The 57,671-nt window shown below is 46.6% G+C and carries 50 protein-coding genes, 1 pseudogene and 1 other annotated feature (2 of these 52 cut by a window edge); of the genes and pseudogenes, 38 read left to right on the top strand and 13 right to left on the bottom strand.

The window, feature by feature from the left end:
• On the bottom strand, positions 1-1,083 hold the 5' portion of the coding sequence (locus CLOSA_RS11895; RefSeq protein ID WP_013273015.1) for an NAD(P)-dependent malic enzyme. 72 nt of this gene lie to the left of the window's left edge; 1,083 of the gene's 1,155 nt are visible here — the first part of the coding sequence; its start codon is at positions 1,081-1,083; the stop codon falls past the left edge of the window.
• Between the two features lie 142 nt (positions 1,084-1,225).
• On the opposite strand from CLOSA_RS11895, the gene CLOSA_RS11890 reads away from it, so the two are divergent.
• From CLOSA_RS11890 to CLOSA_RS11855, 8 genes are all read left to right on the top strand, one after another.
• Positions 1,226-4,798 (top strand): DUF5717 family protein, encoded by a 3,573-nt coding sequence (locus tag CLOSA_RS11890; RefSeq protein ID WP_013273014.1) that lies wholly within the window; start codon positions 1,226-1,228, stop codon positions 4,796-4,798.
• Between the two features lie 16 nt (positions 4,799-4,814).
• Complete coding sequence (locus CLOSA_RS11885; RefSeq protein WP_013273013.1) at positions 4,815-6,038, top strand: DUF5716 family protein; 1,224 nt, start codon at positions 4,815-4,817, stop codon at positions 6,036-6,038.
• The gene (locus CLOSA_RS11880; RefSeq protein WP_013273012.1) at positions 6,035-6,850 is read left to right on the top strand and encodes a tetratricopeptide repeat protein; all 816 of its coding nucleotides are present in this window, start codon (positions 6,035-6,037) and stop codon (positions 6,848-6,850) included. The genes CLOSA_RS11885 and CLOSA_RS11880 overlap by 4 nt, the downstream gene beginning before the upstream one ends.
• A gap of 92 nt (positions 6,851-6,942) precedes the next feature.
• Positions 6,943-7,172, top strand: a binding site (T-box leader).
• 152 nt (positions 7,173-7,324) lie between these two features.
• On the top strand, positions 7,325-9,964 hold the full coding sequence (locus CLOSA_RS11875; RefSeq protein ID WP_013273011.1) for a valine--tRNA ligase: 2,640 nt from the start codon (positions 7,325-7,327) through the stop codon (positions 9,962-9,964).
• A 241-nt stretch (positions 9,965-10,205) separates the two neighbouring features.
• Complete coding sequence (locus tag CLOSA_RS11870; protein WP_013273010.1) at positions 10,206-11,099, top strand: sigma-E processing peptidase SpoIIGA; 894 nt, start codon at positions 10,206-10,208, stop codon at positions 11,097-11,099.
• Between the two features lie 28 nt (positions 11,100-11,127).
• Positions 11,128-11,868 carry an RNA polymerase sporulation sigma factor SigE gene (gene sigE / locus CLOSA_RS11865; protein ID WP_013273009.1) on the top strand — a complete coding sequence of 247 codons (741 nt, stop codon included), beginning with the start codon at positions 11,128-11,130 and terminating at the stop codon, positions 11,866-11,868.
• A 114-nt stretch (positions 11,869-11,982) separates the two neighbouring features.
• The gene (locus CLOSA_RS11860) at positions 11,983-12,462 is read left to right on the top strand and encodes an RNA polymerase sigma factor (protein ID WP_013273008.1); all 480 of its coding nucleotides are present in this window, start codon (positions 11,983-11,985) and stop codon (positions 12,460-12,462) included.
• Positions 12,463-12,482: 20 nt separating this feature from the next.
• A complete protein-coding gene (locus tag CLOSA_RS11855; protein WP_013273007.1) occupies positions 12,483-13,352 on the top strand; it encodes a DUF3298 and DUF4163 domain-containing protein in 870 nt (289 codons plus the stop codon).
• A gap of 251 nt (positions 13,353-13,603) precedes the next feature.
• Here CLOSA_RS11855 and sigG read toward each other — a convergent pair whose 3' ends face one another.
• Positions 13,604-14,380 carry an RNA polymerase sporulation sigma factor SigG gene (sigG, locus tag CLOSA_RS11850; protein ID WP_013273006.1) on the bottom strand — a complete coding sequence of 259 codons (777 nt, stop codon included), beginning with the start codon at positions 14,378-14,380 and terminating at the stop codon, positions 13,604-13,606.
• Between the two features lie 209 nt (positions 14,381-14,589).
• Positions 14,590-15,360, bottom strand: coding sequence for a type III pantothenate kinase (locus CLOSA_RS11845; protein ID WP_013273005.1), 771 nt, complete (start codon positions 15,358-15,360; stop codon positions 14,590-14,592).
• 114 nt (positions 15,361-15,474) lie between these two features.
• On the opposite strand from CLOSA_RS11845, the gene coaBC reads away from it, so the two are divergent.
• The 15 genes from coaBC to efp all read left to right on the top strand — a co-directional run bounded on the left by coaBC (position 15,475) and on the right by efp (position 28,291).
• Entirely contained in the window at positions 15,475-16,683 is a 1,209-nt protein-coding gene (gene coaBC, locus CLOSA_RS11840) for a bifunctional phosphopantothenoylcysteine decarboxylase/phosphopantothenate--cysteine ligase CoaBC (protein WP_013273004.1), read from the top strand.
• 6 nt (positions 16,684-16,689) lie between these two features.
• Positions 16,690-17,505 (top strand): alpha/beta hydrolase, encoded by an 816-nt coding sequence (locus tag CLOSA_RS11835; RefSeq protein ID WP_013273003.1) that lies wholly within the window; start codon positions 16,690-16,692, stop codon positions 17,503-17,505.
• Between the two features lie 83 nt (positions 17,506-17,588).
• Positions 17,589-19,178 (top strand): peptide chain release factor 3, encoded by a 1,590-nt coding sequence (locus CLOSA_RS11830; RefSeq protein ID WP_013273002.1) that lies wholly within the window; start codon positions 17,589-17,591, stop codon positions 19,176-19,178.
• Between the two features lie 148 nt (positions 19,179-19,326).
• A complete protein-coding gene (locus CLOSA_RS11825) occupies positions 19,327-19,779 on the top strand; it encodes a GatB/YqeY domain-containing protein (protein WP_013273001.1) in 453 nt (150 codons plus the stop codon).
• A gap of 17 nt (positions 19,780-19,796) precedes the next feature.
• The gene (gene pepV / locus CLOSA_RS11820; RefSeq protein WP_013273000.1) at positions 19,797-21,200 is read left to right on the top strand and encodes a dipeptidase PepV; all 1,404 of its coding nucleotides are present in this window, start codon (positions 19,797-19,799) and stop codon (positions 21,198-21,200) included.
• 404 nt (positions 21,201-21,604) lie between these two features.
• A complete protein-coding gene (locus CLOSA_RS11815) occupies positions 21,605-22,627 on the top strand; it encodes a methionine ABC transporter ATP-binding protein (RefSeq protein WP_013272999.1) in 1,023 nt (340 codons plus the stop codon).
• On the top strand, positions 22,617-23,282 hold the full coding sequence (locus tag CLOSA_RS11810) for a methionine ABC transporter permease (protein ID WP_013272998.1): 666 nt from the start codon (positions 22,617-22,619) through the stop codon (positions 23,280-23,282). Before CLOSA_RS11815 ends, CLOSA_RS11810 begins: the two co-directional genes overlap by 11 nt.
• Before the next feature lie 46 nt (positions 23,283-23,328).
• On the top strand, positions 23,329-24,237 hold the full coding sequence (locus CLOSA_RS11805; RefSeq protein ID WP_013272997.1) for a MetQ/NlpA family ABC transporter substrate-binding protein: 909 nt from the start codon (positions 23,329-23,331) through the stop codon (positions 24,235-24,237).
• A 196-nt stretch (positions 24,238-24,433) separates the two neighbouring features.
• Positions 24,434-24,781: a DUF4190 domain-containing protein gene (locus CLOSA_RS11800; protein WP_013272996.1), complete on the top strand. Its 348-nt coding sequence runs from the start codon at positions 24,434-24,436 to the stop codon at positions 24,779-24,781.
• Entirely contained in the window at positions 24,778-25,608 is an 831-nt protein-coding gene (locus tag CLOSA_RS11795) for a DUF975 family protein (RefSeq protein WP_013272995.1), read from the top strand. Before CLOSA_RS11800 ends, CLOSA_RS11795 begins: the two co-directional genes overlap by 4 nt.
• A gap of 54 nt (positions 25,609-25,662) precedes the next feature.
• The gene (locus tag CLOSA_RS11790) at positions 25,663-25,923 is read left to right on the top strand and encodes a PRC-barrel domain-containing protein (protein ID WP_013272994.1); all 261 of its coding nucleotides are present in this window, start codon (positions 25,663-25,665) and stop codon (positions 25,921-25,923) included.
• A 172-nt stretch (positions 25,924-26,095) separates the two neighbouring features.
• A complete protein-coding gene (nrdR, locus tag CLOSA_RS11785) occupies positions 26,096-26,548 on the top strand; it encodes a transcriptional regulator NrdR (protein WP_013272993.1) in 453 nt (150 codons plus the stop codon).
• A gap of 7 nt (positions 26,549-26,555) precedes the next feature.
• Positions 26,556-27,065, top strand: a complete 510-nt coding sequence (locus CLOSA_RS11780; RefSeq protein ID WP_013272992.1) for a YqeG family HAD IIIA-type phosphatase — start codon at positions 26,556-26,558, stop codon at positions 27,063-27,065.
• A 127-nt stretch (positions 27,066-27,192) separates the two neighbouring features.
• Complete coding sequence (gene aroQ / locus CLOSA_RS11775; RefSeq protein ID WP_013272991.1) at positions 27,193-27,621, top strand: type II 3-dehydroquinate dehydratase; 429 nt, start codon at positions 27,193-27,195, stop codon at positions 27,619-27,621.
• 112 nt (positions 27,622-27,733) lie between these two features.
• Positions 27,734-28,291: an elongation factor P gene (gene efp, locus CLOSA_RS11770; RefSeq protein ID WP_013272990.1), complete on the top strand. Its 558-nt coding sequence runs from the start codon at positions 27,734-27,736 to the stop codon at positions 28,289-28,291.
• 274 nt (positions 28,292-28,565) lie between these two features.
• On the opposite strand, the gene CLOSA_RS21750 is transcribed toward efp, so the two are convergent.
• The 4 genes from CLOSA_RS21750 to CLOSA_RS11750 are packed head-to-tail and all read right to left on the bottom strand — an operon-like array spanning position 28,566 to position 32,441.
• A complete protein-coding gene (locus CLOSA_RS21750) occupies positions 28,566-28,943 on the bottom strand; it encodes a hypothetical protein (protein ID WP_013272989.1) in 378 nt (125 codons plus the stop codon).
• Positions 28,916-29,797 (bottom strand): MFS transporter, encoded by an 882-nt coding sequence (locus CLOSA_RS11760; RefSeq protein WP_013272988.1) that lies wholly within the window; start codon positions 29,795-29,797, stop codon positions 28,916-28,918. The genes CLOSA_RS21750 and CLOSA_RS11760 overlap by 28 nt, the downstream gene beginning before the upstream one ends.
• The gene (locus tag CLOSA_RS11755) at positions 29,794-30,969 is read right to left on the bottom strand and encodes an ROK family transcriptional regulator (RefSeq protein WP_013272987.1); all 1,176 of its coding nucleotides are present in this window, start codon (positions 30,967-30,969) and stop codon (positions 29,794-29,796) included. Before CLOSA_RS11755 ends, CLOSA_RS11760 begins: the two co-directional genes overlap by 4 nt.
• An 8-nt stretch (positions 30,970-30,977) precedes the next feature.
• Positions 30,978-32,441 (bottom strand): arylsulfatase, encoded by a 1,464-nt coding sequence (locus tag CLOSA_RS11750; RefSeq protein ID WP_013272986.1) that lies wholly within the window; start codon positions 32,439-32,441, stop codon positions 30,978-30,980.
• A gap of 298 nt (positions 32,442-32,739) precedes the next feature.
• Between CLOSA_RS11750 and CLOSA_RS11745 the strand changes: the two genes are divergently transcribed.
• The 15 genes and pseudogenes from CLOSA_RS11745 to CLOSA_RS11675 all read left to right on the top strand — a co-directional run bounded on the left by CLOSA_RS11745 (position 32,740) and on the right by CLOSA_RS11675 (position 50,374).
• Positions 32,740-34,053 carry an ABC transporter substrate-binding protein gene (locus CLOSA_RS11745; RefSeq protein ID WP_013272985.1) on the top strand — a complete coding sequence of 438 codons (1,314 nt, stop codon included), beginning with the start codon at positions 32,740-32,742 and terminating at the stop codon, positions 34,051-34,053.
• A gap of 104 nt (positions 34,054-34,157) precedes the next feature.
• Positions 34,158-35,051, top strand: coding sequence for a carbohydrate ABC transporter permease (locus tag CLOSA_RS11740; protein WP_013272984.1), 894 nt, complete (start codon positions 34,158-34,160; stop codon positions 35,049-35,051).
• 11 nt (positions 35,052-35,062) lie between these two features.
• Complete coding sequence (locus CLOSA_RS11735; protein ID WP_013272983.1) at positions 35,063-35,896, top strand: carbohydrate ABC transporter permease; 834 nt, start codon at positions 35,063-35,065, stop codon at positions 35,894-35,896.
• Positions 35,897-35,908: 12 nt separating this feature from the next.
• On the top strand, positions 35,909-37,219 hold the full coding sequence (locus CLOSA_RS11730) for an alkaline phosphatase family protein (protein WP_013272982.1): 1,311 nt from the start codon (positions 35,909-35,911) through the stop codon (positions 37,217-37,219).
• Positions 37,219-38,055 carry an MBL fold metallo-hydrolase gene (locus CLOSA_RS11725; protein WP_013272981.1) on the top strand — a complete coding sequence of 279 codons (837 nt, stop codon included), beginning with the start codon at positions 37,219-37,221 and terminating at the stop codon, positions 38,053-38,055. The genes CLOSA_RS11730 and CLOSA_RS11725 overlap by 1 nt, the downstream gene beginning before the upstream one ends.
• Positions 38,056-38,096: 41 nt before the next feature.
• Positions 38,097-38,786, top strand: a complete 690-nt coding sequence (locus CLOSA_RS11720) for an MgtC/SapB family protein (protein WP_013272980.1) — start codon at positions 38,097-38,099, stop codon at positions 38,784-38,786.
• 323 nt (positions 38,787-39,109) lie between these two features.
• The gene (gene argS, locus CLOSA_RS11715) at positions 39,110-40,879 is read left to right on the top strand and encodes an arginine--tRNA ligase (RefSeq protein ID WP_013272979.1); all 1,770 of its coding nucleotides are present in this window, start codon (positions 39,110-39,112) and stop codon (positions 40,877-40,879) included.
• 23 nt (positions 40,880-40,902) lie between these two features.
• Positions 40,903-44,046, top strand: coding sequence for a DEAD/DEAH box helicase (locus tag CLOSA_RS11710; protein WP_013272978.1), 3,144 nt, complete (start codon positions 40,903-40,905; stop codon positions 44,044-44,046).
• A 69-nt stretch (positions 44,047-44,115) separates the two neighbouring features.
• Entirely contained in the window at positions 44,116-44,736 is a 621-nt protein-coding gene (locus CLOSA_RS11705) for a flavodoxin family protein (protein ID WP_013272977.1), read from the top strand.
• 115 nt (positions 44,737-44,851) lie between these two features.
• Positions 44,852-46,981, top strand: a complete 2,130-nt coding sequence (nrdD, locus tag CLOSA_RS11700; protein ID WP_013272976.1) for an anaerobic ribonucleoside-triphosphate reductase — start codon at positions 44,852-44,854, stop codon at positions 46,979-46,981.
• An 11-nt stretch (positions 46,982-46,992) separates the two neighbouring features.
• A complete protein-coding gene (gene nrdG, locus CLOSA_RS11695; RefSeq protein ID WP_013272975.1) occupies positions 46,993-47,511 on the top strand; it encodes an anaerobic ribonucleoside-triphosphate reductase activating protein in 519 nt (172 codons plus the stop codon).
• A gap of 233 nt (positions 47,512-47,744) precedes the next feature.
• Positions 47,745-48,201: pseudogene (gene tnpA / locus CLOSA_RS11690) on the top strand (IS200/IS605 family transposase).
• Positions 48,202-48,463: 262 nt separating this feature from the next.
• Positions 48,464-48,922, top strand: a complete 459-nt coding sequence (locus CLOSA_RS11685) for a LytTR family DNA-binding domain-containing protein (RefSeq protein ID WP_013272974.1) — start codon at positions 48,464-48,466, stop codon at positions 48,920-48,922.
• Positions 48,915-49,550 carry a DUF4318 domain-containing protein gene (locus tag CLOSA_RS11680; RefSeq protein ID WP_013272973.1) on the top strand — a complete coding sequence of 212 codons (636 nt, stop codon included), beginning with the start codon at positions 48,915-48,917 and terminating at the stop codon, positions 49,548-49,550. Before CLOSA_RS11685 ends, CLOSA_RS11680 begins: the two co-directional genes overlap by 8 nt.
• 119 nt (positions 49,551-49,669) lie before the next feature.
• Positions 49,670-50,374 (top strand): type III PLP-dependent enzyme domain-containing protein, encoded by a 705-nt coding sequence (locus CLOSA_RS11675; protein WP_041708623.1) that lies wholly within the window; start codon positions 49,670-49,672, stop codon positions 50,372-50,374.
• An 86-nt stretch (positions 50,375-50,460) separates the two neighbouring features.
• On the opposite strand, the gene xdh is transcribed toward CLOSA_RS11675, so the two are convergent.
• From xdh to CLOSA_RS11645, 6 genes are all read right to left on the bottom strand, one after another.
• A complete protein-coding gene (gene xdh, locus CLOSA_RS11670; RefSeq protein ID WP_013272972.1) occupies positions 50,461-53,025 on the bottom strand; it encodes a selenium-dependent xanthine dehydrogenase in 2,565 nt (854 codons plus the stop codon).
• Between the two features lie 17 nt (positions 53,026-53,042).
• Positions 53,043-53,861: an FAD binding domain-containing protein gene (locus CLOSA_RS11665; RefSeq protein ID WP_013272971.1), complete on the bottom strand. Its 819-nt coding sequence runs from the start codon at positions 53,859-53,861 to the stop codon at positions 53,043-53,045.
• Entirely contained in the window at positions 53,855-54,328 is a 474-nt protein-coding gene (locus CLOSA_RS11660; protein WP_013272970.1) for a (2Fe-2S)-binding protein, read from the bottom strand. The genes CLOSA_RS11665 and CLOSA_RS11660 overlap by 7 nt, the downstream gene beginning before the upstream one ends.
• Positions 54,328-56,454 (bottom strand): xanthine dehydrogenase family protein molybdopterin-binding subunit, encoded by a 2,127-nt coding sequence (locus CLOSA_RS11655; RefSeq protein WP_013272969.1) that lies wholly within the window; start codon positions 56,452-56,454, stop codon positions 54,328-54,330. The genes CLOSA_RS11660 and CLOSA_RS11655 overlap by 1 nt, the downstream gene beginning before the upstream one ends.
• 7 nt (positions 56,455-56,461) lie before the next feature.
• Positions 56,462-57,094 (bottom strand): nucleotidyltransferase family protein, encoded by a 633-nt coding sequence (locus CLOSA_RS11650; protein WP_013272968.1) that lies wholly within the window; start codon positions 57,092-57,094, stop codon positions 56,462-56,464.
• A gap of 95 nt (positions 57,095-57,189) precedes the next feature.
• Positions 57,190-57,671, bottom strand: the 3' portion of a protein-coding gene (locus CLOSA_RS11645; protein ID WP_013272967.1) for an NTP transferase domain-containing protein. The gene runs 448 nt beyond the window's last position; 482 of the gene's 930 nt are visible here — the last part of the coding sequence; the start codon falls outside the window, past its right edge — the gene reads right to left on this strand; the stop codon is at positions 57,190-57,192.

The raw sequence follows: 57,671 nt of genomic DNA, 5'->3' as shown, positions 1-57,671 counted from the left end.
GATGTTGTTTTCGTTCAGATCAGAAGGCGCTACAAGACCGGCGATGGCAGCAGCGGCAGCAAGCTTCATTTCTTCCGTGATGGCGGAAGCCCGCCCTTCCAAAGCCCCTTTAAAGATGCCGGGAAATACGACTACATTATTGACCTGGTTGGGGAAATCAGACCTTCCGGTTCCCACCACCTTTGCGCCGGCTGCTTTTGCAAGGTCAGGCAAAATTTCCGGAACCGGGTTAGCCATGGCAAACAAAATTGCATCAGGATTCATGGAAGCGACCATTTCTTCTGTAACGATTCCCGGGGCTGATACTCCCACGAAGACATCGGTACCCTTCATGGCGTCTGCCAGAGAACCTTGTTTTCCTTCCAGGTTGGTCACATCCATCATTTTTTCCTGCATCCAGTTCAACCCCTCCATGCCCTTAGCCAGAATCCCTGCCCGGTCGCACATGGTGATGTGGGTAAAACCATAGGTAAGAAGAAGCTTTGTAATGGCGATTCCTGCAGATCCTGCACCGTTTACCACCACAGTACATTCCTCCTTTGTCTTTCCGGTCACCTTTAAGGCGTTTATGATTCCGGCAAGAACTACGATGGCGGTTCCGTGCTGGTCGTCATGGAATACGGGGATGTCAAGCAGTTCTTTTAACCGTTCCTCAATTTCAAAACAACGGGGAGCGGAGATATCTTCCAAATTGATCCCGCCAAAGGCGGGAGCAATATTTACCACGGTCTTAATGATCTCTTCCGTATCCTGGGTGTCCAGACAAATAGGGATGGCATTGATCCCCCCGAATTCTTTAAACAGGACCGCTTTTCCTTCCATGACCGGCATGGCAGCAAGCGGGCCGATGTTGCCCAGTCCTAGAACAGCACTACCATCGGAAACCACGGCAATGGTATTGGATTTCACCGTATATTGATAGGCAGCCTCTGGATTTTTAGCAATGACCTTGCAGGGTTCCGCCACGCCAGGAGTATAGGCTAGAGCCAGATCTTCCCTGCTTTTTACCTTTGCTTTGGAAATAATTTCCAGCTTCCCCTTCCATTCTTCATGCAGTAATAAAGCTTTTTCGTTGGTCGTCATAATTGTTTGTCCTTTTTTTCACAGTTTTTATTTTATCATACCAATTTTAGGGTTTTAAATCAATAGAAAATATGTTAGAATATAGAGTAATTGAATTCAAACAAGCGAATAAGATAAGGAAGTTAAAGATACAGGTGGTACTATGAGAGAACGGATCAACAGGCTGGCTAAAGGTATCATTGATTCAGAGATTCCAAAGATTAAGGTGACACCAGGGGAAATTGATGATGTGGTGCGCTCGGGCGGAGCCACCAGGCGGGAGCTTGTCGTCACCAGTGAGAATAATCTACATATAAAAGGACTTGCGTATTCGTCAAACTTCCGCGTCAAACTCATAAGCGGAGCATTTGGCGGGACATACAACCATCTGGTCTATGAGATTAACAGCAGTTTCTTGGAAGATGGAGATATGATTAAGGGCTCTTTTTATCTGGTTACCAATGGCGGCGAGAGAGAAGTCCCTTATTCTTTTTGTGTGGAACTGAGTACGTCAGGGAAAGCACTGAGTGATTTAAAGACAGCAGTGGATTTTGCAGATATCGCAAAAAAAGATATGGACACGGCTCTTCGGTTGTTCGAGTACCGGGATTTTGTCAATGCTCCTTTTATGCAGGATCTGCATGTAAGAGCTATTTACGATGGATTAAAAGGAAGACCTGACAGAAAAAAGGAACTGGAAGAGTTTCTGACCGCTTTAAAGGTGAAAAAGCCGGTCCAGCTATGGGCAGAAACCGGCGAGCGGAGATTTGGAGAATTGGAAGACGTTGTAACGGAGTGGGTGGTCATAAAGCGCAGCGAATGGGGCTATGTAAACCTGGAAGTTACAACAGACTGTGATTTTATAGAGTTGCCAAGGAAAACCCTTGGGGAGCAGGATTTTGAAGAAGAGGAGTGTATGGTTCCTTTTCTGGTTCATCCGGAGCGTATGCATCAGGGAGAGAATTTCGGAAGGATTCTCATAACAGGGATCGAAGATCAATTTGTTATACCGGTTTTGGCGGTTAATAACCCAGGCGGGGGGATATCAGCTGAAGATGCTTTTGCCAAGGAAGCCTTTGGCCGTTTTTTGCGGCTTCGCCTGGAAGAGGAGTACGGGCGGAAGGATTTAAACATTCTTTATGATGAGATGGGAAGGGCTCTTGATGAAATCGAACTGATGAAAGGGGAAAGCAGCCTTCTTAAACTATTCCGGGCTGAGATATTCCTTGGGCAGGGAAATCCATCAAAGGCAGCCCTGCTCCTTGATGAATGCAGGGATGAGATTCTAAAGGAGCGTCAGGAAAAAAAAGAGATTTACTGCTATTACCAGTTCCTGCGCCTAAATGTGCAGCCGGACGAGTACCAGAAGGAATCACTCATCCGTCTTATGAAAAAATATCTGGAAGAAGACAGACGGCTCTTCTGGCTTTTTTTGCTGCTCATGAAGCTGGATAACAGGATGTTTGAGAATCTGCCGGCCTTGTTTTCCATGGCGAAAAAACAGTTTCAAATGGGTGTCAGAAGCCCGTTTTTCTATGTCTGGGGCTGCAGGATATTAAACCGGGCACCGGAGTCCATAAGAACCATAGGACCCATGGAGCTTCAGATCCTTACCCATTGTGCCGGGAAAGGACTGGTAGAAAAAAATCTGGCGGTTGCCGTATCAAAGCTTACCCTGGCTGCGAAGCATTTCAACCGGCTGCAATACCGGATGCTGGTTCAACTATACGAAGAATATCCCATCAAGGAAGTGCTTGAGGCCATTTGTGCCCTGCTGATCAAAGGAGAATGCCGGATGGCAGAAGCTTTTGCCTGGTATGAAAAGGGGGTAAAAGCAGGGATCAGTCTGACGCGGCTGTATGAATATTATCTATACGCCTTGCCGGGAAATTACTGTTATCTTCTCCCAAAGGAAGTTCTCCTTTATTTTTCCTACGGAGGTAATGAACTGGATCTCCATAGCAGGGCGGTCCTTTATAAAAATGTTCTGGTATATCTGGAGCCTGGGGATCCTCTTTATCAGGCCTATGAACGAACCATTGAGAAATTTGCCACGGAACAGCTGTTTGAGTCCAGGATTGACAAGCAGCTTGCCGGGATTTATGAGCGGATGATATTAAAGGATGTGATAGACCTTCCCATGGCTATGGTATTGCCCTCCATTCTCCGGTCCTACCGGGTGGAGTGCAGCAATAAAAAGATGAAGTACGTCATTGTGTGCTATGAGGAAATGACAGAGGAGGATGCCTTTCTTCTTAACGATGGTGTTGCCTATGTGCCGCTGTTTTCAGAACACAGCATTTTGCTTTTTCAAGATGGCTTTGGTAATCGGTATGCTGGCATTCCCTATAAAAAAGAACAGGTCATGGACCGTCCGGAACTGGAAGACCGTTGCTTTGAAGTGTATCCGGAGCATTTTATGCTCCGGCTTCGGGCCTGCGAACGGATCCTGGCGGAGGGGGCCTCAGACAGGATAGAGGTAAAGATATTAGAGAGCACGCTGGAAGATAAAAAACTGCGGCCTCTTTATCAGAAGAACCTCCTTTCCAGAGTCATTGAGTTTTATCAGAAACAGGCAGATGCCCGGGAAGAAGAGGGAGAAGGGGCCGGATATCTGCTTAAGCTTGACAAAAAGGTCCTTTTAAAGCAGGAGAGGATAAGCGTCTTAAACACACTCATCCGTAACAATTACATGGAAGAGGCGTTCCTGATGATCCGGGAATTTGGCAGTGAAGGGATATCTGCGGAACGGCTTCATGAGCTATGTTCGAAAATGATACTAAAGAATCTGTTTGATGAAGATCCTTTGCTCTTACAGCTGGCTTATGATGTTTTCAGGGAAGGAAAAAGTGACGGCGTAATCCTTGACTACTTATGCGAGCATTTTAATGGCCTGACGGATCAGATGTATCACGTGCTTAAGAAGGGGGTTGCCGAGCATGTGGAAACATACGATCTGGAAGAGCGCCTGACAGCCCAGATGATGTTTTCCGGCTGCAGTTCAAAGCTTGATAAGGTGTTTGGCCTTTACCGGAGCCGTAAGGAAACCAGCGATATGATCGTAAAAGCTTATTTTACCATCAAATGTACGGAGTACTTTATGGAGGATAAGGAGCCGGAGGAAAAGGTATTTGATTATCTGGAAGGAACGGTCCGGTCCGCTTCCTTAAAAGGCCGTCTTCCCACCATTTATTTGCTGGCAGTCACAAAATATTATTCCCGTCTTTCTTCTCTTGACGAAGAGCAGCAGAAGCTGTGCCGGAATACGGTTTCTTTCCTTCTGGAAGAGGGGTTTGTGTTTCCGTATTTTAAGACTCTTTCCAAATATGTTCCAATGCCGGAGGATATCATGGACAAGGCCATGATCCAGTACTGCGGGGGCCGGGATTCCAAGGTGGAGCTTAAGGTGAGGATTCTTCCCGACGAAGAGGAATTCCACAGTGAGGATATTTCCCGGATGTACCAGGGGGTCTTTGTCAAGCAGAAAATTTTGTTTGAAGGCGAGATCATGGAATATCAGGTAAGAGAGCTTATTGATGAAGCATGGGTCGTGAAAAAGGAAGGCAGTGTCAGCTGCGATACCGGGATCTCCTTCAAGGCTTCGGACAGCAGGTTTGCCTGTTTGAATGATATGAGCCTGTCCTTAAGCTTAAAGGATGAGAATGGGCTGAAAAAACGGATGCAGGAGTATTTAATGAAGAATGCGGCTGCAGAAGAATTATTTCCACTGAAGTAAGATAAGGGGGCTGTCAATGGACGGACTGATAATAGGGCTTGACCTTTGCGATGCCTATACCCGCATATGCTGCCATGACAGGGAAAAATCATGGTGCCTTCCTACGGTCATCTGTAGGAAGAAGGATGAAGATGCCTGGTTTGTAGGGGAAGAGGCTTATGCCTATACCCTTGTAGGAGAAGGCATTATTGTAGACAAGCTGATAAAAATGGTTAGGAAAGAAGGGACCGCTACACTGGGCGGAACCAAATACGAAGGTCTTGACCTTTTAAAGATGTTTTTAAAGAAGATTTTAAAGCTTCCCATGGAGGAGTTCTTTTGCGAAGAGGTGAAGCAGCTGGTAATCACCATGCAGAAGGTGGATGGAAAACTCATGGACGCAATCATGTACTGCGCAGACTTTCTGGAGATTCCAAGAGATCGGGTGCACATCATAAGCCACACGGAAAGCTTTGTATATTATGCCCTCAGCCAGAAAAAAGAGGTATGGAGCAATCAGGTAGGCGTGTTTGATTTATCGGAAGACGCGTTTCACTACCACGAGCTCAAGGTACAGAGAGGGCTGCGAAAGATGATGGTGATTGCGGAGGATGAAGCTTTGGAGGAAAGCTTTAATCTGGATATTCTGGACACGGTCTCCGGAGGAAAGCTGGCAGATAAAATCTTAAGCTCCTGTGCGGAAAGACTTCTCCAGAAGAAATTATTTTCCTCCATATTCCTGACGGGAAAAGGATTTGAGCGCCACGACTGGGCGACGGATTCCATGAAGATATTGTGCTCCCGGCGGAAGGTTTATATGGAGCCGGAACTGTTTGCCAGGGGTGCGGCGTTTAAAGGAATGGATTATCTTCAGGAAAAGACTCCATATCCCTTTACCTGCATCTGTCAGGGACGGCTTCGTTCCACAGTTTCCATGAGAGTGCTTCACAAGGAACGGGAAAGCCAGTTGGTGGTAGCTGCCGCCGGAGACAGCTGGTATGAGGCGAAGAGCACCGTGGATCTTATTGTGGACCATCAGGATTACGTGGAATTTATGGTGACGCCTATGGATCCAAAGCAGAAACGGCTGATAAAGATTCCGTTGGAAGGATTTCCCCGCCGGCAGGACAGGACCTTGCGTATAGGGATCAGCTTTGGATTTCTGGATGAAAAAACCATGGCAGTGGTACTGAAGGATAAAGGCTTTGGTGAGCTGTTTCCGGCGACAGAAGCCGTAATAAGGCAAGAGGTTATGCTATGAGTCTGATTCTTTGCCGGCAGGAACCGGTGAAACACCCCTTTTATTTTGAAGGCCTGGGAGTCCGCCTGTTTTCCTCTCAGGAGCTTTGCTATGCTATTTACAATAATCCTTTGCTGGTTATGGATCAGTTTGTGGACCAGAATCTGATCCGGTTTATCAGGGAGGATCTGGATATGGCTTTTCTGGCTGCCAGGCTGGAAAAGTGGCAGCAAAGCGGTGAGGAGCCGGACGAGCTTCTTGCCATGATCCTTCATGAATGCGATTACTATACCGCTTCTGAGGTAAGCCGGTTCCAGCAGGGCCTGGCGGCTTACCGGCGGATGCCTGCACCGGAATTTTTAAAGGCAAAGGCAGATTATCTGTTTTCCAGAAAACAATATGGAAAGGCAGTTGCTGAATACGGCCGGATCCTTGACCTTCCAAAAGGGGACCGAATGGATGACGCCTTTCAGTCAAAAATCTACAATAACCTGGGAGCGGCTTACGCCAGGCTGTTTATGACGGACAAAGCCTGCCAGGCATATCAGAAATCCTTTGATCTGGTGAAAAACGGTGATGTTTTAAAACGGATATGTCATCTGGCCCAGTGGAACCCGGGTCTGGTGTTAAATGAACGGTTTCAGGCTCTTCTTACTGATGAGCTAAAAGAGGAGTGCCAAAGGGAAAAGGAAAGCGCACAAGCTCTGGCGGCCCAGGCGGACAGCCTTCAGGAACTGGAACAGCTGTTTCAAAAGGATCCTATTAAGCGCTTCCAGGGGGCTGGTGAGCTTATCCGGAAGTGGAAACAGGAATACAGGAATATTATGTCTTGACAAAACCGTTAAAAAACACTATCATTACAAGGTATATAAGAAAACACCATGCAGGCATACCTTGAAGCCTCAAAAGCATGGGTGGGAATAAGGAAAAGGTAGAGAAGAAGAGGAGTACGCTTATAACCCTGAAAGAGAAAACCGTCCACCGGCTGAAAGACGGTTAAGGAAGTATATGCGGAAGGTAGCTTCAGAACCGGAAGGCTGAAATTTTAAGATCCAGATTCAGTAGGCTTTCACGCTTGGCTGCGTTACAGGCTGCATGAGGTATGGCTGTTCTGCCATATGAATAAAGGTGGTACCGCGTTGATTCGCCCTTTGCATCCTGGAGATGCAGAGGGCTTTTTTTTCGTAAGAAGTTACGTCTCATGAATCAAAAAGAGCCCGGCGCAAGCGTCTTTGTTTCACTGCCACCATCAGAAGAAAGATATACGCCCTGGGCAATATGGGGCGGTCAGTAGGAAGGAGATAATCATGAAAGAATTGGAAAAAACCTATAATCCGGCGGGAATTGAAGGAAAACTTTATGAGAAATGGCTGGATAAGAAGTATTTTCGTGCACAGCCCAATAAGGATAAAAAGCCCTTTACCATTGTAATGCCGCCGCCCAATATTACGGGACAGCTTCACATGGGCCACGCTCTGGATAACACCATGCAGGATATACTGATCCGCTATAAGAGGATGCAGGGCTATGAGGCTCTTTGGCAGCCGGGTACGGACCATGCGGCCATTGCTACGGAAGTCAAGGTGATAGAGAGTTTAAAGAAACAGGGGATAGACAAAGAGGAACTGGGCAGGGACGGATTCCTGGAAAAATGCTGGGACTGGAGAAAAGAATACGGCGGAAGGATCATCAACCAGCTTCATAAGATGGGCTCCTCTGCTGACTGGGACAGGGAGCGTTTTACCATGGATGAAGGCTGCTCTGAAGCCGTACAGGAGGTTTTCATCCGTTTATACGAAAAGGGCTATATTTACAAGGGCTCCCGTATTGTAAACTGGTGTCCTGTATGCCAGACTTCTATTTCAGATGCAGAAGTGGAGCATGAGGACCAGAATGGTTTCTTCTGGCACATCAAGTATCCCATTGCCGGAGAAGAGGGGAGGTTTGTGGAGATAGCCACCACCAGACCGGAAACTCTTCTTGGAGATACTGCTGTGGCAGTCAATCCGGAAGATGAGCGGTACCAGGACCTGGTTGGCAAGATGCTGAAGCTTCCCCTTACAGACCGGGAAATACCGGTTGTTGCAGATGCCTATGTGGATAAAGAGTTCGGAACCGGCTGCGTAAAGATCACACCAGCCCACGACCCCAATGACTTTGAGGTAGGAAAGAGACACCGCCTTCCAGAAATCAACATCATGAATGACGATGCGACCATTAACCTTCCAGGCAGCAAGTATCACGGCATGGAGCGGTATGAAGCCAGAAAGGCAATGGTTAAGGATCTTGAGGAACTGGGGCTTTTGGTGAAGGTGGCTCCCCATACCCATGCAGTAGGGACCCATGACCGGTGTAAGACCACCGTAGAGCCTATGGTAAAACAGCAGTGGTTTGTCAAGATGGAGGAGATGGCTAAGCCGGCAATTGAAGCGTTAAAAACAGAAAAGCTGAAATTCGTTCCCGAGAGGTTTGATAAGATCTATCTTCACTGGCTGGAAAATATCCGTGACTGGTGTATTTCCAGGCAACTTTGGTGGGGACATCGGATCCCGGCATATTATTGTGACCAGTGCGGAGAGATCATCGTATCAAAAGAAGTTCCCACAGTATGTCCCAAATGCGGAGGAACCCATCTGACTCAGGATGAGGATACCCTTGATACCTGGTTTTCCTCTGCTCTCTGGCCTTTCTCCACCTTAGGCTGGCCAGAAAAAACAGAGGATTTAGAGTACTTCTACCCAACTGATGTGCTGGTTACAGGCTACGATATAATTTTCTTCTGGGTTATCCGCATGGTATTTTCCGGAATCGAGCAGACCGGAAAGCTTCCTTTTCATACGGTGCTGATCCACGGCCTGGTAAGGGATTCGGAAGGCCGCAAGATGAGCAAATCCCTGGGAAATGGAATCGATCCTCTGGAGGTTATCGAAAAGTACGGTGCCGATGCCCTGCGAATGACTCTGATCACCGGTAATGCACCTGGCAATGACATGCGTTTTTACTGGGAGCGCGTAGAGGCAAGCAGAAACTTTGCCAATAAAGTTTGGAATGCATCCCGTTTCATTATGATGAATATTGAAAAGGCACCGGATGCCAAGGCAGAACTTAAAGAACTTACCATTGCGGACAAATGGATCCTGTCAAAGGCGAACACCCTTGCAAAGGATGTGACAGAAAACCTGGATAAATATGAGCTGGGAATTGCCCTTCAGAAGGTTTATGACTTTATCTGGGAGGAATTCTGCGATTGGTATATTGAGATGGTAAAGCCAAGGCTGTGGGACGATGAGGATAAAACAAAGGCGGCAGCCATCTGGACCTTAAAAACCGTGTTGATCAACTCCTTAAAGCTTCTCCATCCTTATATGCCCTTCCTTACGGAGGAAATCTTCTGCAATCTCCAGGAGGAGGAAGAGTCCATTATGATTTCCAGCTGGCCGGAATACCGGGAGGATTGGAGCTTTGAAACAGAGGAACATGCGGTGGAAACCATTAAGGAAGCCGTAAGAGGGATCCGGAACGTACGCACTTCCATGAACGTTCCGCCAAGCAGAAAGGCAAAGGTATATGTTGTTTCTGAAAATCAGGAGATTCTTGATATTTTTGAACACAGCAAGGTGTTCTTTGCCACACTGGGTTATGCCGGAGAAGTATATCTGCAGAAGGATAAAAGCGGCATAGCAGACGATGCGGTATCCGCAGTGATCCATCAGGCAGTTATTTACATGCCTTTTGCAGAGCTGGTGGATATTGAAAAAGAAATTGAGCGGTTAAAGAAAGAAGAAGAGCGTTTAAGCAAGGAATTGTCCCGTGTCCAAGGGATGCTTAGCAACGAAAAGTTCGTTAGCAAGGCTCCGGCGGCAAAGATCGAAGAGGAAAAAGCAAAGCTTGAGAAATATGCTCAGATGATGGAACAGGTGAAAGATAGGCTTTCCCAGCTTTCATAAATCCTGGTCTTGTAAATCGACAATCCGGAATAGAATGTGAAAAACAGTCGAACATGGCAGAAAATGCTGTGTCCGGCTGTTTTTTCTTGCGCAGTGTGGGAGGATACCTCATTTTTATATTTTGTCCATTTGTCAGGAACAGGGACAGGAAGGACGAAAGGGGAACGTGTGGTCTGTAGGAATCTGTCGGCATATGCCGTGTCAGGATGGAAAAAGGCGATAAAAAATTGGAATCATCCCCATGGTTTTGACAAATTCTGAATGGCTTACTGGCTATAATGTTCGTACAGGGCAGGAGGTGAAAGCGGCGACGGAAATAAACCTGTACATTGATGTGTTGTTCTTAACTAATTTTGCCATGGATTTTCTGGTCTTATCCATTGTGAGACGGGGGATGAAGTACCGCCTTATATGGTGGAGAATGATTCTTGGGGCTATTTTGGGGGCAGCGTGGGCTGTATTTGCTGCCGCTTTTCCATTTTTACCCCTGTGGCTTGAAATGGTATTTACCTATTTAGCGGTAAGCACCCTGATGGTGGTGACGGCTTTCGACGTAAAAAGACCAAAGGAAATCGGGAAAGCAGTAGGGGTTCTTTATCTGTCCGCGGTTACGGTAGCAGGAATTATGGATGCCCTATATCAGCATACGAAGGCCGGCTATTATATAGAACAGATTCTTAGAGGAAATGGTCAGAAGGCCATACCCTTTTACCGGTTGATTTTTTTGGCAGCGGGTACTTACTTTGGAATCCGCTGCTTTCTGCGGCAGATTTCCGCCATGCTAAAGGGAAAGAGCAATTTTTATGAAGTTACCATGCATTACAGAGGGAAAAAAAAGGTAGTAACGGCACTTCTTGATACGGGAAACAGGCTGTATGAGCCGGTGAGCCGCCGTGCCGTTCATGTTGTGACCTATGAGGCTGTCCGGGAGATATGCGAAAGTGTATCGGAGGTCGTCTATATTCCCTTTGGAAGTGTCGGGAAAAGTGACGGCGTTCTGCCTGGAATCTTTTTAGATGAGATGGAGGTACGTCAAGGGGATGAAGTGAAGGTGATTGAGCGGCCTCTGGTGGCTGTATGCAAAAAGGCATTATCCGAAAAAGGAGAGTATCAGATGCTGCTGCATGAAGAGTGAGTGAATGATGTAAAGGAGAGAGTATCGCATGATTATAAAAGTGTCCGTACCAAACCGTTTTCAATTTAAGGCAATTCCAACATTTAAAACGCTGATGATGCCAAACCAGGGAGAGATCCATTACATAGGAGGAGCAGATATCCTTCCTCCGCCTCTGGATAATGAAAAAGAGGCGCAGATCATTGCCCTTCTTGGAAGTGATGACGACCAGAGGGCTAAATCCGAGTTGATTGAACATAATCTCCGGCTTGTGGTCTACATAGCGAAGAAGTTTGATAACACCAGTGTTGGGGTGGAGGATTTGATTTCCATAGGAACCATAGGGCTCATTAAGGCCATTAATACCTTTAATCCCAACAAAAACATCAAGCTGGCTACCTATGCCTCCCGCTGCATTGAAAACGAAATACTCATGTATCTGCGCCGGAACAATAAGACAAAAATGGAGGTTTCCATTGATGAACCTTTGAATGTGGATTGGGATGGCAACGAGCTCCTTTTATCAGATATTCTTGGAACTGAGGAGGATGTGATTTATAAAGATTTAGAAACCGAGGTGGAACGAAACCTGCTGAATACCGCTATCAGCCGCTTAAGCCCTAGGGAGCGGAAGATTGTGGAGCTTCGGTTTGGATTAACAGATGAGGAAGGAGAGGAAATGACCCAGAAGGAAGTGGCGGATTTATTGGGCATTTCCCAGTCCTATATCTCCAGACTGGAAAAGAAAATCATGAAGAGACTGAAAAAAGAAATCGTACGGTTTGAATGATATTTTAGCTGAAAAAAGGAAAGGCTCATGAGAGTCTTTTCTTTTTTTGTAAACATGCAACTTTTATTGAGTTATAATACGTCTAATAGATAGAACCCCAGAGAGGAGGAAAAAATGAAACAAAAGATTGAGGCAGAGGCGGAGCGGATCCTCTTGAAAAATTATGAGTCGTATTACCGGCTTGCGTACAGCTATGTAAAAAATGAACAGGATGCCCTGGATATCGTTCAGGAAAGTGCCTACCGCGTAATTAAGGAGTGCAGGAAGCTGAGACAAGAAAACTATCTGTCCACCTGGATTTACCGGATCGTCATAAATGCATCCATCGATTATTTAAGAAAGCAGAAAACGGACAGAGTGAGCCTTGATGAGGTAGAGATTCCCCAGGAAGATCACTATAAAGAGGATGATTATTTAGAGCTTTTAAGTTCCCTGGAAGAGAAGGACCGGACCATTGTGATATTAAAATATATCGAGGAATGGAAGCTGGAAGAAATCGCTGAGATTCTGGAAATGAATGTAAGCACCGTTAAGGCCAGGCTTTACCGGGCCCTTAAGAAACTGAAGATTGTACTGGAACCGGAAGCTACTTAGGAAGGAAAGGAGCAGTTATTATGGAGAACAGTGACAAGGATAAACTGTTGAAGATGAAAGAGGAATACAATCATATCCCTGTACCGGAATCAGCCCGGACAGGAATCATGGCAGGAATTGAGAAAGCAAAAAAGGATCAGAGGAGAATTCAGATGATGAAAATGTCAAAACGAACCGCAATAACAGGGGCTGCAGCAATGGCAGCGATTATCATTATGGCAAATGCAAGCCCGGTTACCGCAAACGCCATGGAAGACATCCCGGTCCTTGGGGCTATCGCCAAGGTAGTTACCTTTCGTACCTTTGCGGATGCCAAGAACAATTATGAAGCCAAAATTGAGATACCCAAGGTTTCTATCAATGAAAAAGACAATGACAAGGTTAACCGTTCCATTGAGGAATATGCCGGTGAGCTGATCTCGGAATATGAAAAACAGGTTGGGGAAGATCTGGCAGGCGACGGCCATTATTCCGTAACATCCAGTTATGATGTTGTGACAGATAACGACCGATACCTTTCCCTGCGGATCAATACAACCGTTATTATGGCCAGCGGGGCGGAGTCTGTGAAGATTTTCACCATTGACAAGGAAACCGGAAATGTAGTGTCATTAAAAGATTTAATGAAGAATAAGCCGGACTATATTACCGCTATCAGTGATAACATTAAAAAGCAGATGGCAGAGCAGATGGCAGCAGATGATTCCAAAATGTACTTTTATAAGACCGGAGAGGATTCTTTGGATGGATTTGACCGGATCACCGGAGATGAAAGCTTTTATTTTAATGAAAAAGGTGAGATCGTGATTGCATTTGATGAATATGAAGTAGCCCCGGGTTACATGGGCGCTGTGGAATTTGCCATTCCAAAGGATGTTACCGGATATTAATACTTATGAGACGCTGTTAAGCATCCCTTAACAAATCAGGGGATTGTTAAATTCCCGGAGGAATTCCGTGTAGGATATTTGGAATGGAGAAAACTCTTTAGAATATGTAAAAGCCTGCCTTCCTGACTGGAAAGGTGGGCTTGTGTTTTTTGGAAAGTCCAATTTGCTTTTGGCTCATCCTATGGCTGATTTACGGAGTTCAAACTAGGGGGGCTTTCCTTCGTTCAATGAAATGTGCCAGGAAATAATGTTTAAGAAAGGTAATTCTTCATGGTCTTTAATGCATTTTTCTCCAGGCGGCTTACCTGTGCCTGGCTGATATGGATTTCTTCCGCCACTTCGGTCTGAGTTTTTCCTTCGAAAAAGCGCATGTCAATGATATGCCGTTCCCTTTCGGGGAGGCGTCTCATGGCTTCGTTTAAGGAGATATCCTCCACCCAGTTTTCCTCCAGGTTCTTTTTGTCACTGATCTGGTCCATGACAAAAAGAGGATCACCGCCATCGGAGTAAACCGGCTCATAAAGACTGACCGGGCTTTGTATGGCATCCAGAGCATAGGTAATATCCTCTTTACTGACCCCGATTTCCTCGGCGATTTCCATAAGGGTAGGTTCTTTTAAGTTCTTTTTCATCAGATTTTCTTTGGCGTAAATTGCTTTATAAGCGGTATCGCGCAGGGACCGGCTGACACGGATGGAATTATTATCCCTAAGATAACGCCGAACTTCGCCCAGGATCATGGGCACCGCATAGGTGGAGAAACGAACGTTCTGAGTAATATCAAAATTGTCAATAGCTTTGATTAAACCAATGCATCCAATCTGAAATAAGTCATCTACGTTTTCATTACTGCCGGAAAATCGCTGTATCACACTGAGAACCAATCTTAGGTTTCCCTTGATGTAATCTTCTCTGGCCTTTTTATCCCCGTTAAGAATCCGTTTGAACAGAACTTCCTTTTCCTCGTTGCTCAGAAGAGGCAGTTTGGAAGTATTGACACCGCAAATCTCTACTTTGTATCCAGACATATCTTTCCCTCCGCATCATTCTTTATTTATACAGGCAATGAGCCGTATGCAGGAGTGGTTTCTATCTCCTGTAACGGTCAATGCTGCAAGTGTCAAATCCATTGCAGTTTCCTGCGGGGTATTTGACTATCATAAAGGAATGATGTACTCAAACGAGGGCTTTTATACGACAGCCGAATCAAATTTAATTTCCAGTTTTTAGGTCATTATTAATCCTGCTTATTTTTTTCATACAGAATCAGCAATCCCTTTAATAGGAGAGCGTCGTCATAATAAATTTTATGATAACACAGGGGAACCACGGAGGAGGCCAGGCCGCCGGTGGCTACAAGGCACGCAGAAGCCCCAAGTTCTGCTTCCATCCGGTCAATAAGACCGTCGATCATAGCGGCATTGCCGAACAGGATGCCGTTTTTCATACAGTCAATGGTATTTTTGCCGATCACCCTGGTTGGTTTGTTTAATCCGATATAAGGAAGCTGCGCGGCCCGGCTGCTTAAGGAATCCAGAGACACTCTGAGCCCGGGAAAAATAATACCGCCGGTATAGTTGCCCTCATGGTCAATGACGGACATGGTAGTGGCTGTTCCCATATCAATTACAATGATGGGAGCAGGATATTCCTTTAAAGCGGCGATTGCATTAACAATCAGATCGCTGCCCACGGTTTTGGGATTGTCCATTTTAATGTTAAGTCCGGTCTTCATTCCGGAACCTACAAGCATTGGTGTTTTTCCTGTTATTTTTTTAACAGCACTCAGGACCACATCCGTAAGAGGAGGAACGACGGAAGACAGGATCGCACCTTCTATGGAAGAGAGAGGCAGGCCATGAATTTCCATAATATCTTTTATATTTACCGCATATTCCAGCTCCGTTTTTCCGTGATTTGTGGTGACTCGCTCTACAAAGTAGATACCGGTATTGTCAATGCCGCCGATAACAATATTGCTGTTTCCCATATCAATGGCCAAAATCATAAAGGGAACTCCTTTCCAACTTTTTTTTCTTGTGCTATACTGTAGAGTATCATATTTTAATTTGAAAAACAAGGAAGTTCGATTGGCCTTTGGCAGATCGGATGGGAGGCACTTATGCTGAAAGAAAAAAATATTATATTGGGAGTAACAGGAAGCATCGCAGCCTATAAAATAGCCGGACTTGCCAGTATGCTGGTAAAAAGAGGCTGCAAGGTACACGTCATCATGACCCGGAACGCCACGAACTTCATCAACCCCATTACATTTGAAACATTGACGGGCAATAAATGCCTGGTAGATACCTTTGACCGCAATTTCCAGTACAGCGTAGAGCACGTATCCCTGGCTAAGCTTGCTGATGTGGTGATGATCGCGCCGGCCAGCGCCAATGTGATAGCAAAACTGGCTCACGGGATCGCTGATGATATGCTGACGACCACTGTACTTGCATGCAGATGCAAAAAAATCATTTCACCTGCCATGAATACCAATATGTATGAAAATCCCATTGTCCAGGATAATTTGAAGATTTGCCGGAACTATGGCATGGAAGTCATAGGGCCTGACTTCGGGTATCTGGCCTGCGGAGATACCGGAGCGGGAAAGATGCCGGAGCCGGATGTGCTTTTTGATTACATTGAAAAAGAGGTTAGTTATGAAAAGGATCTGACAGGTAAGAAAATTCTGGTTACAGCCGGTCCCACCAGGGAAGCCATTGATCCGGTCCGGTTTATCACCAACCATTCTACCGGGAAAATGGGGTATGCGATTGCAAAGGCTGCTTCCCTCAGGGGAGCGGATGTGACCTTGGTGAGCGGGAAAACCAATATCCCAAAGCCCAGATTTGTGCACCTCGTAGAGATTGACAGCGCAAAGGAGATGTTTGATGAGGTTACGGCTATAGGGGAAGCTCAGGATGCCATCATTAAGGCGGCGGCTGTAGCAGATTATCGTCCTAAATTTGTGAATACGGAAAAAACAAAGAAAAAAGACGGAGAAATGGTTATAGAACTGGATCGTACATCCGATATCCTTAAGTGGCTGGGAGATCACAGGAAAAAAGGGCAGTTTCTTTGCGGTTTTTCAATGGAAACTCAGAACATGCTGGAAAATTCGAGGGCAAAGCTTGAAAAAAAGAATGTGGATATGATCGTTGCCAACAACTTGAAGGTGGAGGGAGCCGGTTTTGGAACCGAAACCAATGTAGCTACCATCATTACCAGGGATAAGGAAATATCCCTGGAAACCATGACAAAGGAGAAGCTTGCCCACCGGATTCTGGATGAGATATTTTCCGGTTGGAATGAGGGAAAGAAGGAGTAGGACATTATGAGAATTGAGAAAAGGCAGATCATGGTACCAGGTCAGGTGACCGGTCCTGCATGTCTGACCGGTTATTTATTAGACAGCATAAGCGTAAATCCGGATAAGCTTCGTCCGGCGGTAATCGTCCTTCCGGGAGGGGGATACATCCGCAGGTCGGACCGGGAAAGTGAGCCGGTCGCCTTACAGTTCATGTCTATGGGATGTCATGGATTTGTACTGGATTACAGTGTGGATCCCAACCGCTTCCCGACCTCCTTAAGAGAACTTGCGGAAGCGGTAGCTGTGATCAGAGAGCACGGGGCAGAATGGAAGGTGGACACGAATAGGATCATTGCCTGCGGCTTCTCTGCTGCAGGGCATCTGGCCTGCAGCCTGGGGGTTTTCTGGAACAGGGATCTTGTTTGGAAGGCCATAAAACGAGCCCCCGAGGAAGTAAGGCCCGATGGACTGATCTTAAATTATCCGGTGATTACAAGCGGAGAATTTAAGCATGCAGGTTCTGTTTTAAGTCTTTTAGGACAGGAGGCAACAAAGGAGGATATAGAGGCAGTATCCCTGGAGCGGTTTGTAACGGAACATATGCCAAAAACCTTTCTGTGGCATACGTATACCGATGCTTCCGTCCCCCTTGAAAACAGCCTGCTCCTGGCAGATGCTATGAGAAAACATCACGTGAATTTTGAACTCCATGTTTATCCTGCGGGTGTACACGGCCTGTCCCTGGCCAACGAGGAAACTGCAGGCTCCAATGAGGCTTTTCTTGAACCTTCCTGTCAGAGCTGGATTTCACTTGCAAAGACCTGGATATCGAATTTTTGATATGGAAGAGTGAATCTTGACTTATGATTGGAATCATAATACAATAGATAAGTTGAGACGTAAATTTTGGAGGAACTATTTTTGTGAATATAGCGGAAGAAATTAAAAAGAGAAGAACATTTGCCATTATTTCCCACCCGGATGCGGGAAAGACCACGCTGACTGAGAAATTTCTGCTTTATGGAGGAGCCATTAACCTGGCAGGAACAGTAAAAGGAAGAAAGGGCGCCAAGCATGCTGTTTCTGACTGGATGGAGATTGAAAAAGAGAGAGGTATTTCCGTCACCTCCTCAGTTCTGCAGTTTAATTACGACGGATTCTGTATCAACATCCTGGACACTCCAGGCCACCAGGATTTCTCAGAGGATACCTACCGTACTCTCATGGCGGCCGATTCCGCTGTCATGGTCATTGACGGTTCCAAAGGTGTGGAGGCTCAGACCATAAAGCTGTTTAAAGTCTGCGTGATGCGCCATATCCCTATTTTTACATTTGTAAATAAAATGGACCGTGAAGCAAGAGATCCTTTTGAACTGATGGATGAAATTGAGGAAGTGCTTGGGATCAGGACATGTCCGGTGAATTGGCCCATAGGCTGCGGAAGAGAATTTAAAGGGGTTTATGACCGCTTTAAAGAAACCATAACCACATTCCGGGCCGCCATGAACGGTCAGAAGGAAGTAGAAGCAACGGAAGTCCAGCTGGGTGATACCCAGGTAGATGCCCTGATCGGAGAAAGCTTTCACCGGCAGCTTATGGATGACATTGAACTTCTTGACGGGGCCAGCGATGAGCTGGATATGGACCGGGTGAGCAGGGGAGACTTGTCTCCTGTATTTTTCGGTTCTGCTCTTACTAATTTCGGAGTGGAGACATTTTTGCAGCATTTCCTGAAGATGACCACTTCCCCTCTTCCAAGGCTGACTACTACAGGTGTTGTAGATCCCTTTGAAGAGGAGTTTTCTGCTTTTGTATTTAAGATACAGGCCAACATGAATAAGGCCCACCGGGACCGTATTGCATTCATGCGGATAGTGTCCGGCAAGTTTGACGCAGGCATGGAGGTAAACCATGTCCAAGGCGGCAAAAAACTGCGCCTGTCCCAGCCGCAGCAGCTTATGGCTCAGGATAGGAAGATCGTGGAAGAGGCTTATGCAGGAGATATTATCGGCGTCTTTGATCCTGGCATCTTTTCCATTGGGGATACCCTTTGCAAATCCGGAGAGAAATTCGAATATGAAGGAATTCCTACCTTTGCACCGGAGCATTTTGCACGAGTGCGGCAGATGGATACCATGAAAAGAAAGCAGTTTATCAAGGGTGTGAATCAGATTGCACAGGAAGGCGCCATACAGATCTTTCAGGAGTTTAATACCGGAATGGAAGAGATCATTGTAGGGGTTGTAGGAGAACTTCAGTTTGAGGTATTGACCTACCGTCTGGAAAATGAATACAATGTGGAAGTAAGACTTGAAAAGCTGCCATACGAATATATCCGCTGGATTGAGAACAAAGATGAAGTTGACGTGGCTAAGATCCAGGGCACATCTGATATGAAACGAATCAAGGATTTAAAGGATAATCCCCTTCTTTTATTTGTCAACAACTGGAGCGTAGGCATGGTATTAGAGCGAAATCCGGGATTGAAGCTTTCTGAATTCGGCCATAACTAGGAAAAACGCCTTAAGCGTTTTTCATTAGAAGAAGCGGTATTCGGTAAGCGAATATGCCTGCATATCATGCTCACCGCTGGTACCGTACAGGTGCCGGAAAGCCAGGAAGAGTGAATGAAAGAATAATATATAAGGAGGCAGACAGACAATGAGCAGAATTGATGAAGTAAGGGCCGCCATGGTGGAGGCCATGAAGGCAAAGGACAAGCAGAGGAAGGATGCGTTATCCATGCTTCTTTCCTCCCTTAAGAATTTTGAGATTGACAAGAAGGACCATACTCCCATTACAGAGGATGAGGCCAATGCGGTTGTAAAGAAAGAAATAAGGCAGACTCAGGAGACTCATGACCTGGCCCCTGAGGACCGAACCGATATCAGGCAGGAAGCAGCGTTTCGCATTGCTGTTTATAAAGAGTTTGCTCCGGAAGATATGGGAGAGGATCAGATCAAGGAGATCATCCGGTCTGTTCTTGAGGAACTTGGAATTGAAGCTCCCACCGGAGCGGATAAGGGAAGAATCATGAAGGTCCTGATGCCCAGGGTAAAAGGAAAAGCCGACGGCAAGGCGGTAAATGAAGCACTTGCATCGATGATGAAGTAAGAAAAGGGGTGTGGACCATGTATAGGAAGGAAATAGAAGAATATATTGAGTCGCATAAGCAGGAAATGATCCATGATATCTGTACGCTGTGCCGCATCAACAGTGAAAAAATGTCCTATAAGGAGGGGATGCCCTACGGACCAGGAGCCTTTGAGGCCTTGACGGAGGCCCTGGCTATGGCGGAATCCTATGGCTTTTCCATTACCAATTACGATAATTATGTGGGAACGGCAGATTTAAACGAGAAAGAGCGCCAGCTTGATATCCTGGCCCACCTTGATGTGGTTCCGGCAGGAGAAGGCTGGAAGGAGACAAATCCCTTTGAACCTGTCGTGAAAGGTGATAAGCTGTTTGGCAGGGGGACCGCAGATGATAAGGGCCCGGCGGTTGCAGCACTTTACGCTATGAGAGCAGTAAAAGAGCTGAATATTCCCCTTAAGAAAAACGTCCGGCTGATCTTAGGAACAGACGAAGAATGCGGAAGCTCCGATATTGCTCATTATTATGCTATAGAGAAGGAATCCCCCATGACCTTTTCGCCTGATGGTTCCTTTCCGGTGGTAAACACGGAAAAAGGAGGCTTAAACGGCCATTTCACCGCTGAATGGGCTTCCTCTCAAGCACTCCCCAAGCTGGTGAGCTTAGACGCAGGGACCAAGGTGAATGTGGTGCCTGGAAAAGCCATTGCGGTAGTTGAGGGAATTGATGCAAAATCCCTTGAACTCACTGCGTCACAGTGTGAAGAAAGAACGGGGATCCGTTTTGAACTGGAACTGGAGGAAGACATCGCCACCATTACGGCCATCGGCGAGAGTGCCCATGCTTCCCTTCCTGAGGAAGGAAACAATGCTCTGACAGGACTCCTTTATTACTTAACGAAGCTTCCCCTGGCAGAATGTGAGCAGATGACCATGATCCGCCGCCTTCTGGAGCTGATCCCCCATGGGGATACCTCAGGTAAAGCGTTGGGAATTGCCATGGAGGATGAGCTTTCCGGCAGTCTGACTTTGGCATTCAGCCTATTACAGGTCAGGTCATCCTGTCTGGAAGGAACCTTTGACAGCCGGTGTCCGGTCTGCGCCACAGAAGAAAACGTTCTGGAAGTAGTAAAAAGGAACATGGCGGAAAAAGGCTTCACCCTTCACAATGATTCCATGAAGCCTCCTCATCATGTGGATGGCAATTCAGAATTTGTGAAAACCCTGCTGAATGTCTATGAAAGCTATACAGGCCTCAAGGGAGAATGCGTGTCCATGGGCGGAGGCACTTATGTTCATTCCTTAAAGAACGGCGTTGCCTTTGGTGCTTCCATGCCGGGGACGGATAACCGCATGCATGGAGCCGATGAGTACGCGGTCATTGATGAACTGGTGGTAAGTGCCAAGATTTTTGCCCAGGTCATCGTGGATCTTTGTTCATAAAATTTTAAGACTTTGTTTTTGATTTTTAAATTAAGTATTGACAAAAACAGGAAGAGGGCGTAAAATACGGCTCATAAAGTAATTCCTAGTTTGCCTATAGGAATCAGTGGAAGGAGTAGCTGCCATGAACCAGTTAAAAACCATGCAGATGAATATGGATCAGATGAACGGCATGTGTATGATGATGTGTCGTGTATCAGAGTGCATAAAATTACGATAATCGTTTCATTTGTATGGATTGTGATTGGAATTCGCTGAAAGCAGCAAAACGCGGAAATTTTAGGTCGCAAGTCTGTGCAGGGCTTGCGGCCTTTTTGTATCTTTATGAATATCCTGCGGGTATACCTAATCCGCCTGAGTCTTCAGGAGATATATAATGAAAAGAAAGGAAAGGAAATAGACATATGCAGTCAGCAGAACCTATTATCCAGCTGGTAGGACTAGGAAAAGAGTTCCGTACCGCAAACGGTCCCATAAAGGCCCTAGATGATATTAACCTGTCCATTGAACAGGGGGAGATATTTGGAATTATCGGTTTGAGCGGAGCAGGAAAAAGTACATTGGTCCGCTGTATCAATTATCTGGAAATACCTACCTCGGGAGATGTGCTTTTTGAGAATAAAAGTCTGGCATCCATGCGGCCCAGGGAGAAGAGGCTGGCCAGACAGTCCATGGGTATGATCTTTCAGCAGTTCAACCTGCTGGCCCAGAGGAATGTACTACAAAATGTGTGCTTTCCTTTGGAAATTGCAGGGGTTTCCAAAAAAGAAGGAATGAAAAGAGCTATGGAGCTTTTGGAAATCGTAGGCCTTAAGGAAAGGGCAAAGGCATATCCGGCCCAGTTATCAGGCGGACAGAAGCAAAGGGTCGCCATTGCAAGAGCCCTTGCAACGAATCCAAAGGTTCTGCTTTGCGATGAAGCCACAAGTGCTTTGGATCCAAACACCACTAAATCCATTCTCGGCCTTTTAAAGGACATTAACCGTTCCATGGGAGTTACCGTAGTCGTCATCACCCATGAGATGACGGTAATAGAAGCTATTTGCGACAGGGTGGCCATTATTGACCAAAGCCACATTGCAGAAGTGGGAAGTGTAAGAGCAATTTTCTCGGAACCAAAGTCAAATATCGGCAGACAGCTGATATTAGGGGAAGCAGCAGAACAGGTCATCCGGTTCGGCGGCTCCAGAAGGGTCCGGATCTCCTTTGACGGACGTTCTTCCTTTGAACCGGTTCTTGCAAACATGATATTAGCCTGTAAAGTGCCGGTGAACATTATGCACGCCGAGACACGGGATATTAGCGGAACTGCTATGGGACAGATGGTCATACAGCTTCCGGAAGACGAAGTAGATCAGAACAGGATCCTTAATTATTTAAAAACAGCGGGAATTACTCATGAGGAGGTGAAGGATCATGATCTTTGATGCAACAGTTTTACAGATGCTGAAAACTGGTATATGGGAAAGTTTGTTCATGACATTTTCCTCCTCCTTTTTTGCATATCTTATTGGAATTCCTTTAGGCATTATTCTGGTGGTTATGGATAAAGACGGAATCTATCCCATTCCCTGGCTTCAACGGATCCTGGGGCTGATTATAAACCTGCTCCGGTCTGTTCCGTTTATAATTTTACTTATTATGGTGATTCCTATTACAAGGGCCATTGTAGGCACTACCCTGGGAGCAAAAGCCGTAATCCCGCCGTTGGTAATAGCCTCAGCCCCCTATGTGGCCAGAGTCGTGGAAGCCTCCTTTAAGGAAGTGGATCCAGGAGTGATCGAGGCGGCAAAATCCATGGGGTCCTCCACCTTTCAGATTATATGGAAGGTTCTTCTTCCGGAAGCAAAACCTTCCCTCTTGGTAGGTGCGGCTCTATCCATCACTACTATTTTGGCCTACTCTGCAATGGCAGGCTTTGTAGGCGGAGGCGGACTTGGAGATATTGCAATTAAATATGGATATTACCGCTATCAGACGGAAATGATGTTTATAACAGTGGCAATTCTTGTAATCATTGTCCAGGTCATCCAGGAAGCGGGAATGAAGCTTTCCAGAGTGAGTGATAAGAGAATTAAATAGTAACAGCCTAAGGCGTTACCATAAAAAATTTTAAGGAGGAACAATTATGAAAAAATCACTTTATGTACTTACGGCAGCACTGATTGCCGCAGGAGCGTTGACCGCATGCGCAGGAAGCAAGGAAGCGCCTGGAACTACGGCGGCTGAGACAACACAGGCTGCAGCAACAGAGGCAGCTAAAGCAGAAGAGACATCGGCAGCAGAGAGCAAGGAAGTTACCGGTGATCTGGAAAAGATCGTTGTGGGAGCTACTCCGGCTCCTCATGCAGAGATTTTAAACGCTGCAAAGGATCTTCTGAAAGAAAAGGGATATGAGCTGGTGGTAAAGGAATATACGGATTATGTACAGCCAAACCTGGCTCTTGAATCCGGAGACCTGGATGCCAACTATTTTCAGCACAAGCCTTACCTGGACCAGTTCAATGAGGAAAAGGGGACTGATCTTGTAAGTGCAGCAGCCATTCATTACGAGCCTTTTGGTATTTATGCAGGAAAGACAGATGCTCTTGATAAGCTTGCCGAAGGAGCCCAGATCGCAGTTCCCAATGACGTTTCCAACGAAGCAAGAGCTCTTCTTTTACTGGCTGACAAGGGGCTGATCGGCCTTAAAGAAGGTGTTGAACTGAATGCTACCAAGAATGACATTGTAAAGAATGACAAGAATTTTAAGATCGTTGAAGTGGAGGCGGCTCAGCTTCCCCGGTCCTTAAGCGATGTGGATGTGGCAGTTATCAATGGAAATTATGCCATTGAAGCAGGCTTAAAGGTATCCGATGCACTGGCTGTAGAAGATGCCAAGTCCATAGCAGCCACCCTTTACAGCAACATCGTTGCCGTTCGTGCAGGAGAGGAAAGCAGTGAAAAGTCAAAAGCTCTTGTAGAAGCTTTGACAAGCGATACTATTAAAAAGTTTATTGAAGATACCTACGATGGAGCAGTTGTTCCTTCTTTCTAAAGAGGGAATGGTTCCAATGGAAAGAGAAGCTGTTGGGGAGGCAGATTTATGCTGCTTCCGCAGCGGCTTTTTTGTATCAAAAGTCTGCGAAAGAAAATCTTAATTTTACAGGCAATGGAAAATATTGTATAATTTATCAGAAGTCAAAAATTGATTTCTGATAATTAATAGTAAGAGATAAAGGGAGATGGTAATAATGGATCAGGATAATCAAGAAGGATCCTGGCAGGAAACAAGGGATCAGGATCAGAGCGTGGTTTACGTGCAGCCTGAAAAAACGGCCCAAAGCAACATGGCCCTTGCATCTCTGGTCATGGGGATTCTTGGCATTATAACCTCCTGCTGCTGTTGCGGAGGATTGATCTTTGGAAGCCTTGGGATCTTGTTTGCCCTGCTGTCCAGGACAGAAGACAGGTTGGAAGGCTATGCGAAGGCAGGTCTTATTACTTCAGCCATTGCCATGGTGCTGGTCGTATTGGTGGTAATCGTATATGTGGGTATTGCTGCAATGAGTGATTTGGGAATAGGAGGTGTGTTTTCATGAAAACTTCATCTTCAGAACTTAAAAGGCGGGCAAGACGAAGCTTAAAAGGCAGATACGGTCTGTGCATTGGCGTCCAGTTCCTGGCATGTGCCGTTCTTCTGGCTGCTTCCCTGGTGTATGTTTTAACTTCGTATTCCCTGGGACTGGTTCAAAATCCTTTTTTTGAAGGCTCACTTACCATATCACCGGGTTATGTAGCGCTAAGGGGAGGGATTTATTTATCCTTTCTGGTGATCCTTTCCGTATACGGTCTGTTAATGCCGGGAATCCTTAAGATATATCTGAATATGAGTACTGGCAATTCAGCCGGCCTGTCGGATCTTTTCTTTGCTTTTCAGAATAAGCCTCATAAATTTTTAGGGCTTTATTTTATAAATATTCTGATTGGATTTATATGGGCTGTCCCGTATTTCGTGGTACTCATTGTTGCAGTCGTTACTGACTTTATACCGGTCATGGTGGTATTACTGGTGCTTACGTATCTGCTCCTGCTCATTGGAAGTACTGTTACAATGCTGTGTTTATCCCAGTCCATGTTCATCCTTATCGAATCTCCGGATCAGAGACTATGGAAATGTCTAAAGAAAAGTGCAGAAATGATGAAGGGAAATAAGGGCGGACTCTTTTATATTTTATTAAGCTTTTTGGGAATTATAATTCTTGGATACTGTTCCCTGGGGATCGGTTTTCTCTGGATACTTCCTTATATTTACGCTACCATGACAGAGTATTATCTGGATCTTAAGGATCGGTTTCCCCATAACTCCCTTATAGGAGATGAGGAAGCGTTTTCCCAGTCAGCGTGGAACCGGGAAAATCAGTGGTAGAACCGTGTCATGCAGAAGGTATGCGCATAGACTACACTAAGGAGGTGTATATCTATGCGCATTTGTGATCTTAGACAAAAAGAAGTGATTAATATCTGTGACTGCAGACGCCTTGGCTATGTAGGCGATGTGGATTTTGACATGGAAACAGGCTGTCTTATCGCCATCATTGTGCCGGGACCAGGATGCTTTTGCGGATTTTTAGTCAGAGAGAAGGAGTATGTGATCCCCTTCTGCGATATCAGACAGGTGGGTCCGGATATCATCCTTGTAAATGTGGATTTGGAAAAAGCAACGGAAAGATGCGGGATATAGGGATGAGGGGCTTGCGGATCTTAGGATTGTAAGTTATGATATATACTAGGAAATTCGATTGGCCTTTGGCTCGTCGAACGGCTGATTTACTGAATACAACTCCGTGGCCTTAGCTTTCATGAAGTAAATTATGCCAATAAAATTACAGTCCGTAGACAGGAGGACCAGAAACGTGAAATGTCCATTTTGTAATGAAGCAGATACAAAGGTCATTGATTCCAGGCCGGCAGACGACAATAGCTCCATCAGACGCCGCAGACAGTGTGAGAAATGCGGGAAGCGGTTTACAACCTATGAGAAACTGGAGACCATGCCTCTCATGGTGATTAAAAAGGATAATTCCAGAGAGGTATATGACCGTTCAAAAATAGAATCAGGTATTCTTCATTCCTGCCATAAGCGTCCTGTCTCATCCCAGCAGATTGACTCCATGGTAGATGAGATAGAAACTCAGGTGTTCAACCGGGAAGAAAAGGAAGTGGAAAGTACGGTGATCGGAGAGCTTGTTATGAGAAAGCTGCAGGATGTAGATGAGGTGGCTTATGTCCGTTTTGCTTCCGTATACCGGGAATTCAAAGACGTAAATACATTTATGGAAGAAATAGGAAAATTATTAAAAAAGTAGGAGATCTATGTTTAAAATATTTTATCCGGATGAAGATGCGGCTTCTGCGTATGACATACCCTATGAGGATTTATATAAAAGAGGGATCAGAGGTGTGGTTTTTGATATTGACAATACTCTGGTACCTCATGATGCGCCTGCAGATGAAAGGGTAAGGAAGCTGTTTTTGCGTTTACATGACCTTGGGATGGAAACCTGCCTTCTTTCCAATAATAAGGAGCCGAGAGTGGCTGCCTTTGCCAGGTCTGCGGGCAGTCCCCGCTATATATTTAAAGGAAACAAGCCGGGGATTAAAGGATACCGGAAAGCTATGGATTTAATGGGAACGGATGTAAAACAGACGGTATTTGTTGGAGACCAGCTTTTTACCGATGTGTATGGGGCGAAAAGAGCCGGGATCTACAGCATCCTTGTAAAACCAATTCATCCAAAAGAAGAAATTCAAATCGTATTAAAAAGACTTTTGGAAGCGGTAGTGCTGTATTTTTACCACAGGGATAAGAAAAAACAACGATAGTACCATCAATGGCAGGAAGATTACCGGTGGGTAAAAGATGGTTTAACCGGTTATAATACGGATGAAACGGTCCGGACAAGCCGGCTGATCCCAAACGTACAGGAAATTGGAAAGGCGGTAAGCAGATATGAAAATTCTTGTATTAAACGGGCCGAATCTGAATTTTTTAGGGATCCGTGAAAAAGGAATATACGGAACAGAGGATTATCATGCACTGGTTTCCATGCTGGAAGAAAAAGCCCGGCAGGAAGGTCATGAACTGGAGATCTATCAGAGCAATTATGAAGGTGGGATCATCGATAAGATCCAGGAGGCATATCATAATGGCACGGAGGGTATCATCATCAACCCCGGAGCCTTTACCCATTACAGCTATGCGGTAAGAGATGCTCTGGGTTCCGTAGAGATACCAAAAGTGGAGGTTCACATATCCAATGTCCACAAGAGAGAAGAATTCCGCCATACCTCGGTGACAGCACCGGTTTGTACCGGACAGGTGGTTGGCCTTGGACTTAAGGGATATGCCCTGGCAATGGATTTTTTAACAGGAAAATAAGCACTCTGATCCAAAGAAAAGGGAGATATTTGTAAAAAACGGTTGAAAATGTATTTATTATAGTATAGAATATAAAAGGTTAAGAAGAGAAATTCAAGGAGGAATATCATTTATGATATCAGCGGGTGATTTTAGAAACGGTATCACATTGGAGATCGAGGGTACTGTATATCAGATTATGGAGTTCCAGCATGTAAAGCCTGGAAAGGGCGCTGCGTTCGTAAGGACTAAGATTAAAGATGTGGTAAACGGTGGCGTCGTAGAGCGCACATTCCGCCCGACAGAGAAGTTCCCACAGGCAAGAATCGACAGATTGGACATGCAGTATCTGTATGCCGATGGCGATCTTCATAACTTTATGGATACAAATACCTATGAGCAGGTAGCATTAGCACCGGATGTAATCGGTGATGCGTTAAAGTTTGTGAAAGAGAATGAGACGGTTAAGGTATGCTCTTATAATGGTAAGGTGTACTCCGTAGAGCCTCCGTTATTCGTGGAACTGGTTATCACAGATACAGAGCCGGGATTCAAAGGCGATACAGCCCAGGGTGCTACTAAGCCAGCTACGGTTGAAACTGGTGCAGTGGTTTATGTTCCATTATTTGTTGATCAGGGTGATAAAATCAAGATTGATACACGTACAGGTGAATACCTGTCCAGAGTATAATCAGAAAGTAAAAGGACCGGGATGACCGGTCTTTTTTGCTGTGGTGCACCCGGCCCGGACGGGCAAAACAGGCTGTCGGAGAATATCCGGCAGCCTGTTTGATTTGAAAGCGCTGATTGATATTTGCATAAGGAAATCTGCCCGGCTATTTAACTGCCTGCCCGTCATAAACAATACGCCCGTCAGAGATGGTATATATAGCATGTTCCGGTGGTGCTCCCTACAATGGTGCTGGCTTTAGGAGCCATAAGAATAAGTCTGTTGGAAGATATGGCTATCCATTCTCCTTCAGAAATTTTTTCCACCGCGGAACACAGATCAGACTTCCCAGGATTCCTATTGCTGCCACCATGCACAAAAATTTCAGGATAAAGGACCAGCCCGCAGAATCCGCCAGAGCGCCCAGACCGTAGACAGCAAGGCTGCTTCCTATATAGACCGTGGAATTGAGCAGGCCGGAGACGGTGGACACCTTGCCAAAGCGGATAAAATAGGAAGGGATAAAGCTGACCAGCATCACGTTGATGCCCATCATGCAGGAGGTTGTCACGGCAAAGAAAACCAGGGACCAAACCAGGGACACCCCTTCAAAAATTATCAAAAAGAGAATTGAGAAGAAGGAAATTACAAATAGGATGGCCGTGGTTTCCAATTCATTTTTCTCCCCTTCCTGTAAATCAGATTGGCAAAGTACACGCCAAACAGGTTGATAAACGGGAGAAAAGCGGTGGCAAAGATAGTGATAAAGGTTCCTACCTCATAGGTGTTGGAAAGGTAAGAGGGAACCCATCCCGTCACCCCATCCCTAAGGGCTCCCTGAATGGTCAGAAGAAAGCCTGCCAGGGACAGGAGCAGGATCAGATTTCCCGTAACCCGAAAGCACTGGGTATTGGTGCCGTACTGGTCCATGGACTTCCGGGTGCAACTGCCCTCTCTTTCCGGATATAAACGCTCCAGCCAGGCAAAGCCTGAGGCCCAGAGAAGGGATACTGCCAGCATAAAGCCGCCGGATACCAGAAACACCATCCTCCACCCGGAAACATAAATCAGGAAAGAGCATAGGGGATAGATGAGGAATACGGCTGCCGGATAAGTGGTGGCAATATTGACGCAGGCCGTTTTCTGCTCCTTTTCAGGAAGGTATTCCGAGAAGATGCGAAGCAGGGGGGACCAGGTCATGGACTGGGCGGCCCCGTTGACGCACCAGACCGCTGTCATAGCTTCCGGCGAGGTAAGAAAGCACATGGAAAGATTGGACAGGGAGGAGAGAAAGATCCCTGTGAAAATCATCCATTTGGGTGAAAAACGATCTCCCAGAAACCCGCTGATAATCTGTCCCAGCCCATAAGTGATGAAAAAGCCAGTCCCCACCAGTCCGCAGGTGCGGTTTAAATAGCCCTCTGCAGCAATAATTTCCGACATGGAGGCAGCGTAGTTCTGCCGCCCGATATAGGTGGAAAAATAGGCGATCCAGCATAAAAGGAATAGGAGGCGATGTTTATTCATTGTTCCTCCCCGGTGGTCCTGGTACAAATCTGCTTAAAATAGAATTCCCGGCTGGTGGCAATCAGACCCAGCACAGATGCCTTTTCTCCCAGTCTTGACGGGATAACAGGAACCGGGATAGCGGCATGATCGTCAACGATTTTTTGTATCCTTGGAATCAGCTGTTCCTCAAAGGCCAGGTAGTCGCCGCCAATGATCACCAGTTCACAGTCAATGACAGACAAAAGGTTGCAGACTGCACAGCCTAACTCCGTACTGATAAGATCCACCAGGGCGGTCACCTGAGGATCCTGCGCCTGATAGCGTTTGATCATATCCGGGAAGGTGACGGGCTCGCCCTGGCAGTCACAGCTAAGCTGCCTGAGTATGGAGTCAATGCAGATCCTGTTTTCCAGGGAAGCATTTTTTGAGGTAAGGCTTTCCGGAGTGATGCAAAAACCGATTTCACCTGCCGCCAGATGGTTTCCCTCGTGGAGCCTGCCGTTTAACAGGATTCCCGCGCCAACGCCCTGACCGCAGCTGATAAAGGCCAGATGGCTGCGGTCCCGGCCTCCGCCGCAGCACCATTCCCCAAGAACAGAAGCATTGGCGCTGTTTTTAATCAGGACAGGGACAGGAAATGCCTCTGTAAGACGATCCTCGATCAGTCCCACATTAAAATCCCCATATTTGGAACTGACAATATAATTTTTATCATTGTCATTGAGGATACCGGGAGCGGACACGGCAATAGCTGCTAAGTCCTGGTGGGTAATGCACTGGGAGGCCAGCAGCATGGATACCGCATTGATGCACATGGTGATCCAGGAATTCAAATCAGCGGTGGGGGTCTGCTGGATGGTAAACTGGTTCATGATGGTACCTCTTAAGTCACTTAAGCAGAAATAGGAATGCTGGTATTGAAAATCCATCACAATAATGTATTTAAAATTATCGCAGAAACGTAGAAGTGTCGGTTTTCTGCCGCCTCCGCTGGAACAAGCTCCTTCGCCGATCTCTTTAATAATGCCGATTTGTAAAAGAGCCGCCACATTGTCGGCCATGGACGGCTTGCTCATGTTCAGCATGCGGGCCAATTGGGCCTTGGAAGTGTCGCCTTTCTGAAAAATGGCGTCCAGGATAGCCCTTTGATTGATTGTACGGACATGGCTGAGATTTACTGTTTTTTTCATATGCACTCCTATTTATCAGATATGTTTGTCAGCTTAAACACCGGCTTTTTCCCCGGAATCAGGGAAATACCGTCAGAATAGCCTTCCTCCCGGTCCTTTAAGACTTCGATGAGACGTCCTTTCAGGCAGTCGATCCGTTCCCTGCAGCCTGGATCATGGATCCGGTCGCAAAGCTCCTTTGGGTCCTGATCCAGCTGAAAATAATGCTCTTCACCGGTCTGGCTGTACCAGATATATTTGTCTGTGGGGGTGACGATAAAATGGTTTGATATCTCCCCGCCACTGTGTTCGCCGTGCAAGTATTCCCTGTCAAAACCGGCTTCTCCAAACAGGGAGGGGAAAAAGCTTTGCCCGTCGGCCTCATCCGGAACAGGAAGGTTCAGGGAATCCAGAATGGTTGGCATGATGTCCCTTAATTCCACCAGGTCCCTGGAAACCGGGATCTGGGTCCTGCCTGGAAACAGGTTTTTTCCCACACGGACGATCATGGGGATCCGGATGCTGCCCTGGTAAGGCTGTACTTTCCGGAACAGGCCGTGATCAAACAGCAGCTCTCCATGATCGGAGAGGAAGATCAGAATGCTGTCCTCTAAAAGCTCCTCTCTGTAAAGAGCCTGCAAAAGCCGTCCGATCTGGTGATCCATATGGGTGATGCAGGCATAGTAGCCGATCATGGCATCCTGCTTGAGCTTATTATTTTTTGTTCCGTAAGGAGAATCATAAAGCCCTTCATAATCCTTTGCTTTATGGGAAAAATCTTCCCAGGTACCCATTGCAGGAGGCGCCAGCTCCCTGCTCCGGTAGATATCAAAATAATCCGAGGGAGCATCTAAGGGCGGATGAGGCCTTACAAAGGAGGTCATGAGGAAAAAGGGCAAGTCAGGATCCCGCTTTTCCAGGAAACGGATACTTTCCGTAACCGTCCAGTTGGTGGGATGGGACATGCTGTCGTACACCCAGGGCGAAGCAATGAAGGAATTGCATTCCAGGCCGGTATCATTGACATCCGCTGCATTCCCGTACCGGTCTTTCAGCCATCTTAAATAGCTGTCTCCATAAAGCTGGTTCTGCCGGGTTGGAAGGCCGGGCCTGCGGTAAAAGCCGATATATCCGTCATGAAGCGTCAGGTTATGGAAGCCGCAGCGGCGAAGGGGCGGATGAACGTGAAGCTTTCCCACCGCTTCCGTATGATAGCCGTTGCAGGATAAAACCTGGGGAAGCATGCTGGGATAATCCCAGTCAATTCCGTCCTGATAGCCCACCCGGCCGTGGCGCTCCTGGCTCATTCCTGTAAACAGGGCGGCTCTGGAAGGGATGCAGCTTGGACAGGAAGCGTAGGCATTTGGGAAATAGGTACCCTCTGCGGCCAGGGAATCCAGATATGGCGTTTGAACATCCGGGTGTCCCGCAACTCCCATACAGTCCCCTCGCATCTGGTCGCACATAATAAGAACAATATTCGGCTGTTTCATAAGCTCCTCCTGAAAGTGAAATCTTATTTGGTACATTCCATGACAAAGAAAGTAAGGAATAATTACTAATTTAATAAGGGTATTATACGCCATTATAGAATAAATGTAAATATATTTTAAAATTTTGATGGTATAGTGGTGAAAAGGTACGAATAAAATCAATAATCAAAACGGAAAAGGTGCATAATTTACAAAAAACTTCAAAATCCCTATTGACTTGATAAGGAAAACTTGCTAAGATGATGCCATCTACATAAAGTCCATGAAAACCTATCACCAAAAAGGAGGAGAATCAATCATGAAGAAAAGAATTGGAGTTCTCGCATTATCTTTCGGCCTGGTCTGTTCACTTTTGGCCGGATGCGGGAAAAGCGAACCGGCACCTGCCAAATCAACGGAGGAGACAGCCGCTGCAGCAGGGGAGACGGCTAAGGCAAAGGAAACCAAAGCAGAGGGGGACCAGGTAACCCTGGAGTTATATCTGCAGAAAACAAACGTAGTGGATGTTTTTCAGGAATTGACTACCCGTTTCGAAGAGCAGAACCCTGGAATCAAGATTGAGCTGACAAGTGTACCGGATCCGGAGACAGCTCTTGTTACAAGAATTGCTTCTAATGATTATCCGGACATTGTGACCATCTGGCCGGCAGAAAAATTTTACCGGGATCTGATGAGAGACGGAGCCCTGATGGATATTTCCGACCAGGCGTTCTTAAACGATGTGGCGGACGAAACAAGAGAGATTGCCAAATATGATGGAAAGGATTACGCACTTTCCATGACAATGAGCGCTTATGGCCTCATTGTTAATAATAAGCTGTTTGAGGACAATGGCATTGAGAAGCCGCAGACCTGGGATGAGCTGATTGCAGCAGCTGAAGCATTCCAGGCAAAAGGGATCCAGCCTTTTGCATTTTACGATAAATCCACAGAGCAGCTGGGGCAGATGGCAGAGCGGCTCATTGGTGTGATCAACAACGATATTACTTCTCAATTTCAGAAAGTGGGCAAAAAGGAGACAACCTGGGAAAATGAGAAAGAGATGAAGGTGCTGGCAGATGCCATGCTAAAGCTTCGCCAATACGGCCAGAAAGATACCCTGGGAGCAGGTTATGAGGACGCGTTCAACGATATTGCCACAGAAAAGGCAGCCATGATCTTTTACGGAAGCTGGGGTATCCAGACGATCCTTAACTTAAACCCGGATCTGGACATTGAAATGATAACCATCCCCAATCCTTCGGGAGAGGCCAGCAGGATTCCTGCCAGCATTGATACGGCACTTTCCATCACAGAAAGCTGCAAGAACAAGGAGGCAGCTCTTAAGTTCCTGGAATTCATGGGCTCTAAAGAGACTGCCCAGTATTATGCAGATACAGAGAAGAATCCATCCGTTATCAAGACCGTTGACTACAAGCGCCCGCAGCTTCAGACCATGAGCGAGAAGCTGAAAGCAGGTGACATGTTCTTCAGCCCATCCGTATATTGGCCGGCAGGCTTCCGCAAGAGCTGGGAAGTTCCCTTACAGCAGATGATCCTTTCCAAGGATGTGGATGCGTTTTTAAAGGACAGTGATTCTATCAGCGTCGAGTATTTTGAAAATGAACAATAAACAACCGTAACTGCATTGGTGCCGGTATGTGCTATGTGATGAGGCGGACGTTTCCCGGTAATTTCCATAAACGGCTGCCTCACTCTGATAGAGGGAGACAGAAAATGAACAGCCAAAGCAAAAGGATGACGTTTTATAAAAAACAATCCATTATTTTGAGCCTATTTGCAATTCCGCAGGCAATTGTCTATGTGATCTTTTTTATTGCCCCGATCCTTGGCGGAATCATTTACAGCTTCACCGATTATAACGGAATCAACAAAAAGCTGAACTTTGTTGGGCTTGAGAACTACCGGGCAGTATTCAGCAACTCCCGTTTCTTGAAAACCGTAATGTTCAATGTAACGTACAGCGCTCTCCTGGTTATCTTCATCGTGTCTTTAAGCCTGATACTTGCAATTATCTTAAACAGCAGCCTCCAGGGAAAGACCGTGTTCCGTTCTGTGTTCTTCTTTCCGGCAGTGCTACCGCTGCTTACCATGGGACTGGTGTTTAACAGCATTATCACAAAGGGCCTGCCGCAGCTAGGAGCAAACCTTGGCTTTGAAAGCTGGGAAATAAGTCTTTTGTCAAAGCCGGATACTGCCATGTATGCCATCCTGTTCGTAGCCATATGGCAGGGCCTGGCCATTCCCACGGTACTGTTTCTTGCAGGACTTCAGACCGTTCCCAGGGAGTTGGAGGAATCTGCAAGCCTGGATGGGGCCACGGCATGGAAAAAATTCCGTTTTATTACCCTGCCGTTTCTGGTTCCCACCATTACCATGGTATTTGTGCTGACCTTAAAACAGGGGCTTATGGTATTTGATCTGATTATGTCCATGACCCAGGGTGGCCCGGCAGGATCCACGGAGAGCATGGCAATGCTGATCTATAACCATGGTTTTGTGGAACGCCGCCTTAGTGTGGCCATGGCAGAGGCACTGATACTGGCAGTGATAGTCTGCACCGTTTCATTTATCCAGATTGTCTGGTCCAACAGGAAACGCATCTACTAGGAGGGTATGGCATGAACCAACGTAAAATACTAAATGCGGTGAAATACGGGATCCTGGTGTCAGGCTCTGTCCTGATTTTCCTTCCGATGATTCTGGTGGTAATGACTGCTTTTAAGTCAAATCTTCAGATCGCGGAAAGCTGGTTTTCCCTTCCGGTCCCACTGTACCTGGATAATTTTAAAACCCTGTTTGCAAAAAATGAACTGAAGTATGCGTTTTTAAACTCTGTTGTGATCGCAGGTGTTTTCCTGTTTATCAGTACGGTGACATTGCCCCTGACAGCCTACGGCGTATCCCGGATCATGGCGAATAACCGTTTTCTCCGTCTCTTTTACTACTTTTTGATTATCGGTCTTTTTGTCCCCTTCCAGGCGAAAATGATTCCCTTAATCATGATCGCCAGTAAGCTGGGAATGATGAACGTGCCGGGAATTATCGTACTGTACGTTGCCGGTTCTACCTGTGAGGGCGTATTCCTGTGCGCCGGTTATCTTCAGTCTATCCCGCCGGACATGGAGGAAGCCGCCTATATAGACGGAGCTGGTTTTTTAAGAACCTACACGAAGGTGATTCTGCCCCTTATGAAGCCGATCCTTGCCACGGTGGCGATCCAGAATGCGCTGTGGGTATGGAATGATTTCCAGCTCCCTCTGCTGGTTCTCAATAAATCGTCCAGGTTTTGGACGCTGATCCTTTATGTGTATAACTTTAAAACAGCATATCAGACGGATTTCGGTTTGATTTTTGCCTCATTCCTGATCTCCATGCTGCCAATCATGATATTCTATATTCTGATGCAGAAGCAGATTATCGGAGGTTTGACAGCAGGGGCTGTGAAAGGATAAAAAGGAGTTGTAATGAAAAAAAAGAAGCTGATTTTGGTATCTTTTGATGCCTTGTCCTGTACGGATTTAGAATATGTAAAAACCCTGCCTCATTTTTCCCGGATCATGAAAGAGGGGGCTTATTGCACCCATGTGCATTCTGTGTATCCATCCCTTACGTTTCCCAGCCATGCCAGCATTGCCACAGGCTGCCGTCCTTCCTCCCACGGAATCGTGAACAATTATGTGCTGGAGCCTTTTGCCCGGATTCACAAATGGAATTTTTACGCCTCCAGCTTAACGCGCAGAGCCATATGGGACTATGCTGCTGAAAATGGGAAACGGGTGATGAACATGTCCTGGCCGGTCAGTGCAGGAGGGAAAATGGCCTACTCCATGCCGGAAATGTCCCCTGTCAAGCCCAAGGTCTGGAACTTGGACAGCTTTGTGAGACAGATGAAAGTACTCTGCAAGTACGGAACCCCCCGTTTTGCCATGAGAACGCTTTTGTCAGACAGGGAGCTTCCAAAGGCATGGTTTCTGGGAAAACAGCCTAATCTGGATATGTCCATGATGGACCGGTTCCTGGACGCTGTGAACCGGTATGATTTTGATATTGCAATGCTTCACATTTACGGCCTGGACGATACAAAGCATACCTATGGAATCTATTCCGGGAAATGCCGGTATTATCTGAAGGAGTACGACAGATTTGTGGGGCAGCTCATGGATTATGCAAGGCAGTGCAGTGACCAGAATGTGACGCTCCTGTTCACAGGTGACCATTCCCAAAAGCAGGTGTCCTATGCCATACACGGCAACATGGTTCTGGAACGTCTGGGCTACTGCACTTATGAGAGTAAAAGGCTTACCGGCTACAGGGCTTACTTAGACTCCGGTGACGGAATGGCTTATATTTACATAAAGGGCGGTGATAAAGAACAGGTAACCGCCAGGGTGAAGGAAGCCTTTGCCGTAAACAGAGGAGTAAGCCGGGTAATGGAGAAACAGGATTTTGAGAATCTGGGATGTGACAAAGAAGCTGATCTGGTTCTTGAAGCAAGAGACGGTTATTACTTTGAGTCCGGATATGAAGAGGCAGCGGATGAAGAGGGGATTGTGAACAGCCATTACCAGGGAGTACATGGATACCTTCCCGATGGGGAAAATTACCAGACTATGATGTTTGCCTGGGGAGAGGACGTGGCTCCTTTCCAGGTGGAGACCATGGGAATCATTGATATTCTGCCTTCGGTTTGCCATTGGCTGAATATGAAAATTGATCCGGTGGATGGAACCGCCAGGACGCAGATGTGGAAGAAAAGAACGGGAGGAGATTCCTGATGGAGATCCGGTATTTAGGTACAGGAGCAGCGGAAGGAATTCCTGCCGTTTTCTGCCAATGTGAAACCTGCAGGAAGGCGGCAAAGCAGAAGGGGAAGGACATACGAACCAGGGCCAGCACCCTTGTCAATGGCAAGCTTCTCCTGGATATTTCTCCTGACCTGTATTTCCACAAGCTTTGTTATGATCTGGATTTGTGGAAGTTAAAAGCAGTCTGCGTCACTCACTCCCACAGTGATCATTTTGACAGCCAAGAGCTGACACGCCGCAGCAGCGCCAATTACTGCCATATCCATAGTGAGAGGCCTTTGACCGTCTATGGCAATTCCAAGGTCTGCCGCATGGGCAGGGAAAGCTTTAAGGAGGAGTTTGGAAAGGAAGAGGATCCGTCCGTGGTATTTCTGCTTGCCCAGCCGTTTTCGGAAATCAGGATGGAAGAACTGACGGTCATTCCCATTCCGGCTAATCATGATCCCAGGGAAATGTGTTTTATTTATCTGATAGAAGAGGGAGAAACCCTGATTCTCTATGCCAATGACACGGGTCTTTTAGGATCAGAAGTTTATGATTTCCTGAAAGGAAAGAGGCTTTCCCTTGTCAGCCTGGACTGTACCTTTGGTTTCAATAAATATCACGGCGGTACTCATATGGGAATAGAAGAAAATCTTGCTGTTGTAAAACATTTGGAGGAAGCTGGATGCCTGACCCCCTCCACCGTGATCACAGCAACCCATTTTTCCCATAACTGCAATATGAGCCATCAGGAACTGGAACAAAGACTTGGGGAGGCAGGAATCCGAGCTGCCTGGGACGGTATGATGCTGAAATGGAAATAATCATAACCATGTGACTTCATATATTGGAAGGGAGAGTATTGATGCCAAACGGAGAATTATTTGAAAGTATAAATCTGATATCCGTGCTGACGCGCCTGACCCTTGCGGTGATGCTGGGTGGAATTCTGGGATTTGAGCGGGGAAGAAAACGCAGGCCGGCAGGTCTTCGTACCTATATGATCGTCTGCCTGGCATCGGCCCTGGTGATGATCACGGGAGAATACCTGGTGGAGCGTTACCAGACCGGTGATCCGGCACGCCTGGGAGCCCAGGTGATCAGCGGAATCGGTTTCCTGGGCGCAGGCACTATCATCATTACCTCCAAGCAGGTAAAGGGACTGACTACTGCAGCAGGGCTTTGGGCATCGGCCTGCCTTGGTCTGGCGGTAGGAGCCGGATTTTATATGGGTTCTGTTCTGGCCGGAGTATTTTTACTGCTCATCATGTCCCTGATGCAAAAGATCGACCGCTATCTATGCCTGCGCTCCAACCACATCCATTTCTTTGCGGAATTTAAAACCATGGAGTCCATGGGAAATTTTATTCAGAAGCTCCGGGAAATGGGCTGCCAGCTGGATGATCTGGAGGTTAACTCCAGGCAAGGCTATACGGATTATGTGGGCGCCACCTTTTGGGTGAAAATGGATATGCCGGTAAATCATATAGAAGCGATTCAGGAAATGAGCGGAATAAAAGGGGTTAAATATCTGGAGGAGCTGGAATACATGTGAGATAGGACCCATTGATCCGCCATTAACGGAAATGCCGGGGCAGAATGTAATAAGGGAATATTGCAGTGATTAATGGTAAATATTATGGAATATAAAAAGAAAGCACCTTTTTGGGAAAAGATAAGGACTGTCTCAATCCTCTTGACTTAAAAAGGCGCTTATTTTATTAATGGAACATTATTTTCTGACCATAAGGCTGAGGGTCATGGGCAGCAGGGGTTTGGAAAAGAAAAGGGAAAAGAATTTGATTTTTAAGATTACTTGTAATATAATTAATATTTAGCTTAGAAATATCTGGAATAGAAAAAGGAGACCAGGGACTGATGAAGAAGATTCTTGATTTGATTACGGCAGAGATGAAGGCAGCGTTTGCAGACTGCGGATATGATGAGGCCTATGCAAAGGTGACCTTATCCAACCGCCCGGATCTTTGTGAATACCAGTGTAACGGAGCCATGGCAGCAGCAAAGGCATATAAAAAGAAACCTTTTGATATCGCATCGGAAGCAGTGGCAAAGCTTACGGGCAGCCATGTATTTGCCTCAGTAGATGCGGTGATGCCGGGATTTATCAATTTAAAGCTTAATTCAGATTATCTGGCAGAATATGTGGACGGTATGGCCGGCCAAGAGCAGTGCGGCTGTGAAAGAACTGAAAATCCCATGACCATTGTGGTGGATTACGGCGGAGCCAATGTGGCAAAGCCCCTCCATGTGGGCCATCTCCGTTCTGCCATTATCGGGGAAAGCATTAAGAGAATGGGCCGTTTTCTTGGTCATCAAGTCATTGGAGATGTCCATCTGGGAGACTGGGGCCTTCAGATGGGGCTGATTATTGAGGAGCTGAAGGACAGAAAGCCGGAGCTTCCTTATTTTGACCCATCCTTTGAAGGGGAGTATCCAAAGGAAGCGCCCTTTACCATCGGTGAATTGGAAGAGATCTACCCGGCTGCCAGTGCAAAAGCCAAGTCTGATGAGGAATTCAGCACAAGAGCCCATGATGCCACGTTAAAGCTGCAAAACGGTTTCAGGCCTTACCGTGCCATCTGGCAGCATATTATTGAAGTATCTGTTGCGGATTTAAAGAATAATTACGGAAATCTCAATGTTTCCTTTGATTTATGGAAAGGGGAAAGCGATGCGGAACCCTATATTGCCGGTTTGATAAAGGAACTGGAGGATCAGGGTCTTGCCTACGAGAGCCAGGGAGCTCTTGTGGTGGATATTGCAGAAGAGGGGGATCCCAAAGAACTTCCCCCCTGCATTGTAAGAAAATCTGATGGTGCGGCCCTTTATTCCACCTCTGATCTGGGAACCATCATTGAGAGGGAAAAAGAGATAAAGCCTGACTGGTACATTTATCTTACGGATAAACGCCAGGAGCTTCATTTTGTCCAGGTGTTCCGTGTGGCAAAGAAGGCCGGCTTTGTATCACAGGATAAAAAGATGTCCCATCTTTGTTTCGGTACAATGAACGGAAAAGACGGAAAGCCCTTTAAGACAAGGGATGGGGGAGTCATGCGTCTGGAAACTCTCATATCTGATATCAGCCAGGCAGCTTATGAAAAGATCATGGAGAACCGTACCGTTTCAGAAAAAGAGGCGGAGGAAACATCAAAAATTGTTGGAATGGCAGCTCTAAAATATGGGGATCTGTCCAATCAGGCGTCCAAGGACTATGTCTTTGACATGGACCGTTTCGTCTCCTTTGAGGGAAATACCGGTCCTTACATCCTTTATACCATTGTAAGGATCAAGTCCATCCTGGCAAAGTACCAGGGTATTGAAGATAAATACCAGGGGGAAGAGAAGATTCTTGCCGCTGCAACAGAGGCAGAAAAAGATCTGATGCTTCAGCTTTCCAGATACAATGAAATCATGGAAACCGGTTTTACGGAACTTGCGCCCCATAAGATATGCCAGTACATTTATGAACTGGCCAATGCATTTAACCGCTTTTATCATGATACCAAGATCATTACGGAAGAGGATAAAAAGAGGCAAGCATCCTGGGTACGCCTGATCGGGCTAGCCAAGGATGTATTGAATGCATGTATTGGCGTTTTGGGTATTGAGGCGCCGGAACGAATGTAAATGGTGAACGGATGTGAGAAACTATGAGAGTATCACACTTGACGACAAATACCTTCTGGAAAGGCGAATCAGGCGTCAGGGCTTTGGTAGAGGACCAGGGAAAGGAATATAAGGCAAGTCTGCATATCAAGGGTAGTCAGGTTTTTGACTACTCTTGTTCCTGTGCCCAGGGTAATTCTTACCGGGGCATGTGTTCCCACTGTCAAGCGTTGCTTGAAGCTTATAAGGAGCAGGAATTAAACCCTGGAAGGCCGGTGGTCACCTCCCAGCAGGCAAGAGCAATGATCCGTGAATATACCAACTGGGAAGTATCCCGCATCATGAGTGAGGGAGAAGAGGAGCAGGTAAAGCTTTCGGTAGCTCTTCTGGTCAGCCGCAGGGAGGTAAAGCTGGAGTTTAAACTGGGACGGGACCGTCTTTATCTGTTAAAGGATCTGACCGCCTTTGCCAGTGCGGTGGAGAATGGCACCTATGCAGAGTATGGAAAAAACCTGGCATTCCATCACACTCCTTCCGCCTTTGTAAAGGAGAGCCGGCCCCTTCTGGAATTTGTTCTTGAGATGGTTAACTTATACTGCGAGCATTATGAGCAGTTTCAGAAAAGTTCTTTTTCTACAAAGCCTGTTCTGCGGTTTTTAAATCTGAGCAGGGCAAACAGAGATCGGTTTTTTGGAATTATGATGGGGGAGACCCTGGAATTTGAAGATTATAAGGGACAGAAGCGGCAGCTTGAGGTGGTAGACCGCAATCCTGATCTGACGGTGACAATTACACACCAGGAGCGGGACGGGGTATTGGTATCCATTAATAAAGATCTTTTGACCTTTGAAGGGGAACACCGGTTATACCTTGCAGATACAAAATACTTATACTGCTGCGACCAGGACTGCAGCGAGGCTCTTTCCGTATTTTTCAAACAGATGATGGAAGGTTTTAAACCCTCCTATGAAACGGAGATCAATCATAAGGATATGCCTCTTTTTTATGAGCGGGTATTAAAAAGAATTGCATCCTATAGCACCATTGATTCCAGAGAGGTGGATTTAGAAGCTTTTAAGCCGGAGGAACTGAAAGCCCGGTTTGATTTTGATTCTGACGGACCCAACGATCTGATTTTAAAACCTACCCTTTCCTATGGAGACTATTCTTTCCAGCCGGTTGAGGATGAGCGCCTGCCCCGCACCGTGTGCCGGGACATACCGGGGGAATTCCGTATCAGCCGCCTTATCACCAGATATTTTAAATACAAGGAATATGAATCAGAATATCCGGCTATCCGGGATGATGAGGAAGCGGTATACCGGCTGCTGAATTCAGGGATCAGCGAGTTCATGGCTTTGGGAGAGGTGTATTTTTCCGAATCCTTTAAAAAATTAAAGATCCTGCCGCCTCCCAAGGTATCTGTCGGTGTCAGGAGCACTGGGAACTGGCTGGAGCTGAAGGTGGATACGGATGGCCTGTCCGGAGAGGATCTGACCAGACTTTTGCAGGTGTACAGCCAGAAAAAAAAGTATTACCGTCTAAAAAACGGGGAATTTATAAGCCTTGATGACAACGGGCTTTTAACGGTTGCAAAGCTGGTGGAGGGTTTATCCGCAGACCCGGATGCGCTGAACAAAACGTACCGCCTGCCCAAATACAGAGCGCTGTATCTGGACAGCATTCTGAAAGAAGGAAGCGGTATAACTCTTTACAGGGACCAGCTTTATAAAGCTGTGGTCAGGGGGATGAAGTCCGTAGAGGACAGCGATTTTGAGATTCCCAAACCCCTCCGGCAAGTGCTGAGAGGGTATCAAAAAACTGGATACCGCTGGCTTAAGACCCTGGACAGCTATGGTTTTGGGGGAATCCTTGCCGATGATATGGGCCTTGGAAAGACCATTCAGGTCATCGCCCTGCTCCTTGATGAAGCAGGGAAAAAGGAACATACCACCTCCCTCATTGTCTGCCCGGCTTCTCTGGTATACAACTGGGAGAACGAATTCCACATCTTTGCTCCTTCTCTTAAGGTTGTAACAGTAACCGGGCAGGCCGGAGAGCGGGAAGCGCTGCTCATGCATAAAGGGGAGGAAGATGTGCTGATCACTTCCTATGATTTGTTAAAGAGGGACATTGATCTTTACAAAAGCAGATTCTTCCGGTTTCAAATCATTGACGAGGCCCAGTACATTAAAAATGCGTCCACGCAAAGCGCCAGGGCGGTGAAAAGCATTGATGCTGGAAACCGGTTTGCATTAACAGGTACCCCCATTGAAAACCGTCTGTCAGAGTTATGGAGTATTTTTGATTTTCTCATGCCGGGATTTCTGTTTACCTACCGCAAATTTAAAAAGGAGTATGAACAGCCTATTGTCCGGGACCAGGAGCAGACGGTGCTGGAAAGCCTTCATCGCCTGATCGGCCCTTTTCTGTTAAGGCGGCTTAAGAAGGATGTGCTGAAAGAGCTGCCGGATAAGCTGGAAACCATTGTTTATTCCGTTTTTGACAAGGAACAGAAGGAACTGTACACAGCAAATGCATTTCTCTTAAAGCAGGAGCTTGAACGACTGGAGGACAGACGGGGAAGGGATAACATACAGATCCTTGCGGCACTTACCAGGCTCCGGCAGATCTGCTGTGATCCACATTTATGCTACAACAATTATAAGGGGGAATCGGCGAAACTGGAAACCTGTATGGACCTGATTCGAAACGGAGTGGAAGGAGGACATAAGATCCTGCTTTTTTCTCAGTTTACCTCCATGCTGGAGATTATGGAACAAAGGTTGAAAAAGGAGGCCGTCCCGTACTACATGCTGACAGGAGCAACGCCTAAAGAAGAGAGGCTTCATATGGTGAACTCCTTTAAAGATGATGAAATTCCCTTGTTCCTTATTTCCCTTAAGGCGGGGGGAACCGGACTTAACCTGACAGCTGCGGACGTTGTCATACATTTTGATCCATGGTGGAACGTGGCGGCACAGAACCAGGCAACGGACCGGGCCCACCGGATCGGTCAGGAAAAGCAGGTAAGCGTATTCAAGCTGATTACAAAGAATACCATTGAGGAGAATATTTTAAAGCTTCAGGAATCCAAAAAGGATCTGGCGGAACAGATTATAACGGAAGGAACCGTTTCCTTAAGTAATCTTACCAAAGAGGATCTGATGGGGCTTTTGAATATATAAAAAATATTACCGTTGCAAAAGAAACAAATAACATCTCCGTAAGTGATTTGAAGAAAGGATGGATGAGTGATGAAAGTGTTAATGTTAAACGGAAGCCCTCATGAGAGAGGCTGTACCAACCGAGCCCTCCTTGAAGTGGAAAGGGCTTTGAATGAGGAAGGCATTGAGACGGAAATTCTTCATGTGGGGAGCCAGTCTGTTCATGGCTGTATTGCCTGCCAGAAGTGTTCGGAAACAGGAAGATGCGTATTTAATTATGACATGGTGAATCAGGTGCTGGATAAAATGGAAACAGCGGCAGGGCTGGTTGTAGGTTCTCCGGTTCACTATGCTTCTCCCAACGGCACAGTGCTTTCCTTTCTGGACCGTTTGTTTTATGCAGGAAGAAATTTTGCATTTAAACCGGGGGCTGCCGTTGTGTCCGCACGGAGAGCAGGTACCACGGCTTCTCTAGATGTATTAAACAAATATTTTACAATAGCCCAGATGCCGGTGGTTTCCTCCTCTTACTGGAATATGGTTCACGGTTTTACGCCCCAGGAGGTGGAGCAGGATCTGGAAGGGCTTCACACCATGAGAACTCTGGGTAAAAATATGGCATGGCTGTTAAAATGTCTGGAAGTGGGAAAGGCCGCAGGAATCAGCTTTCCATCCAAGGAAGAAATTCCAAGAACAAATTTTATCCGATAAAAGATGCAAAAATTCCCTTTACTTTTTCTTCCTGTAGTGTATAATTAGAAAAGCACTAGATGTAGTGTAATTAAAATAAATGACACAAAATATAGAAGAGGTTAAGGTGACAGGAATGATTAAGGTTCAGAAGCGGGACGGCAGGATTGTAGAATATGACAGAGAAAAGATCGTTACGGCCATTGGAAAGGCGAATGCGGAAGTGGAAGCCAGTGAGCAGGCCGGAGAGGAAATGATCGATGGAATACTGGATTTTGTGGAGAGCCACGCAGAGGATGTAATCAACGTAGAGACCATCCAGGACATGATCGAGAGCGGACTTGTGAATAGGAATAAGTATACCCTTTCCAAGAAGTATATCATATACCGTTACCAAAGAGCGCTTCTCAGAAAAGCAAATACAACGGATGAGTCCATTCTGAAGCTGATTAAGAACGAGAACAAGGAATTGGCTGAGGAAAATTCCAATAAGAATACCATTCTGGCTTCTACCCAGAGGGATTATATCGCAGGGGAGGTATCCAGGGATTTAACAAAAAGAATGCTCCTTCCTGAGCGGATTTCCCTTGCCCATGAGCAGGGAGCCATTCATTTCCATGATGCAGATTATTTCGTCCAGCCCATTTTCAACTGCTGCCTGATCAATATCGGTGATATGCTGGATAACGGTACTGTAATGAATGAAAAAATGATTGAAAGTCCAAAGAGCTTTCAGGTGGCATGCACCGTCATGACCCAGATCATTGCGGCTGTTGCCAGCAACCAGTATGGCGGTCAGTCTGTGGATATCCGGCATTTGGGAAAATACTTGAGAAAAAGCAACGTAAAATTCCATAACCAGATCCATGAAGAATTCGGCGATACAGTAACTGGTGAAATGGTGGAGAAAATGGCGGCTGTTCGTCTGAGAGATGAACTGAAATCCGGCGTCCAGACCATACAGTATCAGATCAACACCTTAATGACCACCAACGGGCAGGCTCCCTTTGTCACCCTGTTTTTATATCTTGATGAAAATGATGAATATATCAGAGAAAATGCCTTGATTGTAGAGGAAGTGCTCCGCCAGAGACTGGAAGGGATCAAGAACGAGGCAGGTGCTTATGTTACTCCCGCATTTCCTAAGCTGATCTATGTCTTAGATGAAAACAACTGCTTAAAGGGCGGAAAATATGATTATATAACAAAGCTGGCTGTGAAATGCTCTTCCAAGCGCATGTATCCGGACTATATATCTGCCAAGAAGATGAGGGAGAACTACGAGGGAAATGTATTCAGCTGTATGGGGTGCAGAAGCTTCCTGTCTACCTGGAAGGATGAAAACGGCAATTACAAGTTTGAGGGAAGGTTCAATCAGGGAGTGGTTAGCCTTAACCTGCCCCAGATCGGAATACTTGCAAAGGGAGATGAAGATACCTTCTGGAAGCTTTTGGATGAACGCCTGAATCTGTGCTATGAAGCACTGATGTGCAGGCATAAGTCCCTGGAAGGGACTCTTTCCGATGTAAGCCCGATTCACTGGCAGTATGGGGCCATCGCAAGACTGAAAAAGGGAGAAAAGATCGATCCGCTGCTTCGAAATGGCTATTCCACCATTTCCCTGGGATATATCGGCCTATATGAGATGACAAAGCTTATGAAAGGTGTCAGCCATACGACACCGGAGGGAGAAGAATTCGCCCTTCGCGTCATGAACCACATGAGAAAGACTGTGGACCAGTGGAAGAATCAGACCGGCCTTGGTTTCGGCTTATACGGAACACCGGCAGAATCTCTTTGCTACAGATTTGCAAAAATCGACAGGGAACGTTTTGGTATCATACCGGATGTGACGGATAAGGGATATTACACCAACTCCTATCACGTAGATGTGAGGGAATCCATTGATGCATTCAGTAAATTCAACTTTGAAAGCCAGTTCCAGAAGATCTCCTCTGGCGGGGCTATTTCCTATGTGGAGGTTCCCAATATGCAGCACAATCTGGAGGCAATGGAGGAAGTGGTAAGGTTCATTTACGATAACATCCAGTATGCAGAGTTTAACACCAAATCAGATTATTGCCAGGAATGCGGCTTTGACGGCGAGATCATCATCAACGACGACATGGAATGGGAATGTCCTCAGTGCCACAACAAAGATAAGAAACGGATGAATGTGACCAGAAGAACCTGCGGTTATCTGGGAGAGAATTTCTGGAACACGGGAAAGACAAAGGAGATCAAATCCAGAGTCCTTCACCTGTAGGAGGCGGTACCATGAATTATGCGACCATAAAGCCTACGGATGTAGCCAACGGTCCGGGGGTCAGGGTATCCTTATTTGTCAGCGGGTGCAACCATCGCTGCAGGGAATGCTTTAATTCGGAAGCCTGGGATTTTCATTACGGCAAGGAGTACGGACCCGAAACCTTGTTAAAAATACTGGAATATTTAGACCATACCTACATTGCCGGCTTAAGCCTTTTAGGAGGAGAACCCATGGACCCGGCAAATCAAAAGGGCATTCTGTCTCTGGTGGAGAAGGTAAAGGAACGGTTTCCCGAAAAGACCATCTGGTGTTACACCGGATACGATTTTAAACGGGATATTCTGGAAGACATGGCGGAAAAGCTGGCCGAGACAAAGCGGATACTGGCGTGCCTTGATGTTCTGGTAGACGGAAGGTTTGAGGTGGATAAAAAGGATTTAAAGCTGCGTTTTAGAGGGTCATCCAATCAGAGGATTATTAAAGTACAGGAATCCCTGGCAACGGGAACCATCGTGCTGTGGGAATAGGAGAACAGGGTATTTTGCTGCCTGCGTTAGGCGGAGTCAAAATACCCTGTTTTTTATTTTATGGGCTTTAGCCTGTTGAACATGGGTGAGTTTCTCTTTAAGAGAAATGAATCCATGTGAAATAATAAACCACCCGCTATGCGGGTGCGAGTCAGTAAGTTATACAAAAAATCACCTTTCCGATTATAATAGAGGTGTCCAAGCCACTATTAGAGAAAGGAAAGGTGATTTCAATGGCGAAGAAAGCCAATGAACTGGCACACACGAAATGGATGTGCAAATATCATATCGTCTTCACACCTAAGTATAGACGAAAAGTAATTTATAATCAATACAAGGAAGATTTGAGAGAAGTCTTGAAGCAACTATGTAATTATAAGGGGGGTCCAAATCTTAGAAGGCCATATTATGCCGGATCATGTACATATGCTGGTAAGTATTCCACCTAAAATTAGCATATCCAGTTTTATGGGTTATCAGAAAGGCAAATCCGCCCTTATGATGTTTGATCGCCACGCAAACCTAAAGTATAAATTCGGAAACCGACATTTTTGGTCGGAAGGATACTATGTAAGCACAGTAGGACTAAATGAGGACACCATCCGAAAATATATACAGTAGCAGGAAAAAGCGGATATTATGCAAGATAAACTAAGTGTAAAAGAATACGAGGACCCTTTTAAGGGTTAGTCGGTATTACAAAGGCCCCTTCAGGGGCGGCGACGAGTCAAAAGCATAGTGGCTTGAACGAAGTGAAAGCCAGCGCCTTGAGACGCTGGCCTAGTATCAAAGGGTTATACCCTTTTCACAAGCCACCCGTTTTACGGGTGGTCTTGACGGGGAAAGGACAGACCCATTGCTACTTACCCTTTCCATCCGGCCACTTACCCAAAAACCCTGTAAATGCAGTATCAAATATGATATGATGAACTTGCAGTCAGGAGGAAACAGTATGAGGGTTAATATAAAAACAATCGGTTATGAGACAGAAGAATTTGCGGATCTGTACATTCAGGAGCAGGATGATGCAATGAGCCGTCTTGTGGAATATTTGGAACAGGACTTATTCCGGTCAGTAACACTTTTGTGCCAGACAGGAGATAAAATCTGCAGGATCTCAAGCTTAGAAATCTATCTCATTGAAACGGTAAAGGAAAAACAGGTGGTCCATACGGGACAGGAGACCTACGAGTTGAATAAGAGGCTTTATGAACTGGAACGGCTTCTTCCATCGAATTTTATCCGGATATCCAAGTCGGTGATCATTAACATAGATAAAGTGAGAACCTATACTCCCATGCTCAATGGGATTATGAAGGTTTCCATGTTGAATTCCCAGGTGACTTATATTTCCAGAAAGTATTTGAGAGAGGTAAGAGACAGGATTTTGGAGGTAAAGCATTATGATTAAAAACATGGAAAAAAGAGAAGCATTTTGGGAAATACTGCTTTCCGGGGCTGATTTGGGAACGATTTTATTTGCAGGAGCTGTTATGGGACTTTGGATTTTTTCCGGCCCGCAGGGGATGGAGATCCTCATGGACCGCCTTGGTCTGATTTTTCTCATCTATCTGGTGGCTGGCTGGCTGCTTCAGTTCTTAAAACACTTGCCTGAAATGGACTTAAGCTGGCTTCGGGGCATGGCTTTTATGTATTGGTATTATATTATTTTGTTCCTCCTATTGCTTCTTGCCAGATTTCTTCCGGATTATTTAAGATACATGGTCTTATCGGATGCTGTGGTGCTTTTCGGAAGATGGGTGCTGAATTATCTTTACGTAAAACGAACTGCCAATCAACTGAATATGGCTAAGGGAGGGCGTACTCTGGTCATTGACTTAAAGGATAAACCTGGCACGAAGGAAGAATTCTTCTCTGTCCTGGAAGATTACTGCATAAAAAACCGCCTGAGCCTGGAATATGTAAAACGGGAGATACCGGCAGTGGTGAAGCTTGACGGAGTCCTTCATGAAGTGGATTTAAGGAGTTACTATACCTATGGGGGAGCCATATATACCATGGATATTACCAAGCTTTAACTGACCATAGACGGGAACGAGAATTTTCCTTAGCTCCGATATCCATGGAAAAAGAACTTGAAATATGATCCATATGGGTTATTCTAAAAGTAAAACCAATGGATAAGGAGAAGACCTATATGAATGACGGAATGGAAAGGACTGAGTCAGTGCTGGAGCAGATTCCCGGTTTTCAATATCTCTATAAAGGGGAAGTCAATGATGACACGGTGAAGCATCTCATTAAAAAGGACTGGGCCTTAGAGGCGGAAGACCGGGAGGCAGTCCGGCTGGCATCTTTGGCCGGAATGGGCAAGAACGATATTTACTTCACGGCTCTAAACAAAGATCCGGCAGCCATAAAAGCAGTCATTGGAACCTGCAGGTTCGTTGTCTCCAGTTTAAAAGAGTTGGAGCTTATCAATGAAGCGGCTGCCGGGTCCCTGGCCCCGGGACATCTGGAGGTGATAGGGATCGCCGTGATTCCGGAAGCTTATGACAAAGGAATACTGCCGGGGTTCCGAGTGGAAGAATTGAACCGATTATCTGCAGAAGCCAGAAAATTGCGTTTTATATCCATACGCGGCTGTTTCATCCAGGGAAATACAAAAAGGCTGTCTGGAGAAAGTCTTGGAAGATATTTGAGAGATTGCTATGAAACCGCTAAGCTGGTAACCACAACCATACCCTGCGGCATGTCTTATATAAATGCAGGCAATTTTATGGAACCTGCCACTCAAATTATGGAATCAGATCAGGAAGCCATGGAAAAGCTCCGGACGGCAGCAAAGATCATGGTCAACCAGAATCAGACTGCTTTTTATGCGAAGCTGCTGCTGCAATAATGAAAAAGACCTCCCCGCTGTGAGACACTGTAACTGCCTCTCACAGCAGGAAGGTTTTTTCTTTTACCCTTTGTTAAAAAGTTCCATTATTTCTTTTTGTAATAGGTACCCTTTAACGGCAGGCTCTGTCTGAATACTCCATCCAGCCTGTAGTATGCGTGAGCACAGGCGGGAGAGGTGGGGATCATGCACAATTCTCCGCAGCCTTTGGCGCCAAAGGAATAGGGCAGTTTATCCTCTTCCTTCGGTTGGCAGAGAATCACTTCCAGTTCAGGTGCCTCGTCTGCTCTCATAAATCCGATGGTTCCGAATTTACTGACAGGATATCCGTTTTCACATTTAAACTCTTCTGTGACGCCGTAACCGATTCCCATGATCATACCGCCTTCAATCTGGCCTTCTACCGATTGGATGTTTACAGGAGTTCCCACATCAAAGGCGGATACTGCCTTGGTGATCTTTCCTTCTTCATTTAAAATAATTACCTGAGTTCCATAGGAATACGATACGTGGCTCACAGGATTATCCTTGATGGCTCCCAGAGGATCTGTTTTTGCAGAATATTCACCGAAGAATTCCTGGCCTTCCAAGTCTGCCAGACTGTTTCCGCTGTCTAAGGCGCATTTCAGCTTTTCGCCGGCTCTGCGTGCGGCTTCTCCTGTGACAACTGTCTGGCGGGAAGCTGTGGAGGTTCCGGAGTTAGGTGTCCGTATGGTATCTGCCGCTTCAAATACAAAAAGTGCAGGATTAAGTCCGGAAGCATGACAGATTTCGGTTAAAGCCATTTGGCCGATTCCCTGTCCCATACAGGAGGCAGAGGTACGGATGTGAATCTTTCCCTGCTCAATGGAAAGAAGGACCCGGCCTACATCCATTTTGCCCATACCGGTTCCTGCATTTTTAAAGCCGCAGGCAATACCGGCGTATGGATTGGAATAATAAATATCCTTTACGGCATCAAGACAGGCTTCCATATTGGTATTGGGGTCTGCAGTCTGTCCGTTTGGAAGGACATCGCCGGGCTTGATGGCATTTCTCCGGCGGATTTCCCAGGGATCCAGACCGGCCATTTCTGCCAGCAGATTGATATTCATTTCTGTTGCAAAGCAGCTCTGTGTTACTCCAAATCCGCGGTAAGCGCCGGAAACCACGTTATTGGTATAAACGGACATACCAAAGATATCAATGTTCTGATAGTTATAGGGGCCGGCTGCGTGGGTGCAGGCACGATGGAGCACCGGGCCTCCTAAAGAGGCGTAAGCTCCTGTATCAGCAATGATGACTCCCTTCATGGCAGTCAGGCGGCCGTTTTCGTCACAGGCTGTGGTAAATTCCATTTCCATGGGATGGCGTTTTACATGGTAGTTTAAGGATTCCTGACGGCTGTATTTGATCTTGACAGGTTTTCTGATATACCAGGCCATTAAGGCAGCATACTGCTGTACCGACATATCCTCCTTGCCGCCAAAGCCGCCGCCCACTAAAGGTGCATGACAGTGAACCTTTTCCTTTGGAAGTCCCAGCATCTGGGCGCATTCTCTCTGAACGTCATAAATTGACTGGCTGGTAGTATAAATCAGCAGGCCGTCTTCTCCTTCAGGAAGCGCCACGCAGCACTCCGGCTCCATAAAGCCGTGCTCCTGCCAGGAGGTTTTGTATTTCCTTGTTACCACATATTTTGAATTTTTAATGGCTTCATCTGCATTTCCCCGCACCAGGTTGGCCCGGCTCATGATGTTGCCGTCTTCATGAATGAGAGGAGCATCTCCTTTTAAAGCCTCATAAGGGCTGGTAATGGCAGGAAGCTCGGTATAATCAACATCAATGAGAGCCAGGATTTCTTCCAGTGCTTCTGCTCGGGCCGCTGCAATGACTGCCAGGGCATTTCCAACATAACGGGTGATATCTCCTTCGCCCATGAGAACATCCCAGTCCTGCTTGATGTGGCCGATCTTATTGCATGGCACATCCTTTTTTGTAAGGATTTCCACGCAGTCCGGGTGCTCCAGCGCTTTTGACACGTCGATCCGGTTGATCCTGGCTCTGGGATACTTCGAATACAGACACTTGGCGTACAGCATGCCAGGCAGATACATATCATCGGCAAAGATACCGGTTCCGTTTACTTTTTCTGCAGCATCAATACGCTTGAAATGCTCGTTCATGTGCAGGGCAGCAGGAGGAAGGGGGATTTCCAGCTTCTCTCTGAAAAAATCGGCAGCCAGAAGGATCGCATCTTCAATTTTCTTATAGCCGGTACAGCGGCATAAATTGCCCTTGATTGCCTTTTTAACCTCAGCTCTTGTAGGCGTGAGATTGGTGTCAAGAAGGCTTTTGGCGGAAATGACCATACCGGGAATACAGAAGCCGCATTGGACGGCGCCGGCCTCTGCAAAGCAGTGTTCATAAACCTTCATTTCTTCCGGATCGATTCCTTCCACCGTAAGAATATTTTTTCCCTCCAGAGTGCTGATCTTAGGGATGCAGGCCTTTACTTTTTTTCCGTCAATGAGAACTGTACAGGTTCCGCAGGCACCTTCGCTGCAGCCATCCTTTGTAGCAGTCAGATGAAGGTCATCGCGCAAGAAACGCAGCAGCTTTTTATCGTGGGGTGTTTCGTAATCCCGTCCATTGATGTGTAGTATGTACATGTGTCAACTCCTTTCGGCTATATGCCTTTTTCTTCTAAGAAATCCTTAAGCAGGTTCATACACACTGCTTTTCGGTATTCTGCAGATACGCGGCCTCTGGTCAATACAAGGCGTTCTCCGTAAGCGGACAGCAGTTCTTCTTTTATAGCGCCGGCTTCTTCTAAGGTTTTTCCCTGTAGCCTGGCTTCCAGATCCTGAAAGCGGAGCACTGTGTCCGACACAGCGCCGAATGCGGCTGCCATCCGTTGGATCCGGCCATTCTCAACCGTGATAAGTCCTGCAAATGAAACCCGGGAGATGGCAAGCGCATTTCGCCCGCCCACCTTTTTATAATAATAATCATCCAGGCCTTGTTTGGGGATAAGTATCTCAACAATCAGTTCCTCCGGCTTTATATCCAGTTTTTTTCTACCCTGGTAAAAGTCTTCAACATTTACAGTCCGCTGACCGTGGACAGAGGATAGGCATATTTTAGCACCGCAGACAAAAAGGATCAGCACGGAATCTGCTTTGGCAGATCCGTTTCCGATATTACCCCCAAAGGTTCCCGTATTCCGGATTGCCGGGGCAGCAATTTTTGCAACGGCTTCTTTCATTAGGGGATGAATGAGATCAGATTCCAATGCCTCAGTAAACGTGACACAGGCACCGATGGAAATATAGTCCTCATCTTCCCGGATATGCCTTAATTCATCCAATCCGTTTAAGAACAGGTAGGATACGCCTTTTCTGTTTTCCACCATAAGATCTGTGCCGCCGGCATAGGGAACGGCCCCGGTATTTTTCTTTATTTCCAATGCTTCCTGCAAGGAAGCCGGTCGGTATCCATTTACCATAGTCCATTCCCCTCCTTTGCGGCTATATGAATTGCATTTACAATGGCGTTGTAACCGGTACAGCGGCATAAGTTGCCGGATAGTCCTTCCCGTATCTGGCTGTCTGTCGGATTGGGAATCTTGCTCAAAAGGGCCTCTGAGGCCAGAACCATTCCCGGGATACAAAAGCCGCACTGTACAGCTGACGTGGATGCAAAGGCCTTGTTTAATACGGCAAACCGTTCAGTTTCCCGGAATCCTTCCAGGGTGACAATGCTGGTGCCTTCCGCAGCCCCCATAGCCACACAGCAGGAATTGACAAGAATTCCATCCATCAGGACAGAACAGGCGCCGCATTCTCCTTCCTTGCATCCGCATTTGACACTGGTCATACGGAAGGCATCTCTTAACACATCCAGAAGACGGTCTGTGGCGCTGCCGTCGTAGGAGGCTTCCTTTCCGTTTAACAGAAAATTAATTGCTTCCATTATAACCCCTCCTTCATAATCACTTTCATGGTATCCTCTGCGGTAAACGGAGCGTGATTCAGCTTGACTCCATGACCCAGGGCTTGTTCCACCGCTTCCACATAAGCGGCAGGAACCCCGACCAGAGGAAGTTCTCCGGCACCTTTGGCCCCGTAAGGCCCGTCAGGGTATTTTTCCACGTGCAGCATACATGTTAAATTTGTCACATCTGCGGAAGTGGGGATTAAATAATCAGAGAAAGAATTGTTTCGTATTCTTCCTTTCTGGTCGTAATCCATATATTCGGTGGAAGCATAACCGATTCCCTGAAGGAATCCGCCTTCCATTTGTCCCATGACGATGTTGTAGTCAATGGGAGTACCTACGTCAAAATTGCCGTAAGCCCCAAGGATTTTTGTCAGTCCCGTATAGGTATCTACTTCCACCTCCACAGCATTGACACCCCATGCATAGGTGGGATAAGCATCACCCTGAAACTTATCCAGGTAAAAGGGAATGACAAAATCAGGTTCCTTAAACCGTTCCTCCACCACCTGATCTTCTCCGTCCTTCCATTGGGTGCGCAGCTTAATGGCGCAGCGGCGGAGGAGTTCCCCTACGACCATGAGGGAGCGGGAGGCAACGGTAGGGCCGGAATCCGGTACCCTGGCCGTATCTGGATGATCGTAATAGACCTTATCAAGAGGCAGGTTTAATTCGTTAGCAACAATTTTGGGAAATGTAGTACGCAGACCCTGGCCGATTTCTCCATTGGAGGCGAGGATCTCCACCGTGCCGTCAGGATATTTGTGCAGCCTGCATACGGCTTTGATAATGTCCCGTTCCCCCGAGCCGGTAAATCCCGCTCCATGAAAGTGCATGGAAAATCCCATCCCTTTGCGGTACCGTCCGGTCTGAGGCTTTGCATATTCCCTGTGTTTTCTGCGGAGGTCACATGCATGGTCGATCTCCTGGATCATGGCGGGAATGGGGACAGGAAAATGGTATTTTCCGGAGGTGGAAGTGGAATCCCCCTGCTTTACAATGTGCTTTTCCTTAAATTCCAGACTGTCGATTCCAAGGTCCATAGCAATGTGGTCCATCATCCGTTCAACAGCAAAAAATGTCTGAGGGGCACCAAACCCACGATAGGCCCCGGTAGGAGTGGTGTTGGTTTTTAAAGCCCTTCCCCGTACGTGAAGGTTTTCAATGTTGTAGATTCCGTTTGAGCAGATAAGACCCCGCTGAAGAACTACGGCAGACAGGGTGGTGTAAGCACCGCTGTTGAATTTTACATCAATGTCCATGGCTGTCACTTTGCCTTCCTTTACTGCAACCTTGTATCTGCAGAGGGAAGGATGCCGTTTGGAGGTGAACTCTAAATCCTCCCGGCGGTCAAAGATGCAGCGCACCGGGGCACCGGCTTTTTTGGCAGCTACGGCCACCTGGCAGCCCAGGATTGACGGAAAGGCTTCTTTCCCCCCGAACCCTCCGCCAGTCACATCCTGTTTGATATGTACTTTATCCGGTCCGCAGCCAAGGGCGCGCATAATAGCTCCGTGAACGTAATAGGCACATTGGAGAGAGCCGTGGATGAACATTGTTCCGCTTTCCTCAGGTTCTGCCATCATGCCCTGGGTTTCTAAATAGGTCTGGTCCTGATAACCGGTGATAAATTCTTCTTCATATACCTTATCGGCTTCAGCAAAGGCCTTCTCCATATCCCCTTTGCCATATTCGTAATCAAAGAATACCGTATCCGCCTTTCTAAGATCCAGGACAGGCTCCAGTTCTTCATAAGATACCTGGATCTCATCCAGGATGCGGTCTACCACTGATTCTACCGGTCCTACTACCATTCCGATAGGCTCACCGATGTATTCTACGGTTTCCCGGGCATAGACAGGCGTATCATCCATGACGATGTTCACATTGTTGTCACCGGGTACATCAGACTGATCGACGTAAAAATATCCGTCGGGAAGCGGTGGAATGTTTACGGCAGAAAGCCTTGCACGGGCCAGCTTGGAACGTAGCATTTTTCCTACCAGGACCCCGTCATTTTCATAGTCGCCTACATAAACAGAGCGGCCGGACATCTTTGCTTCATGGTCTTTCTTTACTACTGGCTGACTGATGTTTTCCATTGTTTCATTACCTCCTGTTAAAAGTTAGCCGGGCGAACCGGCTGATGCAGACTTCATAATCTTCCATGGTATCTACGTCCATCCATACACCGTCATCATCCACCGGAACGTGAATAATGGAATCCTCCTGCAGCTTCCATATCTGCCGAAGACCGCCTTCTCCTTTAAATTCCAGTATGAGATTACGGAATCTGTAATCAATGAGAGGCGGGTGCTTCCGGTAACCTTCCAGAGTGGGAAAGAGAACCGACGGCCGGTCGGCCGGCCAGGCTTTTAAAAGCTTAAGGAATGTGCCTTTCCTGACTACCGGCATGTCGCCTGGCAGCAGGAAAAAGGCTTTGCATTGGGGCATGGAGCAAAGACCATATTTTATGGAGGTCAGCATATCTGTAGTTTCATAGTGAGGATTGCGGGCATAAATGATTTCTCGCCCATAATGAAGGCGAAGGATTGACTCGATATCATTTCCACGGTAACCCAGGACGATTACGATCTGTTTCACTCCGGCTGCCAGCATGCTGTCAATGGTACTTTCAATCAGGGTTTTCCCCCGAAACGGCATCAGCGGCTTAAAATCCCCCATGCGGCTGGATAATCCTGCGGCCAGTATGAGACCGCAGGCAGAACTGGCTCCAAGCATAAAAAATCACCCCTTCTATAACAACACTATGATTGATAATGTTATTATAAAAGGGGGTTATGGATGTTTCAAATTCTTCCTGGGAAGCACTCGCTTTACCGGAATAATCCGCTGTCACGGAACAGGGTGGAAAATTCCTTTTGTGTAAACTGAAAGATGTTATCTTCCAGCTTCTGCCAGTTTATTAAGAATTGGATTCCCTGTAGGGTCAGCGTGGTGTTTCCGCCCCGTCTGCCTCCGTGCTTCCGTTCTACTATGGGATATCCTGTTTCTGCTTCCAGTTTATTTAACATATCCCAGGCTTTGCCGTAGGATAGGGCCATGCGGTCACAGGCGCTGCGGACGGAATGGGTGTCAAGGATCAGATACAGCAGGAGCTTGATTCTTGTATGAAAGAAAATAGATTCTCTTTGAAGGTTCAGATGGACCGTTGGATGGAGAAGTGCCCGGTTATGTTCTGCCAGGTATGCCTCCAACTGCCGGGAATCCCTGACGCTGATATAGATTCCTGGGTCATCCACCGGAAGAAAGATGCGGCGGCCAGCCATGGCAGTAATGGCTGCCTTTAAGCCTCCGT

The sequence above is a fragment of the [Clostridium] saccharolyticum WM1 genome (assembly GCF_000144625.1).
GTDB lineage: Bacteria > Bacillota > Clostridia > Lachnospirales > Lachnospiraceae > Lacrimispora > Lacrimispora saccharolytica.
This window is presented reverse-complemented; position numbering and strand designations above follow the sequence as displayed.

What these genes read in the sequence shown, in the direction of transcription:
- CLOSA_RS11890 (WP_013273014.1), top strand. Translation starts at nt 1,226, where the DNA reads ATGAGAGAACGGATCAACAGGCTGGCTAAAGGTATCATTGATTCAGAG.
- CLOSA_RS11885 (WP_013273013.1), top strand. Translation starts at nt 4,815, where the DNA reads ATGGACGGACTGATAATAGGGCTTGACCTTTGCGATGCCTATACCCGC.
- CLOSA_RS11880 (WP_013273012.1), top strand. Translation starts at nt 6,035, where the DNA reads ATGAGTCTGATTCTTTGCCGGCAGGAACCGGTGAAACACCCCTTTTAT.
- CLOSA_RS11875 (WP_013273011.1), top strand. Translation starts at nt 7,325, where the DNA reads ATGAAAGAATTGGAAAAAACCTATAATCCGGCGGGAATTGAAGGAAAA.
- CLOSA_RS11870 (WP_013273010.1), top strand. Translation starts at nt 10,206, where the DNA reads ATGGTTTTGACAAATTCTGAATGGCTTACTGGCTATAATGTTCGTACA.
- sigE (WP_013273009.1), top strand. Translation starts at nt 11,128, where the DNA reads ATGATTATAAAAGTGTCCGTACCAAACCGTTTTCAATTTAAGGCAATT.
- CLOSA_RS11860 (WP_013273008.1), top strand. Translation starts at nt 11,983, where the DNA reads ATGAAACAAAAGATTGAGGCAGAGGCGGAGCGGATCCTCTTGAAAAAT.
- CLOSA_RS11855 (WP_013273007.1), top strand. Translation starts at nt 12,483, where the DNA reads ATGGAGAACAGTGACAAGGATAAACTGTTGAAGATGAAAGAGGAATAC.
- sigG (WP_013273006.1), bottom strand. Translation starts at nt 14,380, where the DNA reads ATGTCTGGATACAAAGTAGAGATTTGCGGTGTCAATACTTCCAAACTG.
- CLOSA_RS11845 (WP_013273005.1), bottom strand. Translation starts at nt 15,360, where the DNA reads ATGATTTTGGCCATTGATATGGGAAACAGCAATATTGTTATCGGCGGC.
- coaBC (WP_013273004.1), top strand. Translation starts at nt 15,475, where the DNA reads ATGCTGAAAGAAAAAAATATTATATTGGGAGTAACAGGAAGCATCGCA.
- CLOSA_RS11835 (WP_013273003.1), top strand. Translation starts at nt 16,690, where the DNA reads ATGAGAATTGAGAAAAGGCAGATCATGGTACCAGGTCAGGTGACCGGT.
- CLOSA_RS11825 (WP_013273001.1), top strand. Translation starts at nt 19,327, where the DNA reads ATGAGCAGAATTGATGAAGTAAGGGCCGCCATGGTGGAGGCCATGAAG.
- pepV (WP_013273000.1), top strand. Translation starts at nt 19,797, where the DNA reads ATGTATAGGAAGGAAATAGAAGAATATATTGAGTCGCATAAGCAGGAA.
- CLOSA_RS11815 (WP_013272999.1), top strand. Translation starts at nt 21,605, where the DNA reads ATGCAGTCAGCAGAACCTATTATCCAGCTGGTAGGACTAGGAAAAGAG.
- CLOSA_RS11810 (WP_013272998.1), top strand. Translation starts at nt 22,617, where the DNA reads ATGATCTTTGATGCAACAGTTTTACAGATGCTGAAAACTGGTATATGG.
- CLOSA_RS11805 (WP_013272997.1), top strand. Translation starts at nt 23,329, where the DNA reads ATGAAAAAATCACTTTATGTACTTACGGCAGCACTGATTGCCGCAGGA.
- CLOSA_RS11800 (WP_013272996.1), top strand. Translation starts at nt 24,434, where the DNA reads ATGGATCAGGATAATCAAGAAGGATCCTGGCAGGAAACAAGGGATCAG.
- CLOSA_RS11795 (WP_013272995.1), top strand. Translation starts at nt 24,778, where the DNA reads ATGAAAACTTCATCTTCAGAACTTAAAAGGCGGGCAAGACGAAGCTTA.
- CLOSA_RS11790 (WP_013272994.1), top strand. Translation starts at nt 25,663, where the DNA reads ATGCGCATTTGTGATCTTAGACAAAAAGAAGTGATTAATATCTGTGAC.
- CLOSA_RS11780 (WP_013272992.1), top strand. Translation starts at nt 26,556, where the DNA reads ATGTTTAAAATATTTTATCCGGATGAAGATGCGGCTTCTGCGTATGAC.
- aroQ (WP_013272991.1), top strand. Translation starts at nt 27,193, where the DNA reads ATGAAAATTCTTGTATTAAACGGGCCGAATCTGAATTTTTTAGGGATC.
- efp (WP_013272990.1), top strand. Translation starts at nt 27,734, where the DNA reads ATGATATCAGCGGGTGATTTTAGAAACGGTATCACATTGGAGATCGAG.
- CLOSA_RS11760 (WP_013272988.1), bottom strand. Translation starts at nt 29,797, where the DNA reads ATGAATAAACATCGCCTCCTATTCCTTTTATGCTGGATCGCCTATTTT.
- CLOSA_RS11755 (WP_013272987.1), bottom strand. Translation starts at nt 30,969, where the DNA reads ATGAAAAAAACAGTAAATCTCAGCCATGTCCGTACAATCAATCAAAGG.
- CLOSA_RS11750 (WP_013272986.1), bottom strand. Translation starts at nt 32,441, where the DNA reads ATGAAACAGCCGAATATTGTTCTTATTATGTGCGACCAGATGCGAGGG.
- CLOSA_RS11745 (WP_013272985.1), top strand. Translation starts at nt 32,740, where the DNA reads ATGAAGAAAAGAATTGGAGTTCTCGCATTATCTTTCGGCCTGGTCTGT.
- CLOSA_RS11740 (WP_013272984.1), top strand. Translation starts at nt 34,158, where the DNA reads ATGAACAGCCAAAGCAAAAGGATGACGTTTTATAAAAAACAATCCATT.
- CLOSA_RS11735 (WP_013272983.1), top strand. Translation starts at nt 35,063, where the DNA reads ATGAACCAACGTAAAATACTAAATGCGGTGAAATACGGGATCCTGGTG.
- CLOSA_RS11730 (WP_013272982.1), top strand. Translation starts at nt 35,909, where the DNA reads ATGAAAAAAAAGAAGCTGATTTTGGTATCTTTTGATGCCTTGTCCTGT.
- CLOSA_RS11725 (WP_013272981.1), top strand. Translation starts at nt 37,219, where the DNA reads ATGGAGATCCGGTATTTAGGTACAGGAGCAGCGGAAGGAATTCCTGCC.
- CLOSA_RS11720 (WP_013272980.1), top strand. Translation starts at nt 38,097, where the DNA reads ATGCCAAACGGAGAATTATTTGAAAGTATAAATCTGATATCCGTGCTG.
- argS (WP_013272979.1), top strand. Translation starts at nt 39,110, where the DNA reads ATGAAGAAGATTCTTGATTTGATTACGGCAGAGATGAAGGCAGCGTTT.
- CLOSA_RS11710 (WP_013272978.1), top strand. Translation starts at nt 40,903, where the DNA reads ATGAGAGTATCACACTTGACGACAAATACCTTCTGGAAAGGCGAATCA.
- CLOSA_RS11705 (WP_013272977.1), top strand. Translation starts at nt 44,116, where the DNA reads ATGAAAGTGTTAATGTTAAACGGAAGCCCTCATGAGAGAGGCTGTACC.
- nrdD (WP_013272976.1), top strand. Translation starts at nt 44,852, where the DNA reads ATGATTAAGGTTCAGAAGCGGGACGGCAGGATTGTAGAATATGACAGA.
- nrdG (WP_013272975.1), top strand. Translation starts at nt 46,993, where the DNA reads ATGAATTATGCGACCATAAAGCCTACGGATGTAGCCAACGGTCCGGGG.
- CLOSA_RS11685 (WP_013272974.1), top strand. Translation starts at nt 48,464, where the DNA reads ATGAGGGTTAATATAAAAACAATCGGTTATGAGACAGAAGAATTTGCG.
- CLOSA_RS11680 (WP_013272973.1), top strand. Translation starts at nt 48,915, where the DNA reads ATGATTAAAAACATGGAAAAAAGAGAAGCATTTTGGGAAATACTGCTT.
- CLOSA_RS11675 (WP_041708623.1), top strand. Translation starts at nt 49,670, where the DNA reads ATGAATGACGGAATGGAAAGGACTGAGTCAGTGCTGGAGCAGATTCCC.
- xdh (WP_013272972.1), bottom strand. Translation starts at nt 53,025, where the DNA reads ATGTACATACTACACATCAATGGACGGGATTACGAAACACCCCACGAT.
- CLOSA_RS11665 (WP_013272971.1), bottom strand. Translation starts at nt 53,861, where the DNA reads ATGGTAAATGGATACCGACCGGCTTCCTTGCAGGAAGCATTGGAAATA.
- CLOSA_RS11660 (WP_013272970.1), bottom strand. Translation starts at nt 54,328, where the DNA reads ATGGAAGCAATTAATTTTCTGTTAAACGGAAAGGAAGCCTCCTACGAC.
- CLOSA_RS11655 (WP_013272969.1), bottom strand. Translation starts at nt 56,454, where the DNA reads ATGGAAAACATCAGTCAGCCAGTAGTAAAGAAAGACCATGAAGCAAAG.
- CLOSA_RS11650 (WP_013272968.1), bottom strand. Translation starts at nt 57,094, where the DNA reads ATGCTTGGAGCCAGTTCTGCCTGCGGTCTCATACTGGCCGCAGGATTA.